Consider the following 57,671-nt stretch of genomic DNA (forward strand, 5'->3'; position numbering starts at 1 on the left):
GGTGGAAGTGCGGCGACGCATGTAGCTGACAGATACTAATCGATCGAGGACTTAACCTTTATAAAAAGTAGTTACTTGAACTACCCAATGTCTTTTATTCAGTTTTGAGTGAACAAGCTTTACTCAATATAGTCTAGTAACGATAGCGAAGAGGTCACACCCGTTCCCATACCGAACACGGAAGTTAAGCTCTTCAGCGCCGATGGTAGTTGGGGGCTTCCCCCTGTGAGAGTAGGACGTTGCTAGGCTGTTCATTTTTTTTTTTGCAAAATTTCATGGTCCCGTGGTGTAGCGGTTAACATGCCTGCCTGTCACGCAGGAGATCGCGGGTTCGATTCCCGTCGGGACCGCCATATTTTAACTTTCCAACGATTTCGCCTCTATGGTGAGATCGTTTTTTATCTATTAAGATATCATTCCTTCCGTAAAGCCGAAAGGCATTGGAAGCACTTACTTATACAGAGAACTACACTGTGTAGCGAGAAGGGCAAGGAGTGGTGGAGTGCAAGGAAGCGAGCCGCTGCGACTCGAAGTGGATGACATACGCTAGACTTGCAAGCGGAGAAACTGACGTAGTCAATCCGCTGCTCATCGTCATTCGCAGCCCGAACATGGAAGTTAAGCTCGTGCGCCGGACATGATCTCAGGTCAGATGATACCATTCCTTATAGGGAGTGGTTTTTTGTATACTGAAAATCATATTTGCACGGAGAAATTCTACTTTGGCTCGTTGGCAGGAGAATTTGGTTCTCTGGAATCTGTTTTGGCGCGTTTGTTGATTGAAACGGTAAATAGATACGCATCATCTTCGCTTTAGTTTTCTTGCGTTTTTCTGTACACTAGTATTAAGATGATTTGAAAAGAAGGGTGCGTTGGCTGTGTGGAAGAAAGATATTGAATCTGTTGAAGAGATGGAAGCACTGGCAGCTGAAATTGGAAGCTATTTAAAACCGCCGGATGTCCTGACATTGGAAGGAGATCTTGGTGCAGGGAAAACAACATTTTCCAAAGCACTGGCGAAATCTATCGGTGTGAACCGAACTGTCAGCAGTCCAACCTTTACGATTATTAAACAGTATGAGGGGAATTATCCCTTAAATCATTTGGATGTGTATCGTCTGGCTGGCAGTGAGGAAGACTTAGGCTGGGACGAGCTATTTTATGGAGACGCCATTTCTATTGTCGAATGGGCTCAGTTTATTCAGGATGAATTGCCCGAAGAACGCCTTGAAATGATGATCCGACAAACAGGTTCTACTACCCGCACGGTTGAATTAACGCCAAAAGGTGATCGATTTACACATATATGTGAGGAGATTTTTAGATGATATGGTTAGGTATTGATACAGCGAATTCTCCTTTATCGGTAGCAATCGTCAAGGATAATGTGTTGCTTATAGAAGAGTCAAGCATGATGAAAGTGAATCACTCGCTGCGTGCGATGCCGGCTGTAGAAGAAGCGTGCAGGAAAGCTTCCATTGTACCGGCTGACATAGATGCCATTGCTGTTTCTGAAGGTCCTGGATCTTATACGGGTGTCCGTATTGGTGTGACGATTGCGAAGACACTAGCCTGGACTTTGAATAAACCGCTTTACGGTGTCTCCAGTCTGCAGACGCTCGCGATGAATGGGCAGTTGTTTAACGGGCTGATCTGTCCGTTGATTGATGCAAGAAGATCTAATGTCTATTCAGCTGTCTATCGTGCAGAAGGAGAGGGATTAGCCGCTGTTGATGAAGATCAGCATTGTTCCCTTGCAGATCTTCTTGATCGTTTAGACAAGTTAGGTGAGCCTGTCCTTTTCATTGGGGATGATGTGAAGATTCATGAAGAAGTGATCCAGCAACGGCTTGGCGAGAATGCGCGTTTTGCTTCATTTGCGATGAATGTACCGCGTGCTTCTTCTGCTGTTTTATTGGCTATGGGTAAAGATGAGGCTGATTCGGTGCATGCTTTTACACCGCAGTATAAGCGGATTACAGAAGCAGAGGCCAACTTGGTGAAGAAGGAGCCTTTACATGAGTGAAGATATCATATTTCGTAAGATGACCATGGCTGATATTCGTGCAGTAGCAGATATTGAACGTGAATCATTTGCCACCCCGTGGACAGAAGAAATTTTTGAGCATGAACTGTCGGGTAACGCTTATTCTCATTATATCGTAGCGGAATTAGATGGAGAAATCATTGGACACTGTGGTATGTGGATTGTGCTGGATGAGTGCCATATTACGAATGTCGCTGTCCGGTCGAAAGTGCGTGGGAAAGGCTATGGTGAAGAGCTGATGCGTCAGGCAATGGAGCTCTGCCGCCTGAATGAAGTGAAAACCATGACGCTTGAAGTCCGTGTCAGTAACGAACCGGCACGTACGCTTTATCGCAAACTGGGCTTTCAAGAAGGCGGTATCAGGAAGAACTATTATACGGATGACCATGAAGATGGTCTCGTGATGTGGGTGGAATTCGAATGAAGAAAGATCATTATATATTAGGTATCGAAACGAGCTGTGATGAAACCGCAGCATCTGTTGTGAAAAATGGCACAGAAATCGTGTCGAATATTGTCTTATCGCAAATCCAGCAGCAGAAGCAATATGGTGGCGTGGTGCCGGAAATCGCTTCTCGTCTGCATGTTGAGCAGATTACACGAGTGATTGAAGAGGCGCTGTTGGAAGCTGAGCTGGTACCAAGTGATTTGGAAGCAGTAGCCGTAACAGAGGGCCCAGGTCTTGTTGGTGCATTATTGATTGGGATCAATGCAGCAAAGGCTTTTGCATTTGCCAATCAGTTGCCGTTAATCGGCGTGCATCATATTGCGGGCCATATTTATGCGAATCAATTATTGCATCCAATGGAGTTTCCACTGCTCGCACTGATCGTGTCAGGCGGTCATACGGAGCTGGTTGTCATGAAATCACATGGTTCGTTTGAATTAATCGGAGAAACGCGTGATGACGCAGCTGGAGAGGCATATGATAAAGTGGCGCGTGTCCTCGGCTTGCAATATCCGGGTGGACCGCATGTGGATCGATTGGCATTAGAGAGTGACGGAAGTGTAGAGTTTCCGCGCGCTTGGCTGGAATCGGATTCATATGATTTCAGTTTCAGCGGCCTAAAGTCTGCGGTTATTAACTATAAGCATAATGTCGTTCAAAAAGGCGGAGAAATCAATCCGCAGCATGTAGCGGCAGGTTTTCAGGAAAGTGTTGTAGAGGTATTGACTGCGAAAACAGTGAGGGCGGCAAGGGAGTTTGAAGTGAAGCAAGTGATCGCGGCAGGCGGAGTAGCGGCCAATAAAGGTTTGCGAAGCTCACTGACTGAAGCCCTCGAGATAGAAAATATCCCTTTTTACGTCCCTACAATTGCGTTATGCACAGACAATGCAGCGATGATCGCATCTGCGGGATATGAAATGTGGAAAAGCGGAGTGCGAAGCGATTCTACTATGAATGGACGACCTGGAATGGAACTGAATTCTTGGAATGAATGATAGATACACACATTTTGCTAACATTCAGCAAAATGTGTGTTTTTTCTCGACGGGAATTTTATTTTGTCAATAGAGAACATTCGTACTTATGCACAATTTGTGGATAGTTTGTGGGTAAGTTATGAAAGGTGTGATAATTATCCTTCTTAATTTTGGATAACTTTGTGGACTTTTTATAGAAGAGCTGTGGATAATGTGCATAACAATGTTCATATGTGTTTAAAACGGGATTTCACCTGTGGAAAAGATTGTGGAGAAATAAATCAGGATTTGTAGGAGATTTTCAGATGAATAGAGTTGATTGGCGAATAATGACCAAAAAAACTACTAGAACAAATGATTGCATAACATACCTTGCTGAAGAAAATAAAAAGCTGTCGTAGGAACTTCATAAAAGAATTTCCATAGACAGCCCTATGTTTATAAATTTTCAAGTTCTTCCTGCAAATTCAGCCATTCTTCTTCCTGCTGATCATGCTTTGCCTGGATTTCATCGATTTGCTTCTGTAAATCCATCAGTTTCACATGATCATTGGCGAGATCGGGATCAAGCAGTTGTTCCTGCAACTCATTAATTTCAGTATCAAACTGCTCAAGTTTCTTTTCAATTTCGGCAATTGCTCGCGTCAGTCTACGTTCCTGTCGCTGAAACTCCTTGCCGGCAACTTCTTTCTTCACAGACGGTTCCTTGGCACGCTGTTCTACCATCGTCGCAGCGGCAATTTCCGCCATTTCGATTTTCTTCTCGATATAGTAGTCGTAGTCACCTAAGTATTCGACCGCGCCGTCTTCGCTCAGCTCAATGACTTTCGTCGCCAATCGGTTGATAAAGTAGCGGTCATGAGAAACGAAAAGAATTGTTCCAGGGAAGTCGTCCAGTGCATTTTCAAGGATTTCCTTGCTGTCGAGATCCAAGTGGTTCGTCGGCTCGTCCAAAATCAGCGTATTGGATTTCTCAAGCATTAGCTGGGCCAATGAAAGTCGCGCTTTCTCTCCACCTGAGAGCGAAGTCACGAGTTTCTCGATATCATCACCTGTAAACAAGAAGCGTCCGAGCAGGGAACGGATATCCTTTTCATTCATCATCGGCCAGTCGTCCCAGATTTCCTGAAGCACAGTACCTGTACCAATTAATGTTGCCTGGTTTTGATCATAATAACCGAATTGCACGTTGGTACCGTAGCGAATCTCTCCGCCAAGCAGCTCATTGCGCTTGACGATCGTCTTCAAGAGTGTCGATTTACCGACGCCGTTCGGCCCGACGAAAGCGACCCGGTCTCCTTTATAGACACGCAATGCAATGTTCTTTGATACAGGTTCCACACCGTAGCCAATCTTCACATCGTCAAGGGACAGTACATCATTGCCGCTCTCCCGATCCAATGAAAATGAGAAATTAGCGGACTTCTCATCACCGTCAGGAGAATCCATCCAGTTCCGTCGCTCCAATTGCTTGCGCCGGCTCTTTGCCATTTTAGAAGTGGAAGCCCGTGCAATATTCTTCTGAATGAACTCCTCAAGCTTTGCCCGTTCATCCTTCTCTTGTTCGAACATCTTCTGATCACGTTCATAATTCTTCGCTTTTTCATCCAGATACGCACTGTAGTTGCCGCTGTATCTTGTCACTTTACGCCGGGATACTTCATAAACTGTGTTCACAACTTTATCAAGGAAATACCGATCGTGAGAGACGATCAGTATAGCCCCCTCATAAGCTGACAAATAACGCTCCAACCAGTTCAGTGTCTCGATATCCAAATGGTTTGTCGGCTCATCGAGGATCAGCAAATCAGGCTTACTCAACAGCATTCTCGCCAGCGCGAGACGTGTCTTCTGACCGCCCGACAGCAGATGGACAGGTTTTTCAAAGTCCTCCGGATAAAAACGCATGCCGTGAAGCACGGAACGGGCATCGGCTTCAAACTGATAGCCTCCCGCTTCCTTGAAAGACACCTGCAGTTCATCATACTCCGTCATCACACGTGTATAGCTGTCCGTATTCTCATAGACAGAAGGATCCGCCATTTGCTGCTCGAGGGAACGCAAACGTGCTTCCATTTGACGTAATGGGATAAATACGGTCATCACTTCATCCCAGATCGTCAGTTCCGAATTAATTCCGCTGTGTTGCTCCAAATATCCGACCTGCACATCTTTCGGAATGATTATATCGCCTTCATCAGCGCTTAGTTCACCTGCTATGATTTTTAATAATGTCGATTTTCCGGCACCATTTCGTCCGACCAGTGCTACGCGGTCACGATGCTGCACCTCAAGACGCACGTTTTCCAGCAAATCCGTGCCTGAAAAAGACTTGGTCAGTCCATTCACTTGTAAAATAATCAAGCCTCACACCTCTATTCTCATTTAAGTTTAATGGAATCCGCGTTACCATGCAATAATCGGCTTTACAATGACAGCGTTCTCCTGTACGATAAAAAGTGCTCTAACCTATTTTAAACAAGGTGTCGACGAGCAACACTGGGGGTAAGGAAAGCAGTGGGTAAACCTAGAATACCGCAGGCAACGACGAAACGATTGCCTTTATATTATAGATTTTTACGAAATTATGCAGATGCAGGCGTCCAGCGCATTTCATCGAGCGAATTAAGCGAAGCAATGAAAATTGATGCGGCGACAATTCGCAGAGACTTTTCTCATTTTGGTGCACTCGGGCGTAAAGGCTACGGCTATGATGTCGATTCATTATTGCAGTTTTTTCGCGAGACACTGGACCAGGATGAAGGTGCGAATGTTGCACTCATCGGCGTAGGAAGTCTTGGTAATGCGTTCTTGAAATACAATTTCCAAAAGATCCACAACACAAAAATTGTTGTGGCGTTCGACCCGAAAGCGCCATATGAAGGCGAAGAACGTAATCATATTCCGATATTTCCACCAGATCGGCTGGAAGAGAAAATTCAAGAGCTCGGTATCGAGATGGTGATCTTGACGGTGCCAAAAAGAGTGGCTCAAGAATTGACAGACCGCCTCGCAAAAACGGGCGTGAAAGGGATATTAAATTTCACACCTGAACGCTTGGCGGTGCCGGACACGATCCGCATCCAGAGCATCGATCTTTCCGGTGAGCTACAGACATTGATTTACCTTATCAAAAATGACGTAAAAGATTCACAAATAAAGTGACACGATAATAGCAAATACAAGGCTTTTCGTGTAGAATAGACATATTATGAGGAGGTGACCAATCATGGCTCCAGGCATTGGAAGTTTGCTAATTATTGCGGTTATCGCATTGCTTATATTTGGTCCTAAGAAGTTACCTGAAATCGGTAAAGCATTCGGTTCTTCGCTGCGTGAATTCAAGAACGCAACAAAAGGTCTTGCCGACGACGATGACGAGGTAAAGAAGATCGAAAACAAGAAAGAAGAAGTGCGGTAAGTTAGGGTGTTAGTCTGATGGCGGATAAAAACTTAACGATCATTGAACATATAGATGAAGTGCGAAAACGGCTGATGGTAATTGTCGTTTTCTTTACTGTTGGCGTGATTGCCAGTTTCTTCTTTGCGAAGCCGCTCATTAATTTCATACAATATGATACACCGGCGGAACAAGTGGTGCTGAACGCGTTCAACGTCATTGATCCGGTCGTGATTTATTTGAAGGTCATCATTTTCCTGGCGATCGTCATTATTTCACCAGTCATCATGTATCAGTTTTGGGCGTTCATCTCACCTGGCCTTCGTGATTTGGAACGAAAAGTTACACTGTCGTACATTCCTTTCGCTTTTCTCCTGTTTCTTGCGGGGATCAGCTTCTCGTATTTCGTTCTGCTGCCGTATATCATGAAATTCATGATTAACCTGTCCGCTCAATTAAATATTGAACAGACCATCGGCATCAACGAATACTTTTCTTTTCTTTTTTCTATTTTATTGCCGTTCGGCTTCGTTTTCCAGCTGCCGATCGTCATCTTATTCCTGTCCCGTCTTGGAGTGCTGGAACCAAAAGTATTGGTGAAGGTGCGTAAATTCGCATACTTCGGCCTGTTCGTACTGGCCGCCTTCATTACACCTCCTGACATCGTATCGCATCTGTTTGTAACACTTCCGCTATTTGTCCTGTACGAGATCAGTATTATCATCTCGCGCCTGGGCTACCGGAAATTCGAAAAAGCGGAACGACTGCACATACTTGAAGAAATAAAAGCGGAACAGCAGCGTCAAATTGATGAAGTGCTGAACCGGACAGATAAACAATAAAACGTAATCCTCCTGCATATGCAGGGGGATTTTTTACGTTTCAAATACAATTGTTACAATTGGGTATTTTTGGAGCTGTGCCTATGGTAAACTAGCAAGGACAACGAGATTGGGAGGAAATGTATTACAATGAACGCGAGAAAGACTCGGCAGCGGCTGAGCAAATGGGTATTGGGTGCAGTTTTAGTCACGGCGAGTATTTATACTCCTTTTACAGGAGATCAAGCGGCTGCGGCACAGCAGTCTTATAAAGGATTAGAAGTAGGAATTAATCAGGTAATCACAAGTCAGCGCATGCGCGGCACAAAAAGCAGTGTGGTCGTCAGAAATGCGGATACGAATAAAGTCGTCTATCAATATCGTCCAGATCAAGGCGTGACGCCTGCTTCGAACGTCAAAGTATTGACAGGGGCAACGGCTCTTGAAGTATTGGGTGAAGATTATACATTCGTTACAGATGTCTTAACGAACGGCACAGTGAAAAACGGTGTGCTGAATGGACATTTGTATTTGCGCGGAACAGGCGATCCGACATTGATGGAACGCGATCTGAAGCGTATGGCGAAAGAGCTTCGTCAGTCAGGCATTAAATCAATCACAGGAAACGTCGTGGCGGATGATACATGGTTCGACACAAAGCGCCTTTCTCCAGGGATCTATAAGTCTGATGAAACGCATTACTACGCAGCGCAGATTTCGGCACTGACGATCTCACCGAATGAAGATTATGATTCAGGAACAACAATTGTGGAAGCGAAACCGACAAGAAACGGCAAAGCGGCAACAGTCACACTGACACCGCATACCAATATCGTCAAAGTGGTAAACCGGACACGCACAGTTCCGAAAAACAAGCCGAATACGGTATCGATGACACGACAGTATGGAACGAATACGATTATCGTCTCAGGTAACATTCCCGTTAATTCAAACGGCAAGCGCCAGTGGGTGACGGTTTCGAATCCGAGTGCCTACACTGCAGATGTCTTTATGCGGGCATTGTCTAAAGAAGGAATCAGTCTGAGCAAGTCGACAAAAGTCTCTCGCAGCAAGACACCAGCAAACGCACAAGTGCTTGCAACGAACCGGTCGATGTCTTTGTATTACTTAATGGTGCCATTCATGAAACTCAGCAATAATTCACATGCGGAAATACTTGCAAAGTCCATGGGCCGTAAAGTATATAACCAAGGCAGCTGGGATGCCGGTATCCGTGTAATGAAGGAAACAATCGAAAAAGAAGGAATCAATACAAAAGGAATCTACTTAGAAGATGCATCCGGCATGTCGCATAAAAACAAGATTCCGTCCGAGAAGATTTCTGAGGTGTTATTCGCAGTACAGTCTAAGCCTTGGTACCCGGCGTTTGAGCGTTCATTGCCGGTAGCCGGTATGAATGAACGCATGCTTGGCGGGACACTGCGTAATCGTCTGACAAGCCCGCTCGTCAGAGGAAAAGTGTTAGCGAAAACAGGTTCATTGAATCATACAGATGCTCTGTCCGGTTACGTCAAAACGAAGAATGGCAGAGAGCTGATCTTCAGTATTCTGACTGAAGGGGCGAAGAGTACGGCGCGTCCAGATATCGATAAAATGGTTCAGGTGATGGCTGCACAATAAAAAATCTCTCCTTGCATATGCAGGGAGAGAATTTTTTTATATAAGGAATGATATGATACTTTGCTGCATATCCTGTAGTTGCTGCAATTTATCCGCATTCCATTGAACGACCGTCACGAATCCGTTCATCAGAAAGTGGGCAATCATCGGTGTCAGCAGACGCTTGGTTTTGTAATAGACAAATGCAAACGCTAGTCCCGGCAGCAAGTACATGAGCAGATGCTGCAATTCGTTATGAACGGCGGCAAATACGACAGCACTTGCAATGGCTGCAATCCAGAAGTTCGTCTTCGTGTACAAGCCTCCGAATAAAATGCGGCGGAATACGACTTCTTCAAGGAACGGTGCGAAAAGCACCATCGGGAAGATGATGATTGGAGCTGTTTTTGCGATATTCGAGAGCAGTTCTGTATTTTCAGAGCCTGCGGTGACACCGAACATCGATTCAATGGCAGCACCTAGAATTTGACCCGCCATCGCCAAGAAGAACCCTAGGATTCCCCATAGAAGTACTTGGCCAAAATGTGCAGGCTTTCCTTTGAATACCGGAATGAACTTTTTATTTTTGACTAGGATTATCACGAAGATGATTGCAGCAATCGTATTAACCGTAAATAATGTCCAGGCAAAAGCGTGAGAAATGGCTTCAACTTTTGGCAGTCCAAGCTCCGTGAAATACAAGAGGAGTACCGGCGCCAGAAATATGCTGGCGATTTGCATAACAACATACGTAATAAAGAGAATCAGAGCAACGACCCAGTTCTTCACTGTGCACAACCTTTCATCTATATCTGATGACCATTTTAACGCGAAAAAAGATGTTTGGCAAAAGAAGAAAATGTCGAACGCTTTTGCTTGCAATTTTTATTGGAATTCTTTAAGATAAGAGTTGTGTTAGCACTCATTAATGCTGAGTGCTAAATAATAAAAAAATAACCAATATCTCGAGGAGGTTGTTTCATTTGTTGAAACCACTAGGTGACCGTATCGTAATCGAATTAATCGAAGCAGAAGAAAAAACATCAAGCGGCATTGTCTTACCAGACTCTGCAAAAGAAAAGCCGCAAGAAGGAAAAGTAATTGCTGTTGGTACAGGCCGTGTTCTTGAGAACGGACAGCGCGTGGAATTGGAAGTATCGGAAGGTGACCGCATCATCTTCTCAAAATATGCAGGTACAGAAGTGAAGTATGAAGGTACTGAGTACTTGATCTTGCGTGAAAGCGACATTTTGGCAATCATTGGCTGATTACTTACTATAAAAAATAACGATATGAAAATTCAGGAGGGAACTTTATAAATGGCTAAAGAACTTAAATTTAACGAAGAAGCACGTTCAGCAATGCTACGCGGTGTGGATACATTGGCAGACGCAGTTAAAGTAACACTCGGACCAAAAGGACGCAACGTAGTATTAGAGCGCAAATTTGGATCTCCATTAATTACAAATGACGGCGTAACGATCGCTAAAGAAATCGAACTTGAAGATGCATTCGAAAACATGGGCGCAAAGCTTGTAGCAGAAGTCGCTTCCAAGACGAATGAAATCGCAGGGGACGGAACAACAACTGCAACGGTTCTTGCACAGGCAATGATCCGTGAAGGCTTGAAAAACGTTACAGCTGGAGCAAACCCTGTCGGTATCCGTAAAGGAATCGAAAAAGCGGTAATCGCAGCAGTAGAAGGCCTGCAGGGCGTTTCGGATGAAATCGAAAGCAAGCAGGAAATCGCACAGGTTGCAGCTATTTCTTCAGGAGATGAAGAAGTTGGTGAATTGATCGCACAGGCGATGGAGCGCGTTGGAAACGACGGTGTTATCACGATTGAAGAGTCTAAAGGATTCGTTACAGAGCTTGACGTAGTAGAAGGTATGCAATTCGACCGCGGCTATGCATCTGCAAACATGGCAACAGATACAGATAAGATGGAAGCTGTTTTGGACAATCCATATGTCTTAATTACAGATAAGAAGATTGGTAATATCCAAGAGATTCTTCCGGTACTTGAGCAGGTTGTTCAGCAGGGTAAACCTCTATTGATCATTGCTGAAGACGTAGAAGGCGAAGCATTGGCTACATTAGTAGTTAACAAATTGCGCGGAACGTTTAACGCAGTAGCGGTAAAAGCACCTGGATTCGGAGATCGTCGTAAAGCGATGCTCGAAGACATTGCGATTCTAACTGGCGGACAGGTAATCACAGAAGATCTAGGACTTGATCTGAAATCTGCTGATCTGACTTCACTTGGACGCGCTGCGAAAATCGTTGTAACAAAAGATAATACAACAATCGTAGAAGGAAGCGGCGATGCGAACGCAATTGAATCTCGCGTAGGCCAAATCCGTTCACAGCTTGAAGAAACAACTTCTGAATTCGATAAAGAGAAATTGCAGGAACGCTTGGCTAAATTAGCTGGCGGTGTAGCAGTCATCAAAGTCGGAGCAGCAACTGAAACGGAGTTGAAAGAACGCAAACTTCGTATTGAAGATGCATTGAACTCAACTCGTGCAGCAGTCGAAGAAGGAATCGTTTCCGGTGGCGGTACTGCATTAGTGAACGTTTACAAGCAAGTAGAAGCATTGCTTGAAGATACAGAAGGCGACGTAGCAACAGGTATCAAGATCGTCCTTCGTGCACTTGAAGAGCCAGTACGTCAAATCGCTACAAACGCTGGTCTGGAAGGATCAATCGTAGTAGATCGCCTGAAGCGCGAAGAAGTCGGCATTGGCTTTAACGCAGCAGACGGCTCATGGGTGAACATGGTAGAAGCAGGAATCGTGGACCCAACAAAAGTAACTCGTTCTGCATTGCAAAACGCAGCATCTGTCGCAGCAATGTTCTTGACTACTGAAGCTGTCGTTGCAGACCTACCAGAAGCAGGCGGCGGTATGCCTGATATGGGCGGTATGGGTGGAATGGGCGGCATGATGTAAGTCGTTCACATGCTGTTTTGTGAAGCTGTCTCGTTCATAATTAATTAGTATAGGAATAACCACTTCTCAGAAAAATGGAGAGGTGGTTATTTTTTATGCTTTTAAAATTTGCATATCAAGACTTTTTAGCAGACAGGAAGTTTAAGAACACAACGCAAGTGAACATTGGAAACTATGAGAGGACGCTAGGACTGTTTATCGACTATTGCCTTGACCGTGGTGTCATTAACATTGAGGAGGTAGCACATAGTCATGTACGCAGTTACCTACTTGATTGTCAGGAGAGAGGAAATAAGCCAAGTACAATTAATACAAAAATCATGAGAATTCGAGCATTTTTCAATTACTTAATCGAAGAGAGGATAGTAAGTGAAAACATAGCTCGTAAAGTTAAATTACAAACAGAAGATGTAAAGATTGATGTGTTTACGGATGAGCAGATATATCAAATGTTAGCTTACTATCGAAGCTTGAGACGCAAGGAGAAGAGTTACTTCAGTTACCGAGGGTATTTGTTAATCATGTTGCTACTTGGAACTGGAGTGAGACGGAAAGAAGCAATAAATCTCAAATGGTCAGATATTGATATGCCCAATGTAACGATGAGTGTTCACGGAAAGAATCGTCAATATGAAACAGTATTCATAACTGAAAAGTTAGTTAAGGAACTTTCTGTATACAAGGTGTTTTGTAAGAACTTCTTTGGTGAGGAGAATGAATACGTGTTTCTGAACCGTAATAACACACCCATGACATACAACTCTATTATGTTGGTGTTTAAGAACCTCCAGAAGCATATGAACTTTAAGGATGTACGAGTGAGTCCTCATACTTTTAGACATACCTTTTGTCATAGACTTGCCATGAGTGGAATGTCTACGTTTGCAATACAAAAGATGATGCGCCATAAGAATATAAACGTAACCATGCGTTATGTAGCAATGTGGGGGAATGAATTGAAAGAGCAAAATGATATACACAATCCATTGAACAACTTGGATATATGAACTATAGAAGGGCAGGTGTGACATTGGTTATTGAGGCTCTTGAACATTCGGATTTATCAGTCAAAACATAGTATCTTGATTTAGACAGGGGAGAGTTGGAGAAGAATTTGGAGAGCGTCAGTAAATTGCAAGCTAGAAGGTTAGGAGAATGATAATAAACTTTATGATACAATAGGCTTATGTGTCAATTCGGTAATAGGAGATGTTTTTTTGAAAGTCAGAGAGTTGATTGGTCAGGGATACTTGTCATGGGAAAAAGGTGAAATTATAACTATTACCGCAGGAACGGGTAAAGGTAAAAGTGATTTCATCAAAAAAGAGTTGTATGAAAAAGCTAAAAGTGAAAAAGAAAAAATACTGTTCTTTCTTCATCGTAGCAATACAGTAAATCAATTTGAGCTGGAGTTGACCGCAGCAACAAAGACTGATTTTATCACTTTGAAGACCTATCAAGCATTTCAAGCCAGCTTACTAAGCGAAGAACCTTTAGATTTAACTGAATATAAGTATATCGTATGTGATGAATACCACTATTTCTCGAGTGATTCAACCTTTAATAAGTTTACCGACATAGCTCTTAACGCTCTGTTAGCAAATCAGAGTAAATCTGTTCTTATCTTAATGAGTGCAACGAATGGATTCATCAATTCTTTTTTAGAGGAAGAGTTAAGTGTTCAAACCAAACATTATACTATCCCGATTTCTTATGACTTTGTTAAGTCCATAGAGTTCTATACCAAAGAATCTGAGTTGTATAACCTGTTGGATTACCAACTGAGTAATGGAATTAAAACTATTATATTTATGGATTCTGCTAAGAGAAGTTATGAAGCCTATGAGAAATATAATGAACACAGTATGTTTGTTTGTAGTGAAGGTAACACCACATATGGTGCTAAAATGGATAAAGTGAAGCGAGATATGTTGCTTAAAAGCCAAAAATTCGATGATTTGTTTTTGTTTACAACTCAGACATTAGACGCAGGGTTAAATATTGTTGATGATGAGTTAGATTGTATTGTGGCAGACATAGCGGATACAGATACATTGATTCAATGCATTGGGAGGAAGCGTTTAGTGAACGATGAAGATAAAGTAAAGCTTTTAATTAGAAATCGAACGAAGGCGATGTTAGGTGAAGATTCTAAAAAAGTTAAAAAGAAATTGAAACATGCTACGTATCTCAAGGAACAGGGTCTACAGGATTATGCCAAAAAGTTCTATAGAGAATCCGATGAATCACAAGTAGTCTATTATGAGTTAAATAAAGAAGGCTATTTCGAGCTTAAAGTTAATGAATTGGCTTACAGCCAGTTGATTTATAAACAAAATATTATTGAAAGCATTAAAGAAACACCAAATGGCTATCAGCAATATATAGAAGAGTTGTTTGGAAAAAGTAACACATTATTACATGATAGATATCTTGATTCTCAAGCATCCCAGTTGCTGTCTGATTACTGTAACAAAGAGATACGTATAGAGAAAAAGGCTTCAAAACTTGAATTTGCAGCTAGCTTGAATTTGAGAAGAGGTAAGGATTTTGCTAAAACAATTAAAACGATTAATAGTGAATTGGAAAAAAAACAAACTCCCTATCGTTTAGTTGAAATTGATAGCAGAACGAAAGGTGCTGGTGATAAGAAAGCTTGGTTAGTTAAGGCTTTGGTTTTACAGCCGAATGGTTCGTATTTATTGATGTAAATTGTTGTATTGGTCAAAAAGGGTGCCTCTATATATTAATGAAAGGTCAAAAATGACCAAATTTTAAAAATGTGAAAATCGTCGAGGGGTTTGGGGACGGACGAAAGCGTGTTTTTGATATTGAATTTATCGAGAGCGGAGCGGAAGATAAAACAATTCCAAAACCGCCACGTCCCCAAGAACTTTATGTGTGGAAACTATTAATTACTAAATAGCAAACATCAACTGCTGAAATTCGAAAGACTATATGATGTAAGAATAGAGAGATTGATGTCCTGTGGAATTAATTTAACTTTGGATGAACTACTGTATCTGTATAAATAAATCCTCCTAGTCAAATTCATACATTATTGGGGAGTTAGGAAATTGAAAAATGCAATAAAGTAATATAGCCTGAGCGGGCAACAGACTATAAATCAATGGAAGAAAAGTTTAACGAAATGCAGTTGCCAAAAGAAATCAATCAAACTGGCGGTGACTGCGGAACTTTATTGCTCATTGGTTTAGCGCTATTCACATTAATTCTTGTTTATAACGCACATGAAAAGCTAATAAATTAGAATATATGAAAGAGAGATGTATTGAAAATGAAAGTTATAAGATTTGTTGTTGTTTTATCTTTTTTTGTTCTTTTTGTAGGAGAGGTTTCTCAAGTAGAGGCTTCTAGTGGTGGGGGCAATAAGTACGTGACTTCTAAGGGTGACTTGATATTAAGAGCTGAACCAAACTCAAAAGGTGCTAAAGTAACCATGTTGAAGAGAGGCTCAAAAGTTTTTGTCTATTCAGCAGGTAAAAACGGTTGGTCACATATTAAACAAGGAAACTATAGGGGTTATACAAAAGGTTCTTATTTAGTGACTAAATCGTCTTCCCCAACAAAAAATCCAGCACAAAGCGCAATGACAGAAAATGAACTTAATTATGCTTTAATTGAGATTCGGGCTAAACAGAAAAAGTATCCAACTTATTCTCAAGAATATCGTGATGCCTTAAATGAGGAAAATAAAATAATTCAAAAATTGATTGATTTAAACAATCAAAAAATCAATAAGTTAGAAAAGTCAGTTGGAAGATGAATGATTCAAAGAACAAATTCTATATCTAATATTTTAACTAACTGAACTAAAGGTAGAGTTAACGACTCTACCTTTTTCTATGCGCATCTGTAGCAAGAAAGGTAGCTCAAGACGAGACGGTGGCTTTGAACCGCCACAAGTGGTTTATCACACGTTTGGATATAGCGTTTGACTATACAACACCATTCAACACAAGCGCCTATCTGAGAAGGCATGGAGGGCAGAAGTAACAGAATTTCAATACATCGTCATGGGCAGGCTCGATGGGCAACTATAAGCGCACAGCGACAGATTCGCATTATGACCGAAAGGTAGAGAATGAATCACTGGAAAGTCATTTTACTAATCGTTTTGAAGTGAAGTTAAACTTCTTAGAGAGCGATAAAATGAATTTTATCGACTTGAATCATTCACTCATTGCTAATCGTCTACTAGCTGAAATGTTTATTCCTTGCCTAACGTACTCGAATTTTCATGAACTGAAGGTTAAGACCAATAAAAGACAGATGAAGTATACTGACCTTATTAAGCGTTCGAAGGAAGTAAACAACGAGAATTATACAAGGTTGCGTCTAACTGATAACCAATGGAGGACATACCGCAAGCATTTCAAGGCGAGTCGTGATGATATAGAACGATTATATATGGATGAAAGGAATAAGATTTATGATTTTCTATTGCCTAAAAGGTATTAAAAAATAAATAAAACTCCCGTCTTTTAGAGATAATGCAAAATGCAATTTCTAATAGACAGGTGTTTTTGTTTTTAATAAATATTATATTATTGTTATTCTACTAAATCTTCAATATATGATTCCAAGTCCGTATAGTTTTTTGTTTTTCTGAAATTTTCATTAATCATGCCTAAAGTCAAGCGTACTGCACCAACGTCATGAAACGGATAATCACGGGTTTCGGCTTCAAATCTTAAAAATAATTTGTACCCTCTTTTTATCTCTTTGTCTAATTCTTCAATTGAATTAAACTTAGCATTTGAAAGTTCATTTACTAAATCTGAAATGACTTTGGAATCCGAGTGTTTTCTATCAGGGAATTTAATGCGCATATATAGAGTTAAACTATCTAAATTTAGGTCTGTTTTCTTTTCAACTGACTTTGTTTCTTGGATGATATTTAGTACGTCGGTTTGTAATGATTCTTTATTACTTTGACTTTGTTTAAAAAATGATTCGAAGTTGGTATCAGCAACGTAGAATAGACCGCTCAAAGCATTGAAACTTCGTCTAAGCTCAGGAGGTATATCATTTTCACTTTTGTATTCTAAGAAGTGTGAAATATTAGCCCAAGCATCCATAGAGATGGTTCTTACTTGTATTTCGAAAGGTGTTTCTTTAATTGAATCGTATCGAGAGCCTGCGAAATGAGATTTAAGTTTTACAATATAGTGAGCTGACATATATCCGAAAGTATTTGAGTTTTCAATATCATTAATCTTATCATCTTCGGAAATGACTTCGAAATTAGCAAAGATAATGTCACTAATTTTTTTTATATCCGATAGAAATAAGCAAACAACTCGTAAGCCTACAATGTCAGTAATGTCTTCAAATGGCTTTTCTGTTTGTTTCAATTCAACCTTTTTTAAAAATGAATCTTTTTCCTTAATACGAGAAGAAATCATATGTATTTTAATTTTAGTTGTTTCAAGACAAGATTTTAATATGTGTTCGCCCTCTTCCTTTAGGCGTATGTAATTATTTTCACGCTCCAAGTAGTCATGTTCAATTTGACGATAATCTATATTTTTCACATCAGTAGTCACGGATGAATCCAATTAAAACACTCCTTCTAATTTGTAATGATACAACCATATTCCATATTACTGGAGATTGCAATAGTACCTATAAGTAATTTTTTCTGTTACATCGAAACGATGCGATAAGGTCAGAACCGCCACTAATCTAATCAATTACATATATCAGTAGGTAAACCTATATAGATTGTTCCGTGAAATCAATGGGACATATAGCAGCGGTAAACAGGACGGAATGTATCATAGATTGAATCATGTGGTTGTGCGTAGATAACTCTATTGAGAAAAATGAGTATCAACGATAGCCGTTATAATAATAGCATAGGTGTCTCAACTTAACAGTATTGACACTGAAAGCTCGACACTGTAGTATCAAGGTATCGAAAGGTGTCACAACTAAGTGCCATAAGTAAGCGTGAAATGAGGGGATAAAATGACGGTATATGGATATGCGAGAGTATCAACTAAGGGGCAAGACCTACAGGTACAGATTAAAGACCTGCACAAAGAGAACGTGGAGTACATCTATCAAGAGAAGTTCACTGGTGCTTCAACTGAAAGACCACAGCTAAGAGAACTACTAGACATCCTACAAGATGGTGACAAATTAGTTGTAACTAAATTAGACCGTCTAGCAAGGAATACAATGGAAGGAATCGATTTAGTAAATTCGTTATTTGAAAAAGGAGTAAAGGTTCATGTGTTGAACGTTGGTCTACTAGAGGACACAAGCATGGGACGGTTCTTTTTAACGACACTATTGGCGGTTGCTGAAATGGAACGCAACATGATTATTGAGCGTACACAGGAGGGCAAGGCTATAGCTAGACTGAATCCTAACTATCGTGAAGGACGAAAGCCTACCTATAAAAAGGCACAGCTTGACCATGCCTTGAGTATGTTAGAGAGCCATTCTTATAATCAAGTGGCGGAAAAGACAGGTATCAGCAAGAGCACACTAATCAGAGCGATGAACAAGCGAAAGATGCAAGAAGCAGTGAAACTTAATAAGTAGATACATAAATGTATAAACACATGTGAAAAAGTATCGAATCTGTATGGCTAAAAGAGAGTTTTCCGAAGGTTACGTTCAGGTAATTGGACAAAAGAATATGTGTTTTATGAGGTTTTGTCATGTTGAATTATTTTATATTAGACCTGTAAAACACGTATTTTATGTAGTGAGTGAAGCAGAGCTAAAGTCAATCACAGAGCCTTGTGAGAGGCACTATAGCGACATTGCAAGCCTCTTAGGACAAGCTGTTAATCAATGTGTGTGTGGAGTTAAACGTGTGTTGTAGCTTGATACAGGGGCGTTTGATGAGCACCCCATCTATTACCGATATTCCATCCATAACGCAACATAGATAGCTGTGTCCTGTAACATACACACACCAAGAAGGTCAATTTAGTATGCGAAACAAAGTCCCTTATTGAGATTATAGATGAGCATTAATTAAAACATGATAGTAGATTTTATAGAATTGGGGGCAGACGAAGATGATGACTTTCAAGGACGTTAAAATAGAAATCATTGAAAAAGGTTTCACTGATACTTTTCCGAAGATACATAAATATATGATAGATAACAAGCCACTTAGTATAAAACAATACATATTGCTTTTTGACCTTGCATTAACATATAAGCAAGCAAGAATAATCTTTAATCAGATAAAAGATGTTGAAAGCTATAATATAGAAAGAAGTTTTGCTATTAGATTATTGTGGAAAGAAATTACAAGTGTTAAACATATGCAAGAAGCTATTAACTTTTACAAAAACACTTTTTCGGAACATATATCAAGCGAAAGACTACACAATTCAGCAATGATATATTATGAAAAGAAAATTCAACAGCAAAGATTAAATGAGATAAAGAGAGAACAACAGCAAACAAATGAAGCTCAAATAGAATTTAGTCCAATGAAAACACTGGGGAAAAGGAAACAAGTCATTTTTGTTTATCCTCGTTCAGAAAAAGTTAAATTACAAGCTTTAGAAAAATCAGGTTATCTTTGTGCGGTGAATAAAGAACATAAAAACTTTATTTCTAGAGCTACTAATGAGAATTATGTAGAAGTTCATCATCTAATACCTTTTTCACAGCAAGGAAATTATAGAAACTCATTAGATTGCATTGAAAACATAGTTTGTTTATGTGTAAGCTGTCACAAGCAATTGCATCTAGCTAGGTTTACAGATAAGAAGTTTAGCATAGAACTATTGTTCAATTTGAAGCTCGAAGAATTGCGGTCTGTTGGATTGAATATTACCTTGCAGAAGCTTTATGAAATTTATTGTGATGAAAACATTGAAGAGGAGGATTGGGACTATGGGGTTAATGATAAATAAAATAGAGAAGGAAGTTAGTTTCGATTATTTATTTTATCTAAACAATAGTACATACACATTAGCTTTAAATGGCTTAGAACTTGAAAAGTTGCTTGGAAAACAATATGAAAAGTATTTGAATCTTAATGAGATTGAAAGGTTTAGATATAGAGATTTTTTTGAAGAAACCAAAATTAATGAAATGGCTGAAAGTTTAATTGATGGCACATGGATTGCTAATCCCCCATTGCATGTGAACATTCTTAAAGAATCAATATTAGATATTGTTTGCAATGAAGAAAGTAAAACAATTAAGCTTTCAGCAAATGTCGAAGTAGCTTTATTGGAAGGATATTTGATGTATTTCGCAATTGAGAAAGCGCTTTTGATAGAAGATGGGCTTGAAGGGATAACCTTTATCGTTAAGCTAACTAACTATGATATAGACTCTTTACAAAAGGTTTTTTCTCAGAGAATTAAAGAGGGTTCAAGTGGAAAAGTGAATTAACTGAAAAATGTTGTTATGAAAAATGCACACCACTTGAACTATTCAAAAAACATTTAGCGTATAGCGTATACAATCTATTCTGAATTCGTTATAATTGAGTGGACCCACCGCCTTAACTAATTAGGAGGTGTTAGCATGGTACATAAAGTTGTAAAGGTTAGACCATACAAGCGTTTCCGCAAGGGACGATTAGAGTATGTTCGAGAGCATTACCGCTCGTATCCGTTACGCTAGCCAAGTGAAGCTTCTGAGTTAGGGTCAACTCTCCATAGTTAACTTTGGTGGTGGGTTACTAATGAATAAAAACTAAGGGAGCTGAAACAGGCTCTTTTTTTGATTATTTTAAAAGTAGGTGAAGGTAGTGGTGAAAGCACAGTTGTACTTATATCAAAAATTGCGTGAAAAATTTCAAAAGCCTTATGATTATTATCATGAGGTTTACTTGAACAAAATCACTGTAGTTTTTGATAACTTAGAAGAAGAAGCAGATAAGATAGCTCAAAGGCATTACGAAGAGTTAGGACAATACTTTGACCCTGATAGACATGATTATGAAGATTTTGCTGACGTGGCTTATGAGAAGGGGATAGAGTATTACGAGGCGATTTCATTGATTAGATACAACAATCAATTAATGTGGATTTCTACACTATATCAATTTTGGGAGCAACAAGTAAGAAAGTTCTTATTCGATGAAATCAAAAGTTCAGGAATAACATTATGCACTAAGAAGGGGAAAGAAATCGAGTTCTCAAGATTTTGCACAAGAGGAATTAAAGACATTAAGGAACAATTTTTAAGATTTGGTCAAGATATAGAGCAATTGTCATGCTGGCAAACGATAGATGAATTAAGACTACTAGCCAATGTTATCAAACATGGTGAGGGTGTTTCCACAAACGACTTAGAAAAACTAAGACCTGACATCTTTAAATCAGGAGTATTAGATAACAATTTAATGAAAATGCATAGAACCGTTCTCAATGAACAAGTTTTGAATGTTAAATATATGGACTTCGTTATGTATAAGGATGCCCTTCAAAGCTTTTGGGGAGAGCTTCCAGAAGGGCTTTATTGTGAGATAAACGAGATTTGAATTAAGGTGAATCATTTTTTATTTACCATCAAAAAAGTAAATAAACAAGAATATGATACATGAAACTATTCAATTGAATATGTATATTTTAAGATAACTTCACAATAAGCGACAACTGGTTTATAATAGAAGATAGTAAGAAATACTGAGAAGTGGTATATCTATAATAAATTATGAATGAATGGCTCTATTACTCGTTACGCATTACAAAACGCAGCATCTGTAGCAGCAATGTTCTTGACTACAGAAGCTGTAGTTGCAGACCTACCAGAAGCAGCAGGCGGCGGTATGCCTGATATGGGCGGTATGGGTGGAATGGGCGGCATGATGTAATAACCGCTCCCAACCCTTGATATGTATGGGTTTGTGAGTAAGATAAAAGTGGTTTGCTAACATTTTGCTAACATTGAGGAAATTAACGGAGGCTTCTCATGAGTTCACCGAACTTTTGAGAGGCTTCTTTTTTCATTTCCTGTGTAACGTGGAGGTAGACATTTTTGGTGATTTGGTCATTTGAATGGCCAAGTCTATCCATGATTTGTTCGAGTGCGACACCTGCTTCAGCTAAAAGCGAAGTGTGTGTATGCCTCAATGAGTGCGGTGTTAAGACCGGGTTTAATTTTGCGAATGCAAGCAGTCTAGCCATCCTAATTTGCACCATTTTAATGACAAGAGGATATCCAAGATGACGCTCTGTTTTAGCAAAGATGAAGTCTTGATTATCGTAAGCATCACCTAGCTGGTGAATGATTTTCGTTTGAATTTCTTTGTGCAGGCTCAAAGCTTTGATCACATCTTCATCCACAACAATTTTCCGTCTAGATTTTTTTGTTTTTGGTGTCACCAACTGAAACTGGACTGAATTATTATTGGGGTTGTAATAGGTTTTGGTAATACTGATGGTTTGATTTACAAAATCAATATCTTTCCACTTGAGCGCTACGAGCTCACCAACCCTAATTCCTGTATAGGACAGGACGAGAAACATCAAGTAGTCTAATTCCAATCCTTGATTCTTGGCAGTACTTAAGAAAAGTGCAAGCTCCTCCTTTTCCAAATACTTCGGAATTTCCTCTTCCTCTAACTGTTCAATTGTTTTTTTATTCTTCTTAACATAGGCAAATTCAGTAGGGTCCTTCTTGATTAGCTCCAATTCCAATGCTTTCCGAAAAATCATTCGTCCAGTTCGATTTATTCCCTCCCTTGTACTGTCAGAGTATCCTCTGTCCTTTAAATCGTTCAAAGCGTCTTGATATCTAATTCTTGAAATGTCCTTTAATTTCAGCCGGGAAAAGTAGGGCAATAACTTATTGATTTCATGAATACGGACACGAATTGTTCCGGGTTTAACATCTTTTGCTTCACTGTAGATCGGGAGCCACTGATTTGCAAATTCACAAAACGTTAAGTCTGTTTCCTCCATATATATTTCTTGGTTTAACTCATACATGAGCATGATAGCAGCTGCTTCAGCTTCCCCCTTAGTTTTAAAACCACTCCTTACTTTTTGTTTCCTTTTACCAGTAAGCGGATCTGTTCCAATATCAATGGTGAAAGCCCATTTTGAACCACAAGTACACTGTTTCTTCTTGCACTTGCAACCCCTCTTGTAAAAATGTCCCTTCATTCTTTCAGAACCTTCCTTTCTGTTTGTTTTTGTTACAAATATCCACTATTCCCTGCCATGAATTGATTCATTCGTATTGATACAATTAAGATAGCAATGGCATTTTATTTATTCGGGTGGTAAGGTTAAATTGATAAATAAAAATTGATTTTCAACTATATGTGGACCCATAAAGGGAGTAGTCTCCCTATGTCAGTGACAATAAATAAACAGTTTGTCTTTCATAAAATTTGAAGAAATGTGGTGATTATTATGTTGGAAGAACAAAACAACGAACCAAAAAGAAAATATGCATGGGTTGACAAGTGGGCAAAGATGACCGGGGAACGTGCAAGAATTGACGCAAAGGTCAACAACACATACATCGTATATGAGAAAAACGGAATGCTTGTAAAGGAATTTCCGAACGGAGATGTTATTCCCTTTAAAAAAGATGGTGAATCCTAATGCATACACACCAACCGACCTTTTTTGTATTCGCTGGTAACAATGGAAGTGGAAAAAGTACCCTGCGAAATCTAATCATCGATAAAATAGGTATAGATATCAATATTGATCCAGATGCTATCGCTCGAAGAATCGATCCCGAAAACCCAGAAAGCAAAAGAATTGCTGCGGGGAAAGAGGTTATTAAATCAGTTAAAAGGTACATTGAAGAAGGTAAGAGCTTTTCGATTGAGACAACACTTGCTGGTAAAAATGCAATCAGACAAATACAAAAAGCAAAGGAGATGGGTTATGAAGTGACTATGTTCTACGTTGCACTTAGCAATGTAGAACAAAATATTGAAAGGGTTGCAATGAGGGTTAAAAATGGCGGTCACAATATCCCCACTGAAGATATTGTAAGAAGGAGCATTACTTCGTTCAACCATCTTTACGAATATACAAAGATCATCGATAACCTTGTTTTGATTGATAATAGTGAAGATGACGGGGAAATAGTTTTGGAGGCTAATAATGGCATTATTAGCTTTGAAACATCACCCCTTCCCGAATGGGTAACTCCAGTTACAGAGCAATTAAAAAGGAACTAAATAGCGTTGATAAACAAAGAGACAGCAAAATAATATCATTTTGCTGTCACTCATTTTATCATGCAATGCTTCTCATCAGTTCACTGAACTTGTTTGAAGCTTCTTTTTTCATTCCAGTGGTTACATGAAGATACACCCTTCTAGTCACTTCATCGTCCTGGTGACCTAACCGATCCATAATTTCTTCTAGTCCTACCCCAGCCTCAGCAAGAAGCGAAGTATGTGTGTGACGAAGGGAATGGGGAGTAACTTTAAGATTCAGATCTACTTTTTTTAATAATCTAGCCATCCTTGTCTCCACTAGTTTGATCAAAATAGGATAGCCCGGGTGTACAACTCCCCCATCGTTGTTCCTGAGTTTTTATTGAAATAGTTGAAGGGGTTATTTGAAGAATAGTTGTATAACGCGAAATTCGATTATTTACATATTTCATCGCTTTAGTCTTTATCCAATCTTCATATAAAGGAAACAACGTATCACGATATTGTTCTTTTTTTAGTGTAGCTGGCACTTCCGCAAAAAATGTTCCTTGCGAAAATTTGAAGTTTGGCACTGTTATTTCTGTATTGGATATCACCTTTAAACGATATTGCCGCCCTAGATACGGAAGCTTTTCACCTGATAAAAATAATCGCTGATGTCGATAATCATTAATTTCTTCAAAATGAAGTAACTGTTTCCGAATCCAAGTCACTTTATTCTTCACGACATCTTGAATTTTTTCAATTTCTACATCAATAGGGGCAATTACCTTAACCCCATCTTTATCAACTGTAATCGAAACGGTTTTCCTCTTATTGCTCCTGACTATCTCATAGGGGATTAATGTTTGTCCGAATGTTATTAAATGCAATTGAAATCCCCCTTTAGATTATATAGTAACATGAAGTGCTTGTTATTTAAAAATGTTGGAGTAGGTACGAGTAATTGAAATGTGTAATGACATCTATTGAAAGAATATTTTTTAGATTTTGTTGATAGATATTTAGGAGTTAGTTACAAAAGGGAAGTTGTAATAGCTGTTATTGTATCCTAGATGACGAAATAGCAGCAGATAGGAGGTAATAAAACTGAGTACTTTAGCATATATAGCGGGAACATTGATAGCACCAAACTTTGCGGGTTATCTGTTATCAAGGGGACTAACGGATAGAGAAGAAAAGAAATTAATTAAAGAAATAGTAGATATAGTTACTGAATTTAATCGGAATTTTGATGATACTGAGGTTGATAGTAATTATTTTGTAGATTATTTAGAACAGAATAAGATTAGTGACACAATAATACAAAGAGTATTTAATGTTTACAAAACTTCAAAGGAAGATTACGAAGTAATATCCAAGAAATTAGCTCTAGAAGCCGTCGAGTTTGTAAATATTAAGAAAGATAAGTTTGAGCATACGCCCATCAAGAACCTAAGTGATTTTGAAGATTACTTCTCTGAGTTGTTTAAAATACTAGTTGATTTTCGAGAATCGTTATTGAGTATTAAAGAAAAGGCGATTTTATCAATCGTTGATGAGTCAATTGGAAAATCAGAAGGTAATATTATCAAAACTATTGAGGAAAAGCTACGTGAGGATTATTTGTTAGATAGATATAAAAAATATGAGTCAGATGAGCTTATCAAGCCTAGGATAGAGGAATTGAATCAGGAATATAAATCATTGTTTTTTCCGCTGGACAATGAATTTATTAATAGAAACGAATTTTCTCTATGTAGAAATGCAATAGATTCAGGGAACTCTTTGATAATACATGGAAAGGCTGGAAGAGGGAAAAGTGGATGTACAGTAGATATTATTAATTATTGTGAACTACAATCCATACCGTATTTGGCAATTAAATTAGATAAAAGGATTCCGAGTATGAATGCAGAGAAGTGGGGGGAAGATTTAGGATTACCTGAATCGATTGTTCATTGTATTCACAGTGTTTCTGAAAATGAAAGAGCAGTAATTATTTTGGATCAGTTGGATGCGCTACGATGGACACTTGCACATTCTAGAGAAGCTTTATTGGTATGCACTCAAATAATAAATCAAGTAGAGAGATTGAATATAGGAAGAAAAAATAAAATAACCATCGTATTTGTTTGTCGAACCTATGACTTGGAAAATGATAATAATATTAGATCATTATTTAAAAAAGACGATCCAAAAGAGGAAATTGTTCAATGGAATAAGGTTCAGGTTAATGAATTAGATGAGGAATTTGTTAAGGGCTTTGTTGGGAAGCGTTATGAGCAACTTACAAGTAAACTGAAAGATGTACTAAGAATTCCGAGTAATTTATATATATGGGAACAGTTAGATTCGAATAAAGAATATGCGGAATGTTCTACCGCAAGTCATTTGGTATCTGAATGGTGGTGGCAGTTGTCCCAAAAAAGTACTGAATTAGGGTTGGGAGAAGATAATCTAAATCAATTAAAAGAAAAAATGGTAACTTTCTTGGAAAGGTCAGGAAGAATATTTATACCTAAAATGATATTAAATGAAAATAAATCAACATTAGAATTTTTATCTTCAAATGCTTTCTTAATAATTCAAGATAATAAAGTTTCTTTTGCTCATCAATCAATATTAGACTATTTTTTAGCTGAAAAAATGCTTAAGAGATATTATGACGGTGAAGATATTGTAGATATTATTGGAACTAAAGAAAAACAAACCCCCGGAAAAAGATATCAAGTGCAAATGTTTATGCAAAATTTATTTGAGTTTGACAGCCAGGATTTTATTAATGCAGGACAGGAAATGTTTGAAGCAAAGAATATCAGGTATTTTGTTAAATTTGTTTTCCTTGAGGTATTAAACCAAATAGATAAACCCAATCAGGTTATACAAAATTTCATTGTAAATAACTGTGAAAATGAAATTTACAGTAATCATATTATAAATAACGTTATATTTTCGAGAGCTGAGTATATTAGGATTCTTAGGCAATATGGAATATTAGATAAATGGTTTAGTATCCCACCAAAAAAAGTTATTGTTTTAAACTTGCTTGCTAGCATAAGCCCAAATTATGAGACTGATGATATTGCATTCATTGAAAAGTATGCATTTAGGTCACAGGATGATGATCATAAACTTTCTAGATGTTTTTTGCATGATATTAATCAAGATACAGATGAGCTATTTGAATTGCGAATGAAATTTTATCAGAGGTATCCTCATTTGGCAGATACGTATTTTGATTTCAAATCAATGCTTGAAAACTGTGAATTAAGGACATTAAAGTTATTTGCGTTTTTCTTGGAAAATAAAATTAATAGTAAAGGGAGTCAAATTTATAAATATGAAGAAGAATTTTTGAATGAAGACTCTGAAATTCTAATAAATAATGGTGAAGAAGTTTTAAATTTATTATTGCCATATGTTCCGGGGAAAAGTGAGGGGAGCTTGCAGTATAGCGATTGGTCTGGGAGAAATATTCATAAAAGAGGCCTTGAAAGGGCTTGTATTCAAATTATAAAGAAAGCAAATGCAGCAATAATAGTCCGAAAGCCAGAGATGTTTTTTGAACGATATATAGAATTCATGGGTAATGGTAATGAAATATATAACGAAATTATATTAGATGGATTATATAGATTACCAGAGAGATATAGTGATGACGTAATAACTTATTTATGTAGTGATTTTAATAGCAACATATTCGATAAGACAGGTGGTATTGGTGATGAATTATTTCTTGTCAAACGAATATTAGGAAAACATTCAAAATGTTGTAGTGAGAATACTTTTAATACATTGGAAGAACGAGTTTTAAGTTATCTATCACCACAAGCTAAGGATATATATCAAGGTAGAGTTAATTATAATAGAGAAAAAAACGGCAATAAAGTTTATTGGAGTTTTTGGGGTGATTTTCAAAAAGAGATTCTAGAAGTTCTCCCTTATAATCGATTGAGTGTTCAAGCAAAAGATCTAATACGTACTTTAATACGTAAATTCCCTAAAGGGACAACTTTATATAAATATTCAGAGGGACATGGTGGATGGGCAAGTTCACCCGTTGCGGGGAAAAAATTAAATAACAAAAAGTGGCTAGAGATTTTAACTAAATCAAAAATTAATCGTAAAAGTCATTATCGGTGGAAAGAGGTTCCAGGAGGTTTCATTGAGAATTCTATTGAGCAGTTTGCAATAAGCTTTACCAGTGCTGTCTCGGAAGAACCTGAAAGAATGATAAATCTAGTTCTTTCATATAAGGATAAAGTTTTGGATGTATACGTCGACTCATTATTTAGTGGGGTTGCTTATAGTAAGTCTTTGGATAATGTGCCAGTAGAGTTATTAGAAACGATGATTTGGACATATCCATATGATTATACGTCATATCGGGCAAACTACATTTGCTCGCTTATTCAAAACAGGAAAAACGTGAAGTGGTCTCAAAAGGTATTTGATATCCTTAAGGATATTGCGATTAATCATAAAGACCCGCAAATCGGTAAACCAAATGTAACTAATAATGAGGATAAAGAAATGCGTAGCTTTGATATGCTACAAAGTAATGCAATAAACTGTGTAAGGGGGAACGCAGCTCAAGCAATAGCTCAGCTTATATGGAACGACAGTTCTTTGTTTGAACAGTTTAAAGATACAATTGAAAAGTTGGCATTGGATGAAAACCCTGCAGTAAAATTAGCGAGTCTGTTTGCATTAAGTCCTTCGTATAACATTGAAAGAGATTGGGCTTCAGAAATAATTTTAACCCAATTTGAGCAAGATTACAGACTAGCAGGCTTCCATGGTACAAAAAATATGTTCTTTTTGCTGTATCCAAAATATCGTGAACGAGTATTAAAAGTTATTAAAAAATGTTACGATTCCGATGACAAAGAACTAGTTAAAATAGGAGCATATTGTCTATCGGAGATGTATATTTTAAAAAAGGAATTTTCCGATGTAATTATTAGTGTGGATATAATGAGTAGATCACAAGCAGAAGCAGTTCTCTACATGACTATTAATTATTTCAAGTTTGATGAATATAATAAATTAGCAAAGGAAATAATATGTAAGTTCAATGCAAGTACATTAGATCTGGAGTTCCCAATTTCAAGATTATTTTATGATAATCTTATTGATTTAGAGAGAGACAAAGATTTTTTAATCGAAATAATGAGCTCCGGCTTAAGCCGGAGAACAGTGCATGCTTTTGTTCGTTATCTTGAAGAAGAATCAAAATCAGTTGTTGATTATAAAGATATTATTCTTTCGATGAGCAATCATTTAATAAAAAATAGATGCAATACAGATGAAGGTATTTGGGGAGTGGAAGATGAAATTTCTAAGTTGATAATTGGATTATATGATGAATCTTCTGATTCACCGCTACCTGAAATAAAAAGTATTGCGAATGAATGTCTTGATATATGGGATTTAATGTTTGAAAAACAAATTGGGCCAATTAGATCTTTGAGCCAAAAACTGATGGAAAGGTGAGAAGTGTTTATCTGACTTCTATACAAAGCATTATTGCAATTAAAGCTCCATAAGTTTCAGCTCTTCTTTGTAGTACAGCATATTTGGACAGTTGTTTAAAAATTGAGCCAACTAACTGATGAAAAAGTGTATAACTACATTTGAAATTAGAGTAAACCTACCAACACCTATGTATTTCCACATACACTCTTCGCATGTAGTGTGGAAACAATCTTAATACGATACAAAGAAAATGCTAACAATTTGCTAACGCAATCCCATAAAAGGCGGTAACCCCCCGTTAAAGATGTTACAGTAAGTAATATCCAAAACGTTGATTTACCGCACTTTTTGCACCTCTTGTTAACGATGTTACACACTTTCAACTCACGGGCGGCATGATGTAATCACCCTTTAATCCTTTTTTTGAAAGGGTGGAGTGAGTATTATCTATAGCAACGAAAAGGTCTCTCATCGATTCTTAGGAATTGGTGGGAGGCCTTTTTGTGTTTGTACTCTATTACTTTGAGGCGGAAACCGATGAATACCGCTTCTTACGTCGAGCGATGGTCCAGGATTTCACCTGTACGCTCATCACGCAGGAAGTCTCTGAACCTAAATATCCATTCAACTAAATGAGTACAGTATAATAATTCGAAAATATAACTAAGCAGTACGACTATAAATTACTTGGTACACACTACAATGCATAGTTTATATAAAGTTTTAAATAAACAAAAAATTATGTGGATATTAAATCTATTCCAATATATGTATGATATACTAATCTTGAGTTTACTGAATTATTTATCTTCAGTTGTGGTGTCCCTTTATCTGATTGCATTTAAAAGAAAGAGGAGGAGGATGGGAGTGTATTTACAAGATATTTTACCGAAGATGACAAAGATGTATTTGGGGAGAACGGTGGATAGTTTCTTAAAAGATGTTCGTATGGAGACAGAGGAAGAAATGCGTGAAGTAATCTTAAAGAATATTGATGAGTTCCAGAACAAAGAGCGCGTGAAAAGTTATTTGGATTTCAGTAGAGAAGCTCGTGATTTAGCATTATTGAATGAATTGATTTTAATGGCCTTGATGGAAAAGGAAGGATATCTATTGGCTGAGGCCAATCTATATAAAGAAGTCGAGGATATGGAAAAAGCCATTTTAAAACAAAGTCAAGATGATAACTACATGAATCGATTTATCCCTCAAGATGTTAGTAGAATCTACAGTGCTGTTCTAGATGAAGCATGGAAAAAGGACGAGTCTTTGAATGAACATGAGATTAATATATTAAATGTTCTAAGACGAGAGTTGGATTTAACTATACGTGATCATTATTTATTAGAGAGTAAAATCGGAAGATTCCCACAGAAAAACAACGTTTTACATACACACCAGCAAATCAGTAGATCATTAATTAATTTGCAAACCCGGGGCCTAATATTAAGGTTCAAAGATGATGCATCATATTATATTATTCCTAAAGATATTGCTCGTGTCTTGCGTTATGAAATGGGTGGAGAACTAAGGAATGAAGTATATGAAACACTTTTGAATGATTTAAGTGTTACCCAACTAAGAGAGATTCTGCAGCATTTAGACTTTAACGTGAGTGGAGTTAAAGAAAGTGTGATTGCAAGAATCCTTGAACATAATATCTTACCTTCTACTGCATTGAAAGTTTTTGGTACCAAGGAGTTGTCGGATATTCTAAGAAAGTTAGAAGGGGCAAGAGTCAGTGGTACTAAAAAAGAGAAAATCCAAAACATCATAGATTATTATGAAATGTTATCTTCCCCAACATCATCCGACCCAACAGATGACAGGTCAAGGCTCTTTGACTTCTACGAGGAGTTGGCTGCAAGAGATTATAAAACACTTCGTGTAAACAAAGTGATAGATAAAGATATAGAGGTGGATAATTACTTTGAAGAAGCGACGCGTTATATTTTTGAACGTAAGTTTGGAATGAATGTTTTAGCGATGGAAGGAACAAGGCATGCAGATGGGAAATTACAATTTAGTAAGCAAGAAGTAGTTTTATGGGACAACAAGAGTACAGAAGGAGCCTATCAATTCCCTGAGAACCACTTCAACCAGTTTTTAAGATATATTCGTTCGGAAAAGATGCGCGTAACATTATTTTTAATTATTGTGCAAGATTATACGAAAGAGGCAGTAGCTCAAGCTCAGAAATTAAAAGCTTTTTCTGAGGAAGATACAGACATTGCGTTAATTAAAGCTACTGATTTAAAATATGTTGCTGATCACTGGCAAGAATTTTCGGATCAGAAGCAACCGGCATTTAGCTTGCAAGTATTTAATATGACAGGTGAGTTAACTAGGAACATGTTGTTGAGTCGGATGGAATGGGCACTAAAAGGGGTGTTGAAAGTGTAATTGGTGTAAGATGCTTCAATCAATTCAGTTTATAGAATGAAAAATTGGAATAACTATGGTGCTTGGCACTTATATACTTATGAAATTTCAAATGTTTATGTTTGTTTCGGTTGATGTGATTGTTTGAGTGCCTGGCACCTTTATTGAATTCAATTGTTTTTTCAGTCCTAAAGATATAACGTTGTCATAGCAATGGTTTGGAAAAGTTGTATAACTATATGATGTAACCGCTTGAATGAGCGGCATGATGTAAGAAATTCTCAAAACCCTTGTATTACGTAAGGTAGAGGATAGAACATCAAGCAAGGCTATTTATTTTTCATAAGCACCATGAAATCATTTTTAATTAAGAAGGTCTTTCATCAATTCATTGAATTGGCGAAAGACCTTTTTTCTAATCGGCTTGTTATATGTCATGCGGATACTTCAAGAACTTCTCTCCAATGCGAAAAAAGTTAAGTTGAAATCGTGGTATCAATTGTAGATTTTGGGGAATTATATAAACGGATGTGAAGTACCTCTTATGCCTTATTTTAGAGCCACAGTGCTTCTTTGCAATTTCATAATTCGGAATTTATGAACATTGTTAGTTAGAGGTTCAATGCTTTGAATTCGAAATATTATTGGAGTACGATAATATTTGTAAGACGGTGTTTACAGAAAAAAAGAATGGAGTGTTTTACATGACAAACAAGCAAAGTTCATTTCACATGCCATCTGTAAATTTATTCGGTCAAGGATCTGTAAATGAAGTAGGAACAAGATTAGCTGGCCTAGGTGCCAAGAAAACATTATTAGTAACAGATGCAGGATTACATGGTTTAGGAATTTCAGAAAGTATTGCAAATATAATTCGCGAAGCTGGCGTGGAAGTTGCGATTTTCCCAAAAGCAGAACCGAACCCTACGGATAAAAACGTAGAAGAAGGACTCAAAGCTTATAAAGCTGAGAATTGCGACAGTGTTGTTACACTTGGTGGCGGCAGCTCGCACGACGCAGGTAAAGGTATTGGAATCGTCGCTGCAAATGGCGGCAGAATCCATGATTATGAAGGTGTAGATGTATCTGAAAAACCAATGGTACCTTTAATTGCGATTAATACAACTGCCGGTACTGGTAGTGAAGTAACCAAATTCACGATTATTACTGATACTGCACGTAAAGTCAAAATGGCGATTGTAGATAAACATGTTACACCGACATTATCTATCAATGACCCGGAATTAATGATTGGTATGCCACCTGCATTAACAGCAGCAACAGGCTTAGATGCGTTGACTCATGCCGTAGAAGCATATGTTTCTACAGCAGCAACACCAATTACAGACGCTCTTGCGATCCAAGCCATTAAAATCATTCCAAAATATTTACCAAAAGCGGTTGCGAATGGACAAGACATTGAAGCCCGCGAACAAATGGTTTATGCACAATCATTAGCAGGAATGGCATTTAACAATGCTTCGCTTGGATACGTACATGCGATTGCCCATCAATTCGGTGGATTCTATAACTACCCACATGGTGTATGTAATGCGATCTTACTACCACATGTATGTAAGTTCAACTTGATTTCAAGAGAAGAACGCTTTGCAGACATTGCAGCGGCTTTAGGTGAAAACGTCGATGGATTAAGTACTCGTGAAGCAGCTGAAAAAGGAATTGCAAAAATCGAGCAAATGGCTAAAGATTTAGGCATTCCTAGCGGTTTCGCAGAGCTGGGTGCTAAAGAAGAAGACATTGAAACATTGGCTACAAACGCGATGAAAGATGCCACTGCAGCAACTAACCCACGTAAGCCTAAATTACAAGAAGTAATGGAAATAATTAAAAACGCTATGTGATTTGTAACAATCATTAGTGGGAAACGAACCAAAAATAAATAAAGCACTCGGGATATTGCGTACGCAATATCCCGAGTGCTTTTTTAAAAAATGCATAAAGTTTTGCTAATGAGAGGAGTGGTATACTAGCAAATAGCTAATTACATGCAGCTGATTAAAAAGATGGTTAGGAGATAAAAGGTATGACATACGCATTAGAAATAAAAGATCTAAAAAAAGTATATATGGGCGGTGTCAAGGCTTTGCGTGGCATCGATTTGAAAGTGGAAGAAGGAGACTTCTACGCTCTCTTGGGTCCTAACGGTGCCGGCAAATCTACGACTATCGGGATTGTGACATCCCTCGTCAATAAGACATCAGGAAAAGTTAATGTCTTCGGCTATGATATGGACACACACTTAATGCAGGTCAAGCTGCAGATCGGTCTGGTACCTCAAGAGTTCAACTTTAGTCCTTTTGAAACGGTCCAGCAGATTGTGTTGAACCAGGCGGGTTATTATGGCGTGCCAAGGAAAGAGGCATTAAAGCGCAGCGAAAAGTACTTGAAGCAGTCTGATTTATGGGAGAAAAGAAATGTTCAGGCACGGATGCTTTCTGGAGGGATGAAACGCCGACTGATGATCTCTCGCGCCTTGATGCATGAACCGCGTCTACTCATTCTTGATGAGCCGACGGCCGGTGTGGACATTGAATTGAGACGAGAAATGTGGACGTTTTTGAAAGAGTTGAATGCAAATGGCACGACGATTATTCTGACAACACATTACTTGGAAGAAGCGGAGATGTTGTGTCGCAACATTGGAATCATTCAAAATGGGCAGCTGATTGAAGATACCAGTATGAAATCATTGCTGGCTAAGCTCCAATTTGAAACAATTATTTTAGATATCGAAGCTTCAGGACGGGTGCCGGTGATCAAAGGCTATAAAAGTGAACTCACGGACGAAGGAACCCTTTCTGTGGAGGTAGCGCGTGATCAAGGGATCAACGAAGTATTTAACCAATTGACAGAACAAGGAATTAAAGTATTGTCCATGCGCAACAAGTCCAATCGATTAGAAGAGTTATTTTTAAAACTTACAGAAGAAACGGCAGTGGGGGATGTACATGTTTAAACTATATTTTACAGCATTAAAAGGTTTGGCAGTCAAAGAAACGAACCGCTATCTTAGGATCTGGGTCCAAACATTGGTACCGCCGGTCATCACAACTTTCTTGTACTTTATCATTTTCGGGAATTTGATTGGCAAACGGATTGGCGAGATGGAAGGATTCTCCTACATGGAGTTTATAGTCCCTGGATTGATCATGATGTCAGTCATCACGAGTTCCTACTCAAATGTCTCTTCATCATTTTTTTCACAAAAGTTTCAAAAGAACATTGAAGAACTATTGGTTGCCCCTGTACCGACTCATATCATTATCTGGGGCTTTGTGATTGGAGGACTAGGAAGAAGTATTCTGGTGGGGATACTGGTCACGATTATCTCTCTGTTTTTTGTTCCGTTGCAAGTCTACTCTTGGAGCATTGTCGTCTTGACGCTTTTGATGACGTCTATTTTGTTCTCATTGGCAGGACTGTTGAACGGTATTTTTGCAAAATCATTTGACGATGTGTCTATTGTTCCTACGTTTATTCTTCAGCCGTTGACCTATTTAGGCGGCGTGTTTTTTGCAATCTCGATGTTGCCTCCGTTTTGGCAGGTTGTATCAAAGTTCAATCCGATTGTTTATATGATTTCGGGATTCCGATTCGGGATTCTCGGCGTAGTCGACGTTCCCATTTTATTCTCTGTTCTCATTTCGATTATCTTTGTTATTTTGCTTTATGCAATCAATTGGTATCTGATTGAAAAAGGCCGTGGGCTGAGAAGTTGACATCTTTTGTGCTTATTCAACAACCTCTTAAAAGCAGTGATAAATTCAAACTACCTTAGTAATAGCTCTAGGAGTGTCACCTTAATCGGGGCCTTAGCTCAATACAGTTTTTTCCACCACCAATCACAACCATAACGGTAGACTGGTACAAACTATGGTATTTTTGATAAAAGACTTGAAATACACGTTGCACATAATTCGGTTATATTTGATTGTAGGTTTGAGCAAAGTGAACATTCAGCAGACCTAAAAGCTCTTCTATCCTCTGACACTAATTTGAAAAACCATGACAGTATTGTATACTTTCCAAAATAGATATTACAGCGTCAACCTCGTAATTTGAGGTTGGCGTTTTTTGATTTTATTGGGTGCTGCACAGGCATAGTTTTTACTCCACTCTTTATTTATTTGCAAACCATTAACATTCCTCAGTAGTACAACTAAAAATATCAACTATACTAGGTATGTGCACAATTTTTAGAGTAACAAAAACTGTGAAACAACTATACGGAGGTAGATTATTATTAAAGCAATGATGAAATTTAAAATTATTTTTGTACTTGTACTTCTTCTTCAATTTGTTGCAGTTCCATTCCAATCGTCAGCGGCAGAAACTGACGCGAATACAACTACGCAGGTCATGCCCATCAATTATTTGGCGCTGGGTGATTCGCTTGCTTTCGGGATTGGTTCCGATGGTTTACCGGGAAAAGGGTATCCCGATTTTCTTGCACAATCGTTACATGAAACAAATGTATTAAAGTCTTCTAATAAGGGCTTTTCATTTCCAGGCTACACAGCTACAAATGTTATAAAAGACTTGAAAGCGAATGTTACCAAGCCGGTCTCAGGAATCGGACATGAAGTAAAAAGTGCGGAGCTTCATAAATCTATTGCAGAAGCTGATTTAATCACAATTAGCGTTGGCGCGAATGATGTACTGAGTTATTTTAAAGTGGATCCTGCAACGGGATTACCGAATATTGACTTACCTGGTCTGGCAGCTGCAATCCAAGAAGTAGGCGTAAATTATAATGCAATTTTAACGTCTATTTACGCTGTTAATCCTAATGTCCAAGTCTATGTAATGGGTTATTATAATCCGTTCCCTCACCTTTCACCTAAAATTCAACCACAACTAGCACAGTTACTTGTCGGGTTGAATGGTGCGATTGAAGCGGGGATGTCAGGAACAAGTGCCATCTTTGTTCCAACAGCAGATGCGATCGCTGCTGATTTCGCCGCACACTTGCCAAATCCACAAAACATTCACTTAAGCGAAGCGGGTTATAAAGTAGTAGCCGCACAATTTAACAATCAAATCAAGAAAAGTTATAAGTGGATTGTAAAAGATACAACTACTCCGGAAGTACCGTCTCCAGAGAAACCAGCGCCTGAAGTTCCAACACCGGCAATTTTCTCTGATATTGAAAATCACTGGGCGAAAGAATTTATTGAAAAAGCGGTGGGTGCAAAGACCGTTTCAGGTTATGCGGACGGCACATTTAAACCCGAGAACAAGTTAACACGTGCGCAAGCTACATCCATTCTTGCACGTACACTTGGACTTAAAGCAGACAAGGCTGCTCCGTTCAATGACATCGCACATTATGCGAAAGATACACAAGAAGAAATCGCGGCAGCCTATCAAGTTGGAATTGTGAAAGGCAACGATGGACAATTCAATCCCACTGATTTTGTAACACGTGCCCAACTTGCATTAATGGTGAAGCGTGCTTATGAAGTAGTGAAGCAAGAGCCTTACATTGCGAATGAACTGGCTCCTTATACGGACGTCGCAAAGTATAATATTGAAACTCAACATGCGATTTCTATGTTACATGCATTTGGCATTGCGAATGGAATGGATGGTAAATTCATGCCTGGTGAAGCAACAACACGTGCTCAAGCAACAAAGATATTCGTGAACTATACAGCAGTCATTCAGTAAAAGTTCAACTTTCGCACCTGCAAAATAAGCATCACCCGTTGAGTGCCTTGAACTTGAAGAATATCTAGTGTAGCCTATCCAATCATCACGTCTGACGTTCCGTATAAAAAGGCGAGTTATATTATATGACAGTAGAAGATACTAGTAGCGCAGATGGTAGAAGGAACCAATTAGAAAATTATTTATTGCGAAATGAATTCTTCAAACTAAAGTAGAATATACTCTACAATCAGACTCTCAAAAGTCTGGCTGTAGAGTATTTTTGTGTTGAATTTTAAAAATACATAGGTGGAGATAAAGGAGATAGAACTTACCATCTAGAATAACCTATACAATGAAGGAAAAAAGTTGGAAGTGGTGTGATAAATATGGTCTGGTTGGATTCAAAAATAGCGGTGCCAAAAGCCACATTACAAACAGTTGATCGAAATAGATTAATTGATTTACTGCATACTAGTGGTCCTAGAAGATTAACGATTGTACGTGCACCTGCAGGATATGGAAAGTCAACGCTGATTAGTCAATGGGTGACGCAACTTCACGAACACATTGTTTGGCTTTCAATAGATGAAACGGACAATGACCCCATCCGTTTTTGGAAATATGTCATACGTGCGGTTTCTGAAATCGCTGTGGGAGAGACAAAGTTACACATGCTCGCCCTATTCAATGAGCAGTCGCCATTGGAAGTATTAATTGATTCCTTTATGAATGAAATCGAATCGTTTCAGGGGAATATTCATATCGTCATGGATGATTATCATGTAATCGTAAATCCTGTAATTCACGATATAATGGCGCGGTTTATAGATTATTTACCTACAAATACGTATGTATATTTGACAAGTCGTACAGATCTTCCACTTCCCTTTGCTAAATGGAGGGTAAAAGGATGGCTTACCGAAATTGGAGTAGATCAGCTACGATTTACTTATGATGAAGTAGAACGTTATTATGTAGAACATCAAATACCTTATGATAATACTGAATTGCTTTCACAGGTATTCCGCAAGACAGAAGGATGGGCAGCAGGTCTTCAATTAGTTGGTCTTGCGGGGAAGTATTCCACAACAGACATTATGGATACTACTGGATTTAATCATCCACATCCATTCGCAACGGAGTTTTTGTTGCAAGAAATTCTAGCATCACTCCCTCCTATTGAACAGGATTTTCTTTTGCGTACGTCTATCCTGGATCAATTGGATCATACGATTTGTGACGCGTTAACCAATCGGGATGATAGTCTTCAGATATTGTTGGAATTGGAGAAAAAAGGTCTTTTTATTATTCGTTTACATGACAGTAAACCGATTTTCCGCTTTCATCATTTATTTGCAGATGCTTTACAAGTGGAATTGATGCATCGTTATTCGGATGAAGTTGTTTCTTTATTGTACCAAGATGCGGCAGCAAGTTTACTTAAGAAAGGTGATTTTAATTCCGCGATTGAACTCGCTTTGAAGGGGCAGTTATATGAAGTGGCGGATACATTGATTACAGCCCATCTATTAGAAATCTTTACAATAGGGCAAACTTCAACATTCAATCGTTGGATGCAAGTCTTGCGCGATAATGACTATTTGGTCAATGTTGAAACACTAGTCATGTATGTCATCACATTAGCTACCAGTTACGAAATGGAAGAAGCGAGCCGATTAATCATGGAATTGGACCAGCTACATGAAGTAGATCAATGGATGGACTCAGAAGACTATCGGGGCATGGGAAGTATTTTAGATACCATACGTGCGTTCGTGTTGTTGGCAGGCGGTAAGGATATTGACCAATCAATGAAGATTATAGGTGAACAATTGGATAAAGGACGGACAAGCTCGAGATGGGATGACATTCCCATGCAATATAACTGGCTTGAACCGACGCTTTTGCGGACAAGTGTGGGCGGAAGAGGTAAGTTATTGTGGCCTGATGAAATACTGCCTTTACTTGCGTTTTTTCAAGAAGCAGACACGAAAGAGAAAAATATGACTGGTTTTGCTTATGGTGTTGCAGCGGAGACTTCTTTTCACAGAAATGCATTGGACCAATCATTATTAGAATTGGAAGCTGCATTACAGTTCGGCCATCACTTCAAAGATCCGGGATTATATATACCGATGTATATTTTGAAAGCAAGGGTTTATGTATCCAAAAACCAATTTGTTGAAGCGCATGCAGTTTTAGAGTATGCATTGGAGACAACAACCGAAAGACATTGGCTAGATTCATTGCGGACTATGGAAGCATATGTTTACTTGCTCGAAGGGAATATACTGCAGGCGGAACAGAAACTCTTTGCGTCAACCGGACTCAACAATCCAACTGCAGAGTCTGAAAAAGAATTTTGGTTGTTGATGACTGCCCGTCTTTTATTGGCTAAAGGGCAGGCGGCAGATGCATTAAAGAGGACGATCAGAGTGAAAGAAATCGCATTAAAGGAAAGGCAAGTCCTAACAATCATTGAAGCAACGATACTGGAAGCGGTGTGTCAAGTAGATTTAGGGAATGAAGAGGCGGCATTTCTCACATTACACAATGCGTTGAAAGAGGGTGCGCCGTACGGTTATAGCAGAATATTCCTAGATGAAATGACTGTCATGTCATTGTTGGGTAAATATTTGAAAATGAGACGACTTGGTTTAAGTGCGAAGTGGGATACTGTACCCATAACCTATGTGGAAAAATTGATTGCGGAAAGTCAAATAGAGCCGGTTGAGAACCCGATGTTGGCTAGTTTAACACCACGTGAGCGGAGTTTACTAGACCTGGTCGCAACAGGCGCTACGAATAGTGAAATTGCACAAGAGTTGTTATTGTCTGAGGGAACTGTGCGTGTCTATTTGACGAATGTTTACAGCAAACTCGGTGTGAATTCACGAACAAAGGCGATATTGGTGGCTAAAGGAGAAGCGTATTAGAAACAAAAGACAAATTCTTTTGAAACTGTAACTAGTAAATAATGATGAAAAACGGTCTAATGCTTACCATTTGAGTATAAGACCGTTTTTTCGTGTACTCAATTCAATGGCCCTAACTTTCCTAAAAATAGCTAACGAGATTTTTTTGGTTAACATAATTTATAATTGGAAACATATCCATTATTGATATAATAGTATATTAACTATACTGAATAGTTCGAAGGGTATTAAGATACTAATAGCAGAAAGGAGAGTGATTTATATCGTTTGGTTGCGTTCGAAAATAACTGCTCCACGAACAACACTGGAAGCAGTTGGACGACCTCGTTTAGTTGACTCGCTGCAATATAATGAACTTAGAAAATTGACGATTGTTCGGGCGCCGGCAGGTTATGGAAAAACAACGCTTTTAAGCCAGTTGATTAGTCAGCTTGAGGAACCAGTTGCCTGGTTGTCCATCGATGCCAATGATAATGACCCCATTCGTTTTTGGACATATGTTATCCGTTCTGTTTCTAACATAGTTACAAAAGACGAGGATTCAAAGGTCATTACTCAATTTAATGTACAGTCTCCGCTAGAATGGTTAATCGACTCTTTTTTGAATGAAATTGCATTGGTTCAAGAAAGAATTGTTATCGTTATGGATGATTATCACTTAATTGAAAGTCCTATTATTCATACAATGATGGCGCGATTTATCGACTATTTACCTGGTAACATTCGTTTATTAATAGCGAGTCGAACGGATTTACCATTACCATTTGCAGAGTGGCGTGTTCAAGAATCGTTAACTGAAATCGGTGTGGATCAGTTACGCTTTACCTATGAAGAAGCTGAGCTCTTTTACAAGAAACGAAGATTGGACTATGAAGATACTGAATCGCTTAAACGTTTAATGCAAATGACTGAAGGTTGGGCAGCGGGTATTCAGTTGGCAGTTCTTTCGGGAGGGATATCTGCAGAGGTTCACTCAGTTAGTACTCAATTGAATAGTAAGTATCCATTCATTACAGAATTTTTATTGCAAGAAATCTTTGCACCTCTTTCTTCATCAGAACAGGACTTCCTTGTGCGTACTTCCATTTTGAAGCAGTTAGAGCCCGCGATATGCGATGCAATCACCAATCGGACGGATAGTCACAATATGTTGTTGGAATTTGAAAAAAAGGGGTTATTTATTTTTCGTTTACATTCGGACGAACCCGTTTTTCGCTATCATCATTTATTTGAAGATGCCTTGAAAATTGAACTGCACCATCGTTATTCACAAAAGGCTGTCGCTTCATTTTATGAAGAAGTGACAATGATTTTATTCGAACGGGGCGATATTGTTTCTGCGATTGAACTTTTACTGCGAGGGCAGCTGTGGGCTGAAGCGGATAAGTGGATATCTGTTTATCTAATTGAGGTCTTCGAATTGGGGCAAGTATCAGCTTTCATTCGTTGGGTACAAGTTCTGCGAAATCATCATTATTTAGTCAATATAGAAACGCTCGTCATGTATATGATTGCATTATCTAACATCTATGAAATCGAGAAAGCGAGGCGGCTTATTGATGAGTTAGAGCTTAGAAATGAAGTGGATCAATGGATGGAAACAGAGGAGTATGAAGGGATAGCTAGCATTTTTGTGACGGCTAAGGCATTTGTTATTTTCGCTGGTGGTGGAGCTATTGAACTAGCAAAAGCGCTAATTACTACCCAATTAAAGGTTGGACGAGTAAGTTCGAAGTGGGATCATATCCCGATGCAATATAATCAACTCGAAGCCCGGACATTAAGGACGTCTATTGGGGGGAGAGGCAAGCTTTGGCCGAAGGAAGTAGTCATGCCCTTTCTCGACTTATTTAGGCAGACTGAATTTAAAGAACAGAATATGACGGGATTTGGTTATGGTGTGCAAGCAGAAACATTGTATGAACATGATGATATAGATGAGGCGTTGATCGAACTTGAAACTGCTTTACAATATGGCCATCGTTTTCAAGATCCGGGATTGTATATTCCGATGTATATCCTAAAAAGTCGTATTTATGCAATGAGAAAAATGTTTGTAGATGCATATTCAATTCTGGATTATGCGATGAGTACTATAAAGGAACAACACTGGATTGATTTGTTGCGTGTAATGAAAGCCTATTGTTACTTACTTGAAGGCAATGTTTCGCAAGCAGAATGGGAACTTTCGAAGTCGACAGGGTTGGATTATCTACAAGCTGAGTCAGAAAATGAGTTCTGGTTACTGGTGCATGTAAGACTTTTATTAGCGAAAGGACAAGCAGGTGAAGCATTAAAAACAACTATACGAATAAAAGAAAAAGCACTGCAGGAAAGACAAGTATCGACAATTATAGAGGCTGGGGTACTTGAGGCGGTTTGTCAAATGAGGTTATCGAATGAAGATGCAGCATTGGTAGCATTGCACGGCGCATTAAAATACGGTGAAATTTATAATTATAAAAGGACATTTCTCGACGAAGTAAGTATCGAGCCTTTAATGAGGAAGTACTTGAAGGTACATCAGAAAGGCATCCATGATCATTGGGACTTTATACCGCTCGTTTATATTGAACAAGTCATAGTGAGTAATCAACATAACCAAGTGATGGACACGCTTAGACCACGCGAACGGGAAATCTTGAGATTATTGGCAGATGGTGCTTCAAATAGGGAAATTGCCAGCAAGTTGACGCTTACGGAAGGAACTGTGCGTATTTATTTATCAGAGATTTATAGTAAACTGGGTGTGAATTCACGAACAAAAGCAATTTTGGCAGCCAGGGAAGAATAATAGAGGGATTCTAGTTTATTAGAATCCCATCCAGTTTTGGATAACTATATTCCGCAGCAAATATTCTTCCATTATCTAATGTATTTTCGGAAGTGTCGGGGATTATTTCCTCTGCAATATATGGAAGTCTTATCCCTATAAGTGTAACTAGCTCTTTCATTTGAATGTAGCTTTGTATATAGAATATGCAGACTTGGCTACAATATTATTCGATAGTGTTGACATATAAGATGAATCCATGATATATTTAGTTCGAATTAGAGATAAATCAATTAGAGATATATTGCAGGCGGTGCGAACAAAACGTGCCCGAAAATGAAGAATGCCGATTGTGCAATTCTTCCTCGCCTCCAGTTAAGATAGTATTATTTTTTTTGAACAAAAATATCTCGAATTCGTATTATATTAATTTGAAATAAAGATAGGAGGAACTATATTGAATCATTTAAAAGGAATTCACCACGTAACAGCTATAACAAGCAGTGCAGAAAAGAATTACAAATTTTTCACATATGTATTAGGAATGCGTCTCGTAAAGAAAACAGTTAATCAGGATGACATTCAAACGTATCACTTATTCTTCGCAGACGATAAAGGATCTGCCGGCACAGATATGACATTCTTCGACTTCCCGGGTATTCCGAAAGGTACCCATGGAACGAATGAGATTTATAAAACTTCTTTCCGTGTGCCTACAGATGCTGCGCTTGAATACTGGGTGAAACGATTTGATAAGTATAAAGTGAAAAATAATGGCATTGAAGAAGTTTTCGGTAAGAAAACTATTTCGTTTGTTGACTTTGACGACCAACAATATATGTTAGTTTCTGATGAAGGTAACAAAGGTGTTGAGTCAGGAACACCTTGGCAGAATGGTCCAGTACCTTTGGAATTTGCAATTACAGGTTTAGGGCCGGTTCATATTCGCATTGCGCAATTTGACAATTTTAAAGAGGTTTTGGAAAAAGCTATGTTCATGCGTGAAATTGCAAGAGAAGGTTCGTTCTATTTATTTGAAGTCGGTGAAGGCGGAAATGGAGCACAAGTAATTGTGGAACATAATGAGAGCCTGCCGGCTGGCCGACAAGGATATGGTACTGTGCATCACACGGCTTTCCGCGTGGAAGATACAAAAGTATTATTTGAATGGATTGAACATATGCAAGGAGCTGGTTTTGGTACATCAGGATATGTGGATCGCTTCTTCTTTGAATCTTTATATGCACGGGTAGCACCGGGTATCCTTTTTGAATGGGCAACAGATGGACCTGGCTTTATGGGGGACGAACCTTATGAAACCGTAGGGGAAATTTTGTCGTTACCACCATTCCTGGAGGGAAAAAGAGAAGAAATTGAGGCAGCTGTCAGACCAATCGACACGGTACGCAGCACGATTAAAATAGAAAAAGAATATTTGTAAAAGGAGAGTTTTAAAATGACAAAATGGAATGTAGATGCAGCTCATACAAACGTAGGTTTTTCAGTTAGACATATGATGGTTTCAAATGTGAGAGGTAATTTCACCGGGATTGAAGGTTCTGTTGAAGGGGATCTAGAAAATTTAACGGAAGCAAAAATTAATTTTAATATTGATGTGAACACGCTGAATACAAATAATGAAGATCGAGATAACCATCTTCGTTCGGATGATTTTTTCGCTGTTGAATCGTATCCGAATATTACATTTGTTTCTACTAAAATTGTTAAAACAGGTGAGGACGATTATGATGTATTAGGAGATCTTACTGTCAAAAACGTGACGAAGAAGATTACATTTAAAGTAACCCGTACTGGAGCTGGAAAAAATCCATGGGGCGTAGAGGTAGTGGGTTTTGAAGCAGAAACGAAAATTTCTAGAAAAGAATTTGGTTTAACTTGGAACCAGGTGTTAGAAACAGGTGGCGTATTAGTAGGAGACGATATTAAAATCACGGTAGAACTTCAGGTTAATCCAGCACAATAAGTAAAAAATTGGCGACATCTCTGTAACGCAGAAGATGATCGCCCTTTTTAAAGATCTATAGTACTTACGTAAACCATTAACGGAGATTAAGAATCCCAAAAAAGAGGTATGATAAACATGGAAAATAAAAGACAAGAGGAAGCGACATTGTCTCTGAAATTATTTGTTGTTCTTACTCGTGCTTTAGAGTCAATAAAAAGACGTGCTGAGGAAGATATAAAAAAGACGGGATTAAATCCAACTGAATTTGCTGTTCTCGAACTAATTTACAACAAAGGGGACCAACCGATACAAAAAATCGGCGTAAAGGTTTTGATAGCAAGTAGCAGCATCACTTATGTGGTGGATAAGTTAGAGAAGAAAAACTTGTTAAAGAGAAAACCTTGTCCGGATGATCGGCGTGTTACCTATGTGTCAATCACGGAAGCCGGAACTGATTTAATGAATGAAGTGTTTCCGAAACATAAACAAGCCATTAATGAAATATGTGCAGGATTGGATAGTAATGAGAAAACAGTAATGATTGAACAGCTGAAAAAGTTAGGGTATTATGCCCAAGAGTTATAACTTTCAGCAGTCAAATGGGTGTTAGAACCGTTCATCATATTGCGTGGAGAGCGAGTACAGCTACATAAGGAGGATATATGATGAAGCATATATTTCAACAAGGAAAAGATAGCAGCAAACCAACTTTACTAATTCTTCATGGAACTGGAGGGAATGAATTAGACCTTCTGCCTCTGGCTGGAAGAATTGACGAAGCGGCTTCAGTGTTAAGTGTTCGCGGGAATGTTTTGGAATCAGGCATGCCTCGTTTCTTTAAAAGGTTGGCAGAAGATGTTTTTGATGAAGAAGATCTTATTTTTCGGACGAAGGAATTAAATGAGTTCCTTGATGAAGCGGCCGAACAATATGGATTTGACCGAAATAATGTGATTGCTATTGGTTATTCAAATGGTGCCAATATAGCTGCCAGTTTATTATTCCACTATCAAAACGCGCTAAAAGGTGCGATTCTGCATCATCCGATGGTTCCGAGAAGAGGAATTGAGCTACCCGACTTGTCCGGAAAGTCTGTGTTTATTGCTGCCGGTACAAATGATCCAATCTGTGCCCCGGAAGAAACTGAAGAATTACAAAGGCTATTGGAAAATGCGAATGCAAAAGTTGAAGTTCATTGGGAAAACAGAGGTCATCAACTAACAGCGGAAGAAGTTGAAGCCGCTGGTGAATGGTATTCCTTAGATATCAATTAATGACGTAGTAAGTTATTTACTCTAAGACAAGTGATTTTAGTGGTTGCGATGTATCATGATCAGGGACATGGCCCTATTAAAGTATTAGGATTAGAATCTGGTGTCAATATAACAGTCGGCTTACCGATTATCCGTACTAGCGTAGATCACGGTACAGCATTTGATATAGCGGGTAAAGGAATCGTAGATGAAAGAAGTATGCTGGAAGCTCTTCGGCAGGCAATCGAACTGGCGCCGAAAAAGTAATGAGAAAATATAAATAGGCCTCATATTGAGACCTGTTTGTATTACCGACAGAGGATTTTATTACACAAAAAAGAAAACAAGAAGACTCGTAATGCACTCATGTAAAGATTAGTGAGTACACTAGGAGTCTTTTTGTGATTCAAGCTTTACTAGCACTGGTACTATGTTGATAATTTTAAAGTGCCTTTGCGAGAAGTACGAAAATCATGTTTGCTTTAACTGTCACGAGTGTGTAAACCAATGCAAGTGTTCCTTACAAAGGCATCTTTATCAGAATCATGGCCTTAAGATTTCTTATTGTTATGAAAAATGATTCTAAAGTTACGATTATCCCTCTATTTATGAGATTTATATTATCAATTACTTACAAACACCAAGCGAATAGAATATGATTTGATAAACCTCTTATGGATAATACTGGTTTTTGACTAAAGGCATAGAGCCGATATACCCAATCATTTATAGATGAAAATTAAGTTCTTTTGACAATGAATTCTAAAGATGATTTCATTAAAGTGCCTCATTGGGAAAACTTTCGTTCTATTGGAAGTACCTGTATTGGAATGGTGGATCTAACAGTATCGTTTCAATCAGTTATTTTATAAATACTATAAATGAAATGGAGATGTTTTGGATGTCAGGAATTATTCGCGTAACACCCGCAGAACTTTCAGCGATGGCAAACCGTTATAATCATGAATCAGGCGAAGTGGCGTCACAGATCGGCCGTCTTGACGGTATGATCGGTGAGTTGCAATCAATGTGGGAAGGTGCATCAAGTGCAGCATTTGCTGAACAATATGAACGTCTTAAACCGCATTTCAATGAAATGAGAGAATTGTTAAGCGAAGTAGGTATTCAGTTAAATCGTGCAGGTGAAGCGTTGCAGGATGCGGATCAGCAGGTTGCCAGTCAAATCCGTGGTTAATCCAATCAATACAAATGTATGTAGGGGCGTCTTTTTCACAAGAAGAAGGCGCTTCTTCCCAATGGAGTGAATTTAATGTACATAGAAGTTACAGTTGACCTAAAAAAATACGATGGGAAGGTATTTGAGCTAAGGCTTTCCAATTATCATACATTGAAAAAACTTATTGATATCGCTTGGCAAGCCCAGTCTATTTCGGAAAGACAGCGTGAAGGTCATTGGGTTCGAATAATGAATAAAAATAAATCATTTCCTGGACATCTGACATTAGAAGATTGTGGTATCACAACAGGAGACAGGCTTGAAATCGTCTAAAGGGGAAATCTAAATGTCAAAAAAAGTAAGCGGTTATTTGGGAAAATTACTAGAAACAGAATTAACCAGAGAAGAGAATAAGGCTACATTCGTCTTTCAAAAAGAACGGATTGGTCTGAAAAACATCGCCATTTTAACATTTATAAAAGATATGGAACCAGAGATAAAAAAAGAAATTCTGATGACAGATGATCAATTGGTCGTCAATGCTACAATTCCAGAGTCCTATAAACCGTTTGAATCCATCCAATTAGAAGATGAAAAAACGAAATGGATCTTTTCCCATCAGCTGGTAGAGAAAGTCAAAACACATCCGTATTCCCGTCTGACAGTCGTCGTCAGTCCAGAAAATATTGTATATGACAGCGGAATGAAACCATTTTTCATCCATTACGGTGTATTGGATAGTTTACCGCCTATTGAACAGGATTCGGATAGGGTATGGCTTGAAACGAGAGCAGCTGTTGCGGTGGCGATTGATGGTTCTAAAACGTTTGATGAGTATCTGAAATACTCGGATGCGTTGAATTTGAACGAAACAGAAGCAACCATCATGTCCATGTTAGATGAAGAGATGCTGAAGTTGTATATAAAAGAACAGATTGAGCTGCTTGAGAAAAAAGAGAAGAATTTTATAAAACTACCGAGTAAGAAATGGAAGACTTGGAGATATACCTCATTAGGACTTGGCCTCATGTTGATTCCAGCCATTATATTTACAATTTATTATTTTGTTTATGAGAAACCAAAAAATGAAGTCTATTTGTTAAGTCATCAGCAGTTTTTATCTCAAAAGTACAGCGAGGTCGTTACCGTTCTAGAACCGCAAAGTGTCAAGAGTATGCCGTATGTAATTCTTTTTGAAGCTGCCCACTCCTATATCGTAAATGAAAAATTGGATGAAGAGCAGAAAAAGAATGTCTTGGCAAATATTACACTTCAAACGGATGAGGATTATTTGAAGTATTGGATCTACATTGGACGGGGAGAGGCTGAAGAGGCAATTGATATAGCCCGGTCTATGGAAGATGGTGAACTCATCACTTATGGTTTATTAAAAAGACGGGAAGAAATACAAGCTGAAGAAGATTTGACAGGCGAAGAAAAACAACAACTCCTAAGAGAAATCGATGATGAAGTAGAGGAATATGAAAAGCTGATGGAACAAGAAGAGAAATTAGAAAATGAAACGAAAACTAAGACTGAACGTCAGGCCGATGAAAAGCAATCGTCGACGCCGCAAGAAACTCAGAAAAACGAGGTAACTCAACCAGGGCCCCAGCCGGATCAAACAAAATCAGATCAACGCCAATCCAAACAAAAAAAGGTGGAGCCAGAGGGAGAACAGCCGGAATCTTGAGTGGCAATAAAAAGTGAAGAATTATAAAAAGCAGGTGAACGCTGTGATGGAACTTTGGCTCTATTGTGATCGGCATTATCAACGTGTCGAGATAAATGAATATGAATTTAAAAGTTTAAGTATTAGTAATTCGATTGAGGATAATGTAACGATTCAGACGTTCCCCTTTCCAAATGGTCCCATGGTGCTTGTGGAAGGAAAGGATGGCTTTGCTGTTCTTGAGGATGGGAAGAGACTGGGTTTTTTAACGAAGGATGAAGTCGTATCCATACCAAGAAAAGGGCGGGTTTTAGATCTTTATATTACCTCGGCACTTCGTCGTAAAAAGACCTGCTACATAGGTTACGAAAGGGATATCTCGTTCGGTATTAAAGATGATACCGCAACAATCAATCGTTTTGGAGATGATATTCCTCCTATCAGAAACAGTCATTTTTCATTACTTAAAACGTCTGAGGGATGGAGAATAGAGCAGGGGAAGGAATGCAGCCTGTATGTGAATGGTGAGCTAAAGGAGGGCAATCCAATTGTACACCTTGGCGATGTCATTCAATGGGCACTCATGGAAATGCATTTAGTAGATGAAGATGTTCTTGAGGTTCATTCTGTTACGGAGTTCAGCACAACGTTACCTGAATTCGAAATTCCGAGATCTGAAATGGCAAAAATGTACCCGGCATACAAAAGGACGCCAAGGATGATTTATGACTTGCCCACGGATAAGGTTTCCCTTACTTTCCCGTTACAGGAGAGCGAAGATACGGGGAGAGGGCTATGGCTTATCATTACCCCGCCCCTTGTCATGCTCATTGTGTTAGGGCTCGTGGCAGTATTTATCCCACGGGGTGTTTTTATCATCGTTTCTTTATCGATGTTTATGATGACTTTGGTCACATCAACAGTCCAATATTTCAAGGATAAAAAAAGAAGAAAATTGAATGCAGAAAAAAGAAAACGTGTCTATACAGCGTATCTTAAAAATATGCGTGAAGAATTGTATGGACTTTCCAAAAAACAGAAGGATGTACTTGATTTCCATTATCCTTCCTTTAAACAGATGAAGTATATGACAAGTCAATTATCGGGCAGAATTTGGGAGAAAACATTGGATAGCCATGATTCACTTGAGTTTAGACTGGGTACTGGTGATGTCCCATCCAGTTATACAATCTCGCTGTCTTCGGGTGATTTGGCAAATAGAGAGATTGATGATTTGCTGGAACAGTCACAACGTATCGAATCAGTTTTTAAAGAAATTACCAATACACCGATTGGTGCCGGGTTATCCAAAGGGATCCTGGGGTTGATTGGAAAGGAATCCATAGTTCGTAGAGAACTTAATCAAATTGTTGGTCAACTCGCGTTTTTCCACAGTTATCATGATATTCGTTTCATCTATGTTTTTAAAAATAGTGATTATCCGAAAGTGAGTTGGATGAAGTGGCTGCCGCATTTCACATTGCCGCATATGCATGCGAAAGGGTTCATTCATAACGAACAAACACGTGATCAGCTTCTATCTTCGATTTACGAAATTATCCGCGAGCGGGATGTGGATGAAGACAAAGGGAAAGTAATTTTCTCTCCCCATCTGATATTTATCGTCTCTGATTATCATTTAATAGCTGAACATATTATCTTGGAGTACCTGGAAGGGAAAAACCATGAAGAACTCGGGATATCAGTAATTTTCACTTCGACTGCACAGGAGCGGATGGTCGAGAACGTACATACGCTTGTTCGTTATGTCAATGAACGTGAAGGGGAGATTATCATTGATGCAAAGAAAGCGGTCCATACCCCGTTCATGTTGGATGATAATGACGAAGGAACAAATGAGCGGTTTGCAAGAATGTTAAAGACGTTGAACCATCAAGTCGGGATGACGAATTCCATTCCGAACTCTGTCGGTTTTCTTGAAATGTATGGTGTGAAAGAGGTAGAGGAATTACCTGTTGAGCAGTACTGGTTGACGAACGAATCATCAAAATCATTAGCTGTACCCGTAGGTTTTAAAGGGAAAACGGACTTGGTCCACTTGAACCTGCATGAAAAGGCGCATGGACCACACGGGCTCCTTGCGGGAACAACGGGTTCTGGGAAAAGTGAATTTCTACAGACATTCATTTTGTCACTTGCGGTGAATTTCCATCCTTATGAAGTCGCCTTCCTGCTAATCGATTACAAAGGCGGGGGAATGGCCCAACCGTTTAAAAATATTCCGCACCTTTTAGGAACCATTACGAATATTGAAGGAAGCAAAAACTTCAGTATGCGTGCACTGGCATCGATCAATAGTGAACTGAAGCGTAGACAGCGCCTTTTTGATAAGTACGAGGTGACCCATATTGATCAGTACACGACATTATACAAAGAAGAGATAGCAGCGGAACCTTTACCGCATCTATTCCTAATATCAGATGAGTTTGCCGAGTTGAAAAGTGAAGAGCCTGAATTCATCCGAGAACTTGTCAGTACAGCACGGATTGGACGTAGCCTCGGTGTACACCTCATTTTGGCTACCCAAAAGCCAGGGGGGATCATCGATGAGCAAATCTGGAGTAACGCCAGGTTCCGTGTCGCGTTGAAAGTGCAGGATACATCGGATAGTAAAGAAATATTGAAAAATAATGATGCAGCCTCCATTACCGTGACGGGCAGAGGATATCTACAAGTCGGAAATAATGAAGTTTATGAATTATTCCAATCTGCTTGGAGTGGGGCACCTTATTTGGAAGAAACATTTGAAGGGGAAGAGGAAGTCGCAATCGTGACAGATCTGGGGTTGTATCCACTATCGGGTATTGAAACCAGCCCTAATAAGAAGAAATCCAAAATGACGGAGATAGAGGCGGTTGCAAATCTGATCGTTCAGACACAGCAAAGGCTCGAAGTTGTGAAATTACCCAGCCCTTGGTTGCCGCCGCTACCGATGAGAATTGTGCGCGATGATCATCAGAATGCTTCTCCATTACAAGTTCCGATCGGATTAATTGATGAACCGGAAAAACAGAGCCAGACTCAGATATCCTATCATTTAATGGAAGATGGAAATATCGGCGTGTTCGGTTCTCCAGGGTATGGAAAATCGAATACACTTCTTAATTTGATGTTGCGTATTAGTGACATCAAAAGTCCTGAAGAAACAAATTTTTATATTCTTGATTATGGTAATGGTTCCATGTTGCCGCTGCGTCAGCTTCCACATACTGCCGACTACCTTACGTTAGGCGAAGATTTAAAGCGCCAGAAACTGCTTAAGCTCATAGCCAATGAAATTTCCCGGCGGAAACGTGCGTTTCAACAAGCCGAAGTGAGTAATATCAGAATGTACAATAATGTAGATTCTAACCCGTTTCCACTATGGTATATCGTCATTGATAACTACGATATTGTCAGAGAAGAGATGGAAGAAACTGAAATGTTGATGAATCAATTTGGTCGCGATGGACAGGCGCTTGGCATTTATCTGTTTGTAAGCGCAACACGTGCACAGTCCGTTCGACAATCACTAATGAACAATCTTAAAACAAAGATTGTTCACTATTTAATGGATTCTTCTGAAGCCTTTACTGTCGCAGGTCGTTTCCCGTTTGATTTGGAGCCATTCCCTGGACGGGTGGTCATTAAAAAGGAAGAAGCGTTTTTCGCTCAACTGTTCTTGCCGGCAGAAGGGGAGTCGGATTGGGAGGTTCTTGAATCAGTGAAGGAAAAGGTTCGATCAATCAAAGAGAAGTATAAAGAATATAAATCAGCGACAGCCATCCCGATGCTTCCTCTTGAATTGACAACGGACAATTTTGAAGCGTATATCGATAGCACCCAACAAAATGGACAGATTCCTATTGGGCTGGACGAAGAAATTGTCGAGCCTGTCACGGTCGATTTCATTAAAAATAATCACTGTTTACTGATAGGTCAGCAGCGTGGTAAAACGAATCTATTAAAAGTTATGCTGCACGCATTAGCAGAACAGGAAAAAGGTTTTATTGGCATTTTTGACTCCTTCGATCGTGCCTTGTCAACTTTCAGACAAGATGATGCCGTTGACTATTTGGAAACAAAGGAGCAACTGGCTGAATGGCTGAATGCAGTAGAACTATACTTTGAACAAGCGGAAGTGGCATATGTGGAACATCTCCAACAGGGGACTGGACCTGTCAAAATCATACCTTCTTATTTCATCATTGATGGTTATACAAGATTTTTACAGACGGTGGATAGTAGTATACAAGATCGGTTGTCTAAACTGATGAAAAAATACACTCATTTAGGATTGAACGTGATTGTATCCGTTAGTAACGCAGAAATTACAAAAGGGTATGATTCATTTACCAATGAGCTGAAATTAATTAGACAAGCTTTTCTCTTCATGAAGAAGTCCGAACAAACTCTGTTTACAGTTGCATATGAACGAAAAGAACCGGAATTACCGATGGGCTATGCTCATTACATTTTGAATGGGCATGACAAAAAAATATTAACACCTTTATGTAAGTTGGAGAGGAAGATTGTGCAATGAACAGCAGTAAGAGAAAACAGATTGGACTAATAGCTGGTATCCTATTAATTATTGCCGTGCCAATACTATTTTTTCAATTGTTGGGTGGCAGCCTCTTCCACAAGGATGGAAAGCAGAAGCGGATCATTGCAATTGTCAATGAAGACCTTGGGGATGCAAAAGAGGGAGAATCGATTGAAATGGGGAAGGAAGTTGTTTCCATCCTATCCGAAGATTCGCCGTATGAATGGAAAGTGATGGGGCGGGGGACAGCAACCAATGGATTGAAGTCCAGACAGTATGAGGCGATTGTCTATATTCCATCCGATTTCTCGGAAAATATCTTGTCCTACGATCAACAAAATCCGAAAAAAGCTGAATTCTCCTATCAAGTGCAACGGCAGAAGAATGGAGCCCAAAAAGAGAAAGCCTTACGTGAAATTGATAAGGCGACCAACAGGGTGAACGAAAAAATCTCTACTTTATATTGGAGTTATGTAGCACTTGAAATGGATCATATTAAAAAGGAATTTACGAATATCTTAGATAAAGAAACCGAGTTCCTGGATGTGATGTCCACTTACTATAAACCAGGTTCAGAGACACTTGCCGCTAAGATGAAACAACAGAAAGAGGGGATGGAAGAGCTTCGTTCAAGTATAGGTAATGCAAATGGTGACCATGAATCCAGAATTAGAGATACAGATACATTCGGAAAGCAATTGAATGAATTTGTAAACTACGTTGAGCAATACAAAGGCTTTCAGGGACAACAAAAAGAAATTCTGCTTCAAATGCAAAATAACAGTCTTGAGAAAATACAAAATACTGCGGCTTCGCAAATGCAACGTTTTAATGAATCTGCTCTTGCCCTTAAAGCGAATAATAAAGAGCTGAATACAAAAATCAATGAAGTGAATAACGTCATCGATGAGAATAAAGCAAAATTCGATGCGCTATCGGAATTACGCAAACAACAAGTCGATAGGCAAGTGAACGAACTCCTGGCTGTTCAGGGAGCGGCAATCGACCGTTATAATGAGACCTTATTAAGAAAGTTAGAAAAGGCGATGGCTGACGGGAAAAATGGATCGGACCAAACCGTGCCGGGAGATGTGGATGGACTTCCGCATCAAAAAAAATGGCAAACGATCAGGGATGGTCTGTCCAGTAAGACTCAGGAAAAAAACGCCAGGGCATTGCCGGATCTGATAGGTGAACAACAAAATATCACTAAACTCATAACAGAGCTTGCAGCATTAAAAACAATAGTGGGAGACGATGAAATAGGTACACAAATTTCATCGGAAATCACACAGCTCGAAACCAAGCTACAGGATGTAAAAGATTCTATTGCAAGTAAAGACAAAAGTTGGAGCGGTGTAAGTTCCGGGGATGTCACAGATTATAAAACAGCCACCTCAGAGTTCGGTGATCTCTATGAAAACTATGAAGCATTAAATGGAAAATACCAATCGGTTCAATCTATTTTGAAAAACAATTCGCCGGATCAAGTCAGTTTATTGTATGAAATAAAGATGAAAGAATCTTCCTTGCTAAACCATGCTGCCCTAAGTGCAGACAAGAAAAAGCAATTGGAGAAGCTTTTTAACCAGGGTCCTGCTAACAGTAAAACATCCTCGCTTATGGCTTATTATTCGAAATTGCAACAATTTGCATTCACATTAGATGAACGGCATCAGGGTGCACAAAGAGACGAGCTATTAAAGGATGAGATTTTGACAACACTTTTGGAAAGTATCGTTGACATCAGGGAAGAGGAACTGGAAGGATGGAATTCAGTAGGGAACGGTATTCCTGAAGCTGAGCTAGGAATGAGCAATTTAAGTTCTACTTTCGCTGCCATTATGTCCGGCTATGAAACGACAATGGAAGAACAGCATGTGGAACTGCAAAATGACTTGGATTCTTTGAACAATCAAGCAACTTCATTGCTCGCGCATATTAACTCCACTGAAGGGGAACCTGTTGAAACCGTTGGAGAGGGGCAAGTAATCGCAGGACAGCAAAACGTCGGCACTCAACTTGTTTCATTGAGCAGTGTAATGACTTCCTTATCCGAAAGACAGAATGGACTCGTCAATTACGCTGTGGATTTATATGGAAAAGCGAATGATATAAAAGATACATCCACTGTATTCAGTGATAAATGGGAAACGAATATTAGTGCCATGTCCACTTTCAAAGGGGATATACAGTCATTTCTTGCGAATACGTATGTAGATGGTCAAGAAAATGGATATGCATTCAACCATTTTGTGAACCCATTGGAGTTAAAAGGCGAAGCGACGACGACAGAGGAAGTGAAAAAAGTTCCGCCAGTGATTCTTTTTATCATTTTGCTGATTAGCAGTCTTTTGATAGGATTCTTTAGTCATCGTTATAAAACGGGCACCACCTGGATGAATTTTGGGCTGATCGGTTTCCTGTCTTTACTCGTGGGTCTGATCATCAGCCTATATAGCGTAAATATGTATATTTTAAGAGATGACCGTGCCATTGAATGGACTATTTTTACGATTCTATTATTACTGGCTGGAGCCGCCCTTATAGGTGCAGCACTTGACTTCAGCCAAACCACGGGATGGCTTGCGGGCATTGTCCTAATGTGCATGTATATTAGTCCATTATTAATTCTTGGTGTTCCAGATATAAAAATTCCAGATATTCTATCTGGAGTTTTCAATTCTATTAAATATGAACCCGAAACCCAGTTTATATGGGGAATTGTCATTACGGCAATGGTGGCTGCCGTTATGTTAGTAATCTCCTATTTCCTTAATAGGAATCGGGAAGTTGAAACTTCCATGGTGGAATAAGCGTATGAAAGTGAAAACAATGATTGTGGTAATTGTAATGTCCATGCTTATGTGGCAAGCCGCACCTTTGGTGGGGCTTGTCGATTCCAATGATACAATAAATGATTTGGAGCCAGTCATCTACGAAAAGCTGAAATTTAAAAAGAACACGGATTACTTGCACGATGATGGGAAAATAGAAATGAAGAACACAATAACCAATAGGCAATTTGAAATTCAGTTTGATGGCAGCAGGAAGCTTCCTGAAAAGGGGGATACATCCTATTTATTTCAAGAGGTTGTTCGTGGGGGCAAAAGCACTGTTGCTGCGAAATCTCTTGAAATTGGATTATTTACAAAAGGGAAATCCGGATTGCAAGAGAAACCTATAACTCAAATCCCTGATAGTTCCCCGAATAGAAATAATCTTAGGACACTCATTTTTCTAGGTTTAATTACACTTAGTTTGGTCATAATGTTCATTTTTTTCGTTCCTAAATTAGTTCAAGTATCTTCTAATGATGAAAGGAAATGGGGGAAGCGATAATGCTTTTTTACTACTATGCCTTGAAAGCAAAAAAACAAAGGGATGTAGAACGGTTAAATGCATGTCAGGGCGAGTTGCAAACGAT

At 38.8% G+C, this 57,671-nt stretch carries 45 protein-coding genes, 1 tRNA gene, 1 rRNA gene and 3 pseudogenes (1 of these 50 running past the window's edge); 44 read left to right on the forward strand and 6 right to left on the reverse strand.

Annotated elements, in window-relative coordinates:
- Nucleotides 1–132: 132 nt before the first annotated feature.
- The 7 genes from rrf to tsaD all read left to right on the forward strand — a co-directional run bounded on the left by rrf (nt 133) and on the right by tsaD (nt 3,490).
- A 5S ribosomal RNA gene (rrf, locus tag Q1J64_RS00280) occupies nt 133–248 on the forward strand.
- Nucleotides 249–277: 29 nt separating this feature from the next.
- Nucleotides 278–353 (forward strand) — tRNA-Asp (locus Q1J64_RS00285).
- Nucleotides 354–494: 141 nt separating this feature from the next.
- On the forward strand, nt 495–641 hold the full coding sequence (locus Q1J64_RS00290; protein ID WP_301107096.1) for a hypothetical protein: 147 nt from the start codon (nt 495–497) through the stop codon (nt 639–641).
- 237 nt (nt 642–878) lie between these two features.
- Entirely contained in the window at nt 879–1,328 is a 450-nt protein-coding gene (tsaE, locus tag Q1J64_RS00295; protein WP_301107097.1) for a tRNA (adenosine(37)-N6)-threonylcarbamoyltransferase complex ATPase subunit type 1 TsaE, read from the forward strand.
- A complete protein-coding gene (tsaB, locus tag Q1J64_RS00300) occupies nt 1,325–2,026 on the forward strand; it encodes a tRNA (adenosine(37)-N6)-threonylcarbamoyltransferase complex dimerization subunit type 1 TsaB (RefSeq protein ID WP_301107098.1) in 702 nt (233 codons plus the stop codon). The genes tsaE and tsaB overlap by 4 nt, the downstream gene beginning before the upstream one ends.
- The gene (rimI, locus tag Q1J64_RS00305) at nt 2,019–2,471 is read left to right on the forward strand and encodes a ribosomal protein S18-alanine N-acetyltransferase (protein WP_301107099.1); all 453 of its coding nucleotides are present in this window, start codon (nt 2,019–2,021) and stop codon (nt 2,469–2,471) included. Before tsaB ends, rimI begins: the two co-directional genes overlap by 8 nt.
- Entirely contained in the window at nt 2,468–3,490 is a 1,023-nt protein-coding gene (tsaD, locus tag Q1J64_RS00310) for a tRNA (adenosine(37)-N6)-threonylcarbamoyltransferase complex transferase subunit TsaD (RefSeq protein ID WP_301107100.1), read from the forward strand. Before rimI ends, tsaD begins: the two co-directional genes overlap by 4 nt.
- Nucleotides 3,491–3,910: 420 nt before the next feature.
- Here tsaD and Q1J64_RS00315 read toward each other — a convergent pair whose 3' ends face one another.
- A complete protein-coding gene (locus Q1J64_RS00315) occupies nt 3,911–5,836 on the reverse strand; it encodes an ABC-F family ATP-binding cassette domain-containing protein (RefSeq protein WP_301107101.1) in 1,926 nt (641 codons plus the stop codon).
- A 153-nt stretch (nt 5,837–5,989) separates the two neighbouring features.
- On the opposite strand from Q1J64_RS00315, the gene Q1J64_RS00320 reads away from it, so the two are divergent.
- The 4 genes from Q1J64_RS00320 to dacB all read left to right on the forward strand — a co-directional run bounded on the left by Q1J64_RS00320 (nt 5,990) and on the right by dacB (nt 9,334).
- Nucleotides 5,990–6,637, forward strand: a complete 648-nt coding sequence (locus tag Q1J64_RS00320) for a redox-sensing transcriptional repressor Rex (protein WP_301107102.1) — start codon at nt 5,990–5,992, stop codon at nt 6,635–6,637.
- Nucleotides 6,638–6,701: 64 nt separating this feature from the next.
- Entirely contained in the window at nt 6,702–6,893 is a 192-nt protein-coding gene (locus Q1J64_RS00325; RefSeq protein ID WP_301107103.1) for a twin-arginine translocase TatA/TatE family subunit, read from the forward strand.
- 17 nt (nt 6,894–6,910) lie between these two features.
- Nucleotides 6,911–7,714 (forward strand): twin-arginine translocase subunit TatC, encoded by an 804-nt coding sequence (gene tatC, locus Q1J64_RS00330; RefSeq protein WP_301107104.1) that lies wholly within the window; start codon nt 6,911–6,913, stop codon nt 7,712–7,714.
- Nucleotides 7,715–7,843: 129 nt separating this feature from the next.
- Complete coding sequence (dacB, locus tag Q1J64_RS00335; RefSeq protein ID WP_301107105.1) at nt 7,844–9,334, forward strand: D-alanyl-D-alanine carboxypeptidase/D-alanyl-D-alanine endopeptidase; 1,491 nt, start codon at nt 7,844–7,846, stop codon at nt 9,332–9,334.
- A 36-nt stretch (nt 9,335–9,370) separates the two neighbouring features.
- Here the strand turns inward: dacB and Q1J64_RS00340 are convergent, their stop codons facing one another.
- Entirely contained in the window at nt 9,371–10,102 is a 732-nt protein-coding gene (locus Q1J64_RS00340) for a CPBP family intramembrane glutamic endopeptidase (RefSeq protein ID WP_301107106.1), read from the reverse strand.
- A gap of 194 nt (nt 10,103–10,296) precedes the next feature.
- Between Q1J64_RS00340 and groES the strand changes: the two genes are divergently transcribed.
- From groES to Q1J64_RS00370, 6 genes are all read left to right on the forward strand, one after another.
- A complete protein-coding gene (gene groES, locus Q1J64_RS00345) occupies nt 10,297–10,581 on the forward strand; it encodes a co-chaperone GroES (protein ID WP_301107107.1) in 285 nt (94 codons plus the stop codon).
- Between the two features lie 51 nt (nt 10,582–10,632).
- Nucleotides 10,633–12,264 (forward strand): chaperonin GroEL, encoded by a 1,632-nt coding sequence (groL, locus tag Q1J64_RS00350; protein ID WP_301107108.1) that lies wholly within the window; start codon nt 10,633–10,635, stop codon nt 12,262–12,264.
- Nucleotides 12,265–12,359: 95 nt separating this feature from the next.
- On the forward strand, nt 12,360–13,271 hold the full coding sequence (locus Q1J64_RS00355; protein WP_301107109.1) for a tyrosine-type recombinase/integrase: 912 nt from the start codon (nt 12,360–12,362) through the stop codon (nt 13,269–13,271).
- 210 nt (nt 13,272–13,481) lie between these two features.
- A complete protein-coding gene (locus tag Q1J64_RS00360; protein WP_301107110.1) occupies nt 13,482–14,975 on the forward strand; it encodes a DEAD/DEAH box helicase family protein in 1,494 nt (497 codons plus the stop codon).
- A gap of 587 nt (nt 14,976–15,562) precedes the next feature.
- A complete protein-coding gene (locus tag Q1J64_RS00365; protein WP_301107146.1) occupies nt 15,563–16,051 on the forward strand; it encodes an SH3 domain-containing protein in 489 nt (162 codons plus the stop codon).
- Nucleotides 16,052–16,314: 263 nt separating this feature from the next.
- A complete protein-coding gene (locus Q1J64_RS00370; protein WP_301107111.1) occupies nt 16,315–16,746 on the forward strand; it encodes a hypothetical protein in 432 nt (143 codons plus the stop codon).
- 92 nt (nt 16,747–16,838) lie between these two features.
- On the opposite strand, the gene Q1J64_RS00375 is transcribed toward Q1J64_RS00370, so the two are convergent.
- The gene (locus tag Q1J64_RS00375; protein ID WP_301107112.1) at nt 16,839–17,846 is read right to left on the reverse strand and encodes a GTP pyrophosphokinase; all 1,008 of its coding nucleotides are present in this window, start codon (nt 17,844–17,846) and stop codon (nt 16,839–16,841) included.
- A gap of 412 nt (nt 17,847–18,258) precedes the next feature.
- Between Q1J64_RS00375 and Q1J64_RS00380 the strand changes: the two genes are divergently transcribed.
- The 5 genes and pseudogenes from Q1J64_RS00380 to Q1J64_RS16760 form a co-directional block, all read left to right on the forward strand.
- Nucleotides 18,259–18,840: a recombinase family protein gene (locus Q1J64_RS00380; protein ID WP_301107113.1), complete on the forward strand. Its 582-nt coding sequence runs from the start codon at nt 18,259–18,261 to the stop codon at nt 18,838–18,840.
- A gap of 485 nt (nt 18,841–19,325) precedes the next feature.
- Nucleotides 19,326–20,177, forward strand: coding sequence for an HNH endonuclease (locus tag Q1J64_RS00385; protein ID WP_301107114.1), 852 nt, complete (start codon nt 19,326–19,328; stop codon nt 20,175–20,177).
- The gene (locus tag Q1J64_RS00390) at nt 20,158–20,664 is read left to right on the forward strand and encodes a hypothetical protein (RefSeq protein WP_301107115.1); all 507 of its coding nucleotides are present in this window, start codon (nt 20,158–20,160) and stop codon (nt 20,662–20,664) included. The genes Q1J64_RS00385 and Q1J64_RS00390 overlap by 20 nt, the downstream gene beginning before the upstream one ends.
- Before the next feature lie 361 nt (nt 20,665–21,025).
- A complete protein-coding gene (locus tag Q1J64_RS00395) occupies nt 21,026–21,760 on the forward strand; it encodes a hypothetical protein (protein ID WP_301107116.1) in 735 nt (244 codons plus the stop codon).
- A gap of 189 nt (nt 21,761–21,949) precedes the next feature.
- Nucleotides 21,950–22,093 (forward strand): annotated as a pseudogene (locus Q1J64_RS16760) (hypothetical protein); the annotation flags it as partial.
- Between the two features lie 82 nt (nt 22,094–22,175).
- On the opposite strand, the gene Q1J64_RS00400 reads toward Q1J64_RS16760, so the two are convergent.
- On the reverse strand, nt 22,176–23,387 hold the full coding sequence (locus Q1J64_RS00400) for a site-specific integrase (protein ID WP_301107117.1): 1,212 nt from the start codon (nt 23,385–23,387) through the stop codon (nt 22,176–22,178).
- A gap of 252 nt (nt 23,388–23,639) precedes the next feature.
- Between Q1J64_RS00400 and Q1J64_RS00405 the strand changes: the two genes are divergently transcribed.
- Nucleotides 23,640–23,834 carry a hypothetical protein gene (locus tag Q1J64_RS00405; protein WP_412177852.1) on the forward strand — a complete coding sequence of 65 codons (195 nt, stop codon included), beginning with the start codon at nt 23,640–23,642 and terminating at the stop codon, nt 23,832–23,834.
- Nucleotides 23,834–24,424: an ATPase gene (locus Q1J64_RS00410; protein WP_301107118.1), complete on the forward strand. Its 591-nt coding sequence runs from the start codon at nt 23,834–23,836 to the stop codon at nt 24,422–24,424. The genes Q1J64_RS00405 and Q1J64_RS00410 overlap by 1 nt, the downstream gene beginning before the upstream one ends.
- A 58-nt stretch (nt 24,425–24,482) precedes the next feature.
- Here Q1J64_RS00410 and Q1J64_RS00415 read toward each other — a convergent pair.
- Nucleotides 24,483–24,755 (reverse strand): annotated as a pseudogene (locus tag Q1J64_RS00415) (tyrosine-type recombinase/integrase); the annotation flags it as partial.
- Nucleotides 24,706–25,278 carry a M48 family metallopeptidase gene (locus Q1J64_RS00420; protein ID WP_301107119.1) on the reverse strand — a complete coding sequence of 191 codons (573 nt, stop codon included), beginning with the start codon at nt 25,276–25,278 and terminating at the stop codon, nt 24,706–24,708. The gene Q1J64_RS00420 and the pseudogene Q1J64_RS00415, both read right to left, overlap by 50 nt.
- Before the next feature lie 247 nt (nt 25,279–25,525).
- Between Q1J64_RS00420 and Q1J64_RS00425 the strand changes: the two genes are divergently transcribed.
- From Q1J64_RS00425 to Q1J64_RS00520, 20 genes and pseudogenes are all read left to right on the forward strand, one after another.
- Nucleotides 25,526–29,884 (forward strand): hypothetical protein, encoded by a 4,359-nt coding sequence (locus Q1J64_RS00425; protein ID WP_301107120.1) that lies wholly within the window; start codon nt 25,526–25,528, stop codon nt 29,882–29,884.
- Between the two features lie 849 nt (nt 29,885–30,733).
- The gene (locus Q1J64_RS00430; RefSeq protein WP_301107121.1) at nt 30,734–32,269 is read left to right on the forward strand and encodes an SAP domain-containing protein; all 1,536 of its coding nucleotides are present in this window, start codon (nt 30,734–30,736) and stop codon (nt 32,267–32,269) included.
- Nucleotides 32,270–32,952: 683 nt separating this feature from the next.
- Complete coding sequence (locus tag Q1J64_RS00435; RefSeq protein WP_301107122.1) at nt 32,953–34,110, forward strand: iron-containing alcohol dehydrogenase; 1,158 nt, start codon at nt 32,953–32,955, stop codon at nt 34,108–34,110.
- 182 nt (nt 34,111–34,292) lie between these two features.
- Nucleotides 34,293–35,225 carry an ABC transporter ATP-binding protein gene (locus Q1J64_RS00440; RefSeq protein ID WP_301107123.1) on the forward strand — a complete coding sequence of 311 codons (933 nt, stop codon included), beginning with the start codon at nt 34,293–34,295 and terminating at the stop codon, nt 35,223–35,225.
- Nucleotides 35,218–35,988 carry an ABC transporter permease gene (locus tag Q1J64_RS00445; RefSeq protein ID WP_301107124.1) on the forward strand — a complete coding sequence of 257 codons (771 nt, stop codon included), beginning with the start codon at nt 35,218–35,220 and terminating at the stop codon, nt 35,986–35,988. Before Q1J64_RS00440 ends, Q1J64_RS00445 begins: the two co-directional genes overlap by 8 nt.
- A 532-nt stretch (nt 35,989–36,520) precedes the next feature.
- Nucleotides 36,521–37,939, forward strand: a complete 1,419-nt coding sequence (locus tag Q1J64_RS00450) for an S-layer homology domain-containing protein (protein ID WP_301107125.1) — start codon at nt 36,521–36,523, stop codon at nt 37,937–37,939.
- A 368-nt stretch (nt 37,940–38,307) separates the two neighbouring features.
- The gene (locus Q1J64_RS00455; protein WP_301107126.1) at nt 38,308–40,857 is read left to right on the forward strand and encodes a winged helix-turn-helix domain-containing protein; all 2,550 of its coding nucleotides are present in this window, start codon (nt 38,308–38,310) and stop codon (nt 40,855–40,857) included.
- 253 nt (nt 40,858–41,110) lie between these two features.
- A complete protein-coding gene (locus tag Q1J64_RS00460) occupies nt 41,111–43,651 on the forward strand; it encodes a winged helix-turn-helix domain-containing protein (protein ID WP_301107127.1) in 2,541 nt (846 codons plus the stop codon).
- Nucleotides 43,652–44,087: 436 nt separating this feature from the next.
- Complete coding sequence (locus Q1J64_RS00465) at nt 44,088–45,071, forward strand: ring-cleaving dioxygenase (protein ID WP_301107128.1); 984 nt, start codon at nt 44,088–44,090, stop codon at nt 45,069–45,071.
- Between the two features lie 15 nt (nt 45,072–45,086).
- Nucleotides 45,087–45,614, forward strand: coding sequence for a YceI family protein (locus tag Q1J64_RS00470; protein ID WP_301107129.1), 528 nt, complete (start codon nt 45,087–45,089; stop codon nt 45,612–45,614).
- Nucleotides 45,615–45,731: 117 nt separating this feature from the next.
- Complete coding sequence (locus Q1J64_RS00475) at nt 45,732–46,181, forward strand: MarR family winged helix-turn-helix transcriptional regulator (RefSeq protein ID WP_483315980.1); 450 nt, start codon at nt 45,732–45,734, stop codon at nt 46,179–46,181.
- 77 nt (nt 46,182–46,258) lie between these two features.
- The gene (locus Q1J64_RS00480) at nt 46,259–46,870 is read left to right on the forward strand and encodes an alpha/beta hydrolase (RefSeq protein WP_301107131.1); all 612 of its coding nucleotides are present in this window, start codon (nt 46,259–46,261) and stop codon (nt 46,868–46,870) included.
- Nucleotides 46,871–46,906: 36 nt separating this feature from the next.
- Nucleotides 46,907–47,116 (forward strand): annotated as a pseudogene (locus Q1J64_RS00485) (4-hydroxythreonine-4-phosphate dehydrogenase PdxA); the annotation flags it as partial.
- Nucleotides 47,117–47,750: 634 nt separating this feature from the next.
- The gene (locus tag Q1J64_RS00490) at nt 47,751–48,044 is read left to right on the forward strand and encodes a WXG100 family type VII secretion target (protein WP_301107132.1); all 294 of its coding nucleotides are present in this window, start codon (nt 47,751–47,753) and stop codon (nt 48,042–48,044) included.
- A 75-nt stretch (nt 48,045–48,119) separates the two neighbouring features.
- Nucleotides 48,120–48,359, forward strand: a complete 240-nt coding sequence (gene yukD / locus Q1J64_RS00495; RefSeq protein WP_301107133.1) for an ESX secretion system protein YukD — start codon at nt 48,120–48,122, stop codon at nt 48,357–48,359.
- Between the two features lie 13 nt (nt 48,360–48,372).
- Entirely contained in the window at nt 48,373–49,719 is a 1,347-nt protein-coding gene (gene essB / locus Q1J64_RS00500; RefSeq protein ID WP_301107134.1) for a type VII secretion protein EssB, read from the forward strand.
- 43 nt (nt 49,720–49,762) lie between these two features.
- On the forward strand, nt 49,763–54,241 hold the full coding sequence (essC, locus tag Q1J64_RS00505; RefSeq protein ID WP_301107148.1) for a type VII secretion protein EssC: 4,479 nt from the start codon (nt 49,763–49,765) through the stop codon (nt 54,239–54,241).
- A complete protein-coding gene (gene esaA / locus Q1J64_RS00510; RefSeq protein ID WP_301107135.1) occupies nt 54,238–57,060 on the forward strand; it encodes a type VII secretion protein EsaA in 2,823 nt (940 codons plus the stop codon). Before essC ends, esaA begins: the two co-directional genes overlap by 4 nt.
- 4 nt (nt 57,061–57,064) lie before the next feature.
- Nucleotides 57,065–57,586 (forward strand): type VII secretion EssA family protein, encoded by a 522-nt coding sequence (locus tag Q1J64_RS00515; RefSeq protein ID WP_301107136.1) that lies wholly within the window; start codon nt 57,065–57,067, stop codon nt 57,584–57,586.
- Nucleotides 57,586–57,671: the 5' end (the start) of a YwqH-like family protein gene (locus Q1J64_RS00520; protein WP_301107137.1), read on the forward strand. The gene runs 259 nt beyond the window's last position; the window shows 86 of its 345 coding nt (coding positions 1–86); it begins with the start codon at nt 57,586–57,588; the stop codon falls past the right edge of the window. Before Q1J64_RS00515 ends, Q1J64_RS00520 begins: the two co-directional genes overlap by 1 nt.

Origin of the sequence: Sporosarcina sp. (assembly GCF_029257255.1) — a bacterium.
Taxonomy (GTDB): domain Bacteria; phylum Bacillota; class Bacilli; order Bacillales_A; family Planococcaceae; genus Sporosarcina.

Bases quoted from the DNA above. Each gene is read 5' to 3' on its own strand.
- Q1J64_RS00385 (WP_301107114.1), top strand. From the start codon at position 19,326: ATGATGACTTTCAAGGACGTTAAAATAGAAATCATTGAAAAAGGTTTC.
- Q1J64_RS00445 (WP_301107124.1), top strand. From the start codon at position 35,218: ATGTTTAAACTATATTTTACAGCATTAAAAGGTTTGGCAGTCAAAGAA.
- tatC (WP_301107104.1), top strand. From the start codon at position 6,911: ATGGCGGATAAAAACTTAACGATCATTGAACATATAGATGAAGTGCGA.
- Q1J64_RS00325 (WP_301107103.1), top strand. From the start codon at position 6,702: ATGGCTCCAGGCATTGGAAGTTTGCTAATTATTGCGGTTATCGCATTG.
- essB (WP_301107134.1), top strand. From the start codon at position 48,373: ATGTCAAAAAAAGTAAGCGGTTATTTGGGAAAATTACTAGAAACAGAA.
- Q1J64_RS00480 (WP_301107131.1), top strand. From the start codon at position 46,259: ATGATGAAGCATATATTTCAACAAGGAAAAGATAGCAGCAAACCAACT.
- Q1J64_RS00475 (WP_483315980.1), top strand. From the start codon at position 45,732: ATGGAAAATAAAAGACAAGAGGAAGCGACATTGTCTCTGAAATTATTT.
- Q1J64_RS00410 (WP_301107118.1), top strand. From the start codon at position 23,834: ATGCATACACACCAACCGACCTTTTTTGTATTCGCTGGTAACAATGGA.
- tsaB (WP_301107098.1), top strand. From the start codon at position 1,325: ATGATATGGTTAGGTATTGATACAGCGAATTCTCCTTTATCGGTAGCA.
- Q1J64_RS00490 (WP_301107132.1), top strand. From the start codon at position 47,751: ATGTCAGGAATTATTCGCGTAACACCCGCAGAACTTTCAGCGATGGCA.
- Q1J64_RS00365 (WP_301107146.1), top strand. From the start codon at position 15,563: ATGAAAGTTATAAGATTTGTTGTTGTTTTATCTTTTTTTGTTCTTTTT.
- Q1J64_RS00355 (WP_301107109.1), top strand. From the start codon at position 12,360: ATGCTTTTAAAATTTGCATATCAAGACTTTTTAGCAGACAGGAAGTTT.
- Q1J64_RS00450 (WP_301107125.1), top strand. From the start codon at position 36,521: ATGATGAAATTTAAAATTATTTTTGTACTTGTACTTCTTCTTCAATTT.
- Q1J64_RS00380 (WP_301107113.1), top strand. From the start codon at position 18,259: ATGACGGTATATGGATATGCGAGAGTATCAACTAAGGGGCAAGACCTA.
- esaA (WP_301107135.1), top strand. From the start codon at position 54,238: ATGAACAGCAGTAAGAGAAAACAGATTGGACTAATAGCTGGTATCCTA.
- Q1J64_RS00470 (WP_301107129.1), top strand. From the start codon at position 45,087: ATGACAAAATGGAATGTAGATGCAGCTCATACAAACGTAGGTTTTTCA.
- Q1J64_RS00455 (WP_301107126.1), top strand. From the start codon at position 38,308: ATGGTCTGGTTGGATTCAAAAATAGCGGTGCCAAAAGCCACATTACAA.
- Q1J64_RS00435 (WP_301107122.1), top strand. From the start codon at position 32,953: ATGACAAACAAGCAAAGTTCATTTCACATGCCATCTGTAAATTTATTC.
- yukD (WP_301107133.1), top strand. From the start codon at position 48,120: ATGTACATAGAAGTTACAGTTGACCTAAAAAAATACGATGGGAAGGTA.
- dacB (WP_301107105.1), top strand. From the start codon at position 7,844: ATGAACGCGAGAAAGACTCGGCAGCGGCTGAGCAAATGGGTATTGGGT.
- Q1J64_RS00370 (WP_301107111.1), top strand. From the start codon at position 16,315: ATGGGCAACTATAAGCGCACAGCGACAGATTCGCATTATGACCGAAAG.
- Q1J64_RS00405 (WP_412177852.1), top strand. From the start codon at position 23,640: ATGTTGGAAGAACAAAACAACGAACCAAAAAGAAAATATGCATGGGTT.
- Q1J64_RS00515 (WP_301107136.1), top strand. From the start codon at position 57,065: ATGAAAGTGAAAACAATGATTGTGGTAATTGTAATGTCCATGCTTATG.
- Q1J64_RS00400 (WP_301107117.1), bottom strand. From the start codon at position 23,387: ATGAAGGGACATTTTTACAAGAGGGGTTGCAAGTGCAAGAAGAAACAG.
- Q1J64_RS00390 (WP_301107115.1), top strand. From the start codon at position 20,158: ATGGGGTTAATGATAAATAAAATAGAGAAGGAAGTTAGTTTCGATTAT.
- groL (WP_301107108.1), top strand. From the start codon at position 10,633: ATGGCTAAAGAACTTAAATTTAACGAAGAAGCACGTTCAGCAATGCTA.
- Q1J64_RS00440 (WP_301107123.1), top strand. From the start codon at position 34,293: ATGACATACGCATTAGAAATAAAAGATCTAAAAAAAGTATATATGGGC.
- rimI (WP_301107099.1), top strand. From the start codon at position 2,019: ATGAGTGAAGATATCATATTTCGTAAGATGACCATGGCTGATATTCGT.
- tsaD (WP_301107100.1), top strand. From the start codon at position 2,468: ATGAAGAAAGATCATTATATATTAGGTATCGAAACGAGCTGTGATGAA.